This is a genomic window from Streptomyces sp. NPDC051664 (genome assembly GCF_044453545.1).
Taxonomy (GTDB): domain Bacteria; phylum Actinomycetota; class Actinomycetes; order Streptomycetales; family Streptomycetaceae; genus Streptomyces.
In genome coordinates, this window is sequence record NZ_JBITCU010000028.1 from 57,672 (window position 1) to 102,794 (window position 45,123).

40 protein-coding genes, 1 tRNA gene, 2 pseudogenes and 1 riboswitch (1 of these 44 cut by a window edge) are annotated in these 45,123 nt (G+C 69.6%); of the genes and pseudogenes, 24 read left to right on the forward strand and 19 right to left on the reverse strand.

The genetic code is table 11. The features are described from left to right. The 7 genes from ACIA8E_RS33200 to ACIA8E_RS33230 form a co-directional block, all read left to right on the forward strand. Window positions 1-180, forward strand: partial view of an FAD-dependent oxidoreductase gene (locus ACIA8E_RS33200; RefSeq protein ID WP_399303728.1) — the 3' end only. Its footprint begins 1,434 nt before the window's first position; 180 of the gene's 1,614 nt are visible here — the last part of the coding sequence; the start codon falls outside the window, past its left edge; it ends in the stop codon at window positions 178-180. 54 nt (window positions 181-234) lie between these two features. Continuing rightward, window positions 235-1,515, forward strand: a complete 1,281-nt coding sequence (locus ACIA8E_RS33205; protein ID WP_399303730.1) for a cytochrome P450 — start codon at window positions 235-237, stop codon at window positions 1,513-1,515. Window positions 1,516-1,925: 410 nt separating this feature from the next. After that, the gene (locus ACIA8E_RS33210) at window positions 1,926-3,815 is read left to right on the forward strand and encodes an ATP-binding protein (RefSeq protein WP_399303732.1); all 1,890 of its coding nucleotides are present in this window, start codon (window positions 1,926-1,928) and stop codon (window positions 3,813-3,815) included. 7 nt (window positions 3,816-3,822) lie between these two features. Beyond that, window positions 3,823-4,257: a roadblock/LC7 domain-containing protein gene (locus tag ACIA8E_RS33215; protein WP_399303734.1), complete on the forward strand. Its 435-nt coding sequence runs from the start codon at window positions 3,823-3,825 to the stop codon at window positions 4,255-4,257. 2 nt (window positions 4,258-4,259) lie between these two features. Further along, on the forward strand, window positions 4,260-4,631 hold the full coding sequence (locus ACIA8E_RS33220) for a DUF742 domain-containing protein (RefSeq protein WP_399303807.1): 372 nt from the start codon (window positions 4,260-4,262) through the stop codon (window positions 4,629-4,631). Continuing rightward, window positions 4,609-5,259, forward strand: a complete 651-nt coding sequence (locus ACIA8E_RS33225; protein WP_399303736.1) for a GTP-binding protein — start codon at window positions 4,609-4,611, stop codon at window positions 5,257-5,259. The genes ACIA8E_RS33220 and ACIA8E_RS33225 overlap by 23 nt, the downstream gene beginning before the upstream one ends. Next, entirely contained in the window at window positions 5,256-5,846 is a 591-nt protein-coding gene (locus tag ACIA8E_RS33230; protein WP_399303738.1) for a GAF domain-containing protein, read from the forward strand. Before ACIA8E_RS33225 ends, ACIA8E_RS33230 begins: the two co-directional genes overlap by 4 nt. Here the strand turns inward: ACIA8E_RS33230 and ACIA8E_RS33235 are convergent. Continuing rightward, window positions 5,836-5,961, reverse strand: coding sequence for a hypothetical protein (locus ACIA8E_RS33235; RefSeq protein WP_399303739.1), 126 nt, complete (start codon window positions 5,959-5,961; stop codon window positions 5,836-5,838). The two genes, ACIA8E_RS33230 and ACIA8E_RS33235, sit on opposite strands and share 11 nt — an antisense overlap. A 245-nt stretch (window positions 5,962-6,206) precedes the next feature. Here ACIA8E_RS33235 and ACIA8E_RS33240 point away from each other — a divergent pair, with 245 nt between their 5' ends. After that, window positions 6,207-6,653 carry a hypothetical protein gene (locus ACIA8E_RS33240; RefSeq protein ID WP_399303741.1) on the forward strand — a complete coding sequence of 149 codons (447 nt, stop codon included), beginning with the start codon at window positions 6,207-6,209 and terminating at the stop codon, window positions 6,651-6,653. Between the two features lie 138 nt (window positions 6,654-6,791). Here the strand turns inward: ACIA8E_RS33240 and ACIA8E_RS33245 are convergent, their stop codons facing one another. Continuing rightward, window positions 6,792-7,835: a LacI family DNA-binding transcriptional regulator gene (locus ACIA8E_RS33245; RefSeq protein WP_399303743.1), complete on the reverse strand. Its 1,044-nt coding sequence runs from the start codon at window positions 7,833-7,835 to the stop codon at window positions 6,792-6,794. A 255-nt stretch (window positions 7,836-8,090) separates the two neighbouring features. Between ACIA8E_RS33245 and ACIA8E_RS33250 the strand changes: the two genes are divergently transcribed. Genes ACIA8E_RS33250 through ACIA8E_RS33260 form a run of 3 tightly spaced genes read left to right on the forward strand, consistent with a single transcriptional unit; the run spans window position 8,091 to window position 10,861 of the window. After that, the gene (locus tag ACIA8E_RS33250; protein ID WP_399303745.1) at window positions 8,091-8,954 is read left to right on the forward strand and encodes an ABC transporter permease; all 864 of its coding nucleotides are present in this window, start codon (window positions 8,091-8,093) and stop codon (window positions 8,952-8,954) included. Between the two features lie 51 nt (window positions 8,955-9,005). Beyond that, window positions 9,006-10,022 carry an ABC transporter substrate-binding protein gene (locus tag ACIA8E_RS33255; protein WP_399303747.1) on the forward strand — a complete coding sequence of 339 codons (1,017 nt, stop codon included), beginning with the start codon at window positions 9,006-9,008 and terminating at the stop codon, window positions 10,020-10,022. Next, window positions 10,019-10,861, forward strand: coding sequence for an ABC transporter ATP-binding protein (locus ACIA8E_RS33260; RefSeq protein ID WP_313940289.1), 843 nt, complete (start codon window positions 10,019-10,021; stop codon window positions 10,859-10,861). The genes ACIA8E_RS33255 and ACIA8E_RS33260 overlap by 4 nt, the downstream gene beginning before the upstream one ends. Before the next feature lie 219 nt (window positions 10,862-11,080). Here the strand turns inward: ACIA8E_RS33260 and ACIA8E_RS33265 are convergent, their stop codons facing one another. Next, entirely contained in the window at window positions 11,081-11,806 is a 726-nt protein-coding gene (locus ACIA8E_RS33265) for a TetR/AcrR family transcriptional regulator (protein ID WP_399303750.1), read from the reverse strand. Window positions 11,807-11,936: 130 nt separating this feature from the next. On the opposite strand from ACIA8E_RS33265, the gene ACIA8E_RS33270 reads away from it, so the two are divergent. After that, window positions 11,937-12,884 carry an NAD-dependent epimerase/dehydratase family protein gene (locus tag ACIA8E_RS33270; RefSeq protein WP_399303752.1) on the forward strand — a complete coding sequence of 316 codons (948 nt, stop codon included), beginning with the start codon at window positions 11,937-11,939 and terminating at the stop codon, window positions 12,882-12,884. Window positions 12,885-12,947: 63 nt separating this feature from the next. Here the strand turns inward: ACIA8E_RS33270 and ACIA8E_RS33275 are convergent, their stop codons facing one another. From ACIA8E_RS33275 to ACIA8E_RS33285, 3 genes and pseudogenes are all read right to left on the reverse strand, one after another. Continuing rightward, window positions 12,948-13,805 carry a sugar phosphate isomerase/epimerase family protein gene (locus ACIA8E_RS33275; protein ID WP_399303754.1) on the reverse strand — a complete coding sequence of 286 codons (858 nt, stop codon included), beginning with the start codon at window positions 13,803-13,805 and terminating at the stop codon, window positions 12,948-12,950. A 28-nt stretch (window positions 13,806-13,833) separates the two neighbouring features. Next, complete coding sequence (locus tag ACIA8E_RS33280) at window positions 13,834-17,352, reverse strand: ThuA domain-containing protein (protein WP_399303756.1); 3,519 nt, start codon at window positions 17,350-17,352, stop codon at window positions 13,834-13,836. Window positions 17,353-17,618: 266 nt separating this feature from the next. Next, window positions 17,619-18,052 (reverse strand): annotated as a pseudogene (locus ACIA8E_RS33285) (transketolase); the annotation flags it as partial. Between the two features lie 128 nt (window positions 18,053-18,180). Between ACIA8E_RS33285 and ACIA8E_RS33290 the strand changes: the two are divergent. Further along, window positions 18,181-18,254, forward strand: a tRNA-Pro gene (locus ACIA8E_RS33290). Here the strand turns inward: ACIA8E_RS33290 and ACIA8E_RS33295 are convergent. Beyond that, window positions 18,236-18,571, reverse strand: a complete 336-nt coding sequence (locus ACIA8E_RS33295; RefSeq protein WP_399303757.1) for a hypothetical protein — start codon at window positions 18,569-18,571, stop codon at window positions 18,236-18,238. The genes ACIA8E_RS33290 and ACIA8E_RS33295 overlap by 19 nt on opposite strands. Before the next feature lie 919 nt (window positions 18,572-19,490). Continuing rightward, entirely contained in the window at window positions 19,491-20,795 is a 1,305-nt protein-coding gene (locus tag ACIA8E_RS33300; RefSeq protein WP_399303759.1) for a phosphatidylserine/phosphatidylglycerophosphate/cardiolipin synthase family protein, read from the reverse strand. A gap of 508 nt (window positions 20,796-21,303) precedes the next feature. Here ACIA8E_RS33300 and ACIA8E_RS33305 point away from each other — a divergent pair. The 4 genes from ACIA8E_RS33305 to ACIA8E_RS33320 all read left to right on the forward strand — a co-directional run bounded on the left by ACIA8E_RS33305 (window position 21,304) and on the right by ACIA8E_RS33320 (window position 26,216). Next, entirely contained in the window at window positions 21,304-21,669 is a 366-nt protein-coding gene (locus ACIA8E_RS33305) for a transposase (protein ID WP_399303761.1), read from the forward strand. 90 nt (window positions 21,670-21,759) lie between these two features. Beyond that, the gene (locus ACIA8E_RS33310; protein ID WP_399303763.1) at window positions 21,760-23,553 is read left to right on the forward strand and encodes an adenylyl cyclase; all 1,794 of its coding nucleotides are present in this window, start codon (window positions 21,760-21,762) and stop codon (window positions 23,551-23,553) included. Window positions 23,554-24,141: 588 nt separating this feature from the next. Next, entirely contained in the window at window positions 24,142-25,257 is a 1,116-nt protein-coding gene (locus ACIA8E_RS33315; protein ID WP_399303765.1) for a Gfo/Idh/MocA family protein, read from the forward strand. After that, window positions 25,254-26,216: a PmoA family protein gene (locus ACIA8E_RS33320; protein WP_399303767.1), complete on the forward strand. Its 963-nt coding sequence runs from the start codon at window positions 25,254-25,256 to the stop codon at window positions 26,214-26,216. The genes ACIA8E_RS33315 and ACIA8E_RS33320 overlap by 4 nt, the downstream gene beginning before the upstream one ends. Before the next feature lie 81 nt (window positions 26,217-26,297). On the opposite strand, the gene ACIA8E_RS33325 is transcribed toward ACIA8E_RS33320, so the two are convergent. The 8 genes from ACIA8E_RS33325 to ACIA8E_RS33360 form a co-directional block, all read right to left on the reverse strand. Continuing rightward, window positions 26,298-26,939, reverse strand: a complete 642-nt coding sequence (locus tag ACIA8E_RS33325; protein ID WP_399303769.1) for a YceI family protein — start codon at window positions 26,937-26,939, stop codon at window positions 26,298-26,300. A 318-nt stretch (window positions 26,940-27,257) separates the two neighbouring features. After that, complete coding sequence (thiE, locus tag ACIA8E_RS33330) at window positions 27,258-27,935, reverse strand: thiamine phosphate synthase (protein WP_399303772.1); 678 nt, start codon at window positions 27,933-27,935, stop codon at window positions 27,258-27,260. Continuing rightward, a complete protein-coding gene (thiM, locus tag ACIA8E_RS33335; protein WP_399303774.1) occupies window positions 27,932-28,741 on the reverse strand; it encodes a hydroxyethylthiazole kinase in 810 nt (269 codons plus the stop codon). The genes thiE and thiM overlap by 4 nt, the downstream gene beginning before the upstream one ends. A gap of 74 nt (window positions 28,742-28,815) precedes the next feature. Then, window positions 28,816-30,222, reverse strand: coding sequence for a purine-cytosine permease family protein (locus ACIA8E_RS33340; RefSeq protein ID WP_399303776.1), 1,407 nt, complete (start codon window positions 30,220-30,222; stop codon window positions 28,816-28,818). After that, window positions 30,214-30,308, reverse strand: a riboswitch (TPP riboswitch). (Overlaps the previous gene by 9 nt.) 121 nt (window positions 30,309-30,429) lie before the next feature. Then, window positions 30,430-31,368, reverse strand: coding sequence for a hypothetical protein (locus ACIA8E_RS33345; RefSeq protein WP_399303778.1), 939 nt, complete (start codon window positions 31,366-31,368; stop codon window positions 30,430-30,432). 12 nt (window positions 31,369-31,380) lie between these two features. Next, on the reverse strand, window positions 31,381-32,976 hold the full coding sequence (locus tag ACIA8E_RS33350; protein ID WP_399303780.1) for a GMC family oxidoreductase N-terminal domain-containing protein: 1,596 nt from the start codon (window positions 32,974-32,976) through the stop codon (window positions 31,381-31,383). Continuing rightward, complete coding sequence (locus ACIA8E_RS33355; RefSeq protein WP_399303810.1) at window positions 32,973-33,542, reverse strand: DUF5987 family protein; 570 nt, start codon at window positions 33,540-33,542, stop codon at window positions 32,973-32,975. The genes ACIA8E_RS33350 and ACIA8E_RS33355 overlap by 4 nt, the downstream gene beginning before the upstream one ends. A gap of 146 nt (window positions 33,543-33,688) precedes the next feature. Then, complete coding sequence (locus ACIA8E_RS33360; protein ID WP_399303782.1) at window positions 33,689-34,288, reverse strand: hypothetical protein; 600 nt, start codon at window positions 34,286-34,288, stop codon at window positions 33,689-33,691. A 346-nt stretch (window positions 34,289-34,634) separates the two neighbouring features. Here ACIA8E_RS33360 and ACIA8E_RS33365 point away from each other — a divergent pair, with 346 nt between their 5' ends. After that, complete coding sequence (locus tag ACIA8E_RS33365; RefSeq protein ID WP_399303784.1) at window positions 34,635-35,168, forward strand: GNAT family N-acetyltransferase; 534 nt, start codon at window positions 34,635-34,637, stop codon at window positions 35,166-35,168. Here the strand turns inward: ACIA8E_RS33365 and ACIA8E_RS33370 are convergent. Then, window positions 35,159-35,749, reverse strand: coding sequence for a TetR/AcrR family transcriptional regulator (locus ACIA8E_RS33370; protein WP_399303786.1), 591 nt, complete (start codon window positions 35,747-35,749; stop codon window positions 35,159-35,161). The genes ACIA8E_RS33365 and ACIA8E_RS33370 overlap by 10 nt on opposite strands. A 78-nt stretch (window positions 35,750-35,827) precedes the next feature. On the opposite strand from ACIA8E_RS33370, the gene ACIA8E_RS33375 reads away from it, so the two are divergent. From ACIA8E_RS33375 to ACIA8E_RS33385, 3 genes are read left to right on the forward strand one after another with little or no spacing between them, the layout of a single operon-like run. Further along, window positions 35,828-37,357 (forward strand): class I adenylate-forming enzyme family protein, encoded by a 1,530-nt coding sequence (locus tag ACIA8E_RS33375; protein WP_399303788.1) that lies wholly within the window; start codon window positions 35,828-35,830, stop codon window positions 37,355-37,357. After that, window positions 37,354-38,136 carry a crotonase/enoyl-CoA hydratase family protein gene (locus ACIA8E_RS33380; protein ID WP_399303790.1) on the forward strand — a complete coding sequence of 261 codons (783 nt, stop codon included), beginning with the start codon at window positions 37,354-37,356 and terminating at the stop codon, window positions 38,134-38,136. Before ACIA8E_RS33375 ends, ACIA8E_RS33380 begins: the two co-directional genes overlap by 4 nt. Window positions 38,137-38,184: 48 nt before the next feature. Then, window positions 38,185-39,228, forward strand: coding sequence for a S66 peptidase family protein (locus ACIA8E_RS33385; RefSeq protein WP_399303792.1), 1,044 nt, complete (start codon window positions 38,185-38,187; stop codon window positions 39,226-39,228). Here the strand turns inward: ACIA8E_RS33385 and ACIA8E_RS33390 are convergent. Continuing rightward, a complete protein-coding gene (locus ACIA8E_RS33390) occupies window positions 39,222-40,028 on the reverse strand; it encodes a helix-turn-helix domain-containing protein (protein ID WP_399303795.1) in 807 nt (268 codons plus the stop codon). The two genes, ACIA8E_RS33385 and ACIA8E_RS33390, sit on opposite strands and share 7 nt — an antisense overlap. Before the next feature lie 73 nt (window positions 40,029-40,101). Here ACIA8E_RS33390 and ACIA8E_RS33395 point away from each other — a divergent pair, with 73 nt between their 5' ends. The 3 genes from ACIA8E_RS33395 to ACIA8E_RS33405 all read left to right on the forward strand — a co-directional run bounded on the left by ACIA8E_RS33395 (window position 40,102) and on the right by ACIA8E_RS33405 (window position 43,931). After that, window positions 40,102-41,274, forward strand: coding sequence for an MFS transporter (locus tag ACIA8E_RS33395; RefSeq protein WP_399303798.1), 1,173 nt, complete (start codon window positions 40,102-40,104; stop codon window positions 41,272-41,274). Window positions 41,275-42,054: 780 nt separating this feature from the next. Then, entirely contained in the window at window positions 42,055-42,660 is a 606-nt protein-coding gene (locus tag ACIA8E_RS33400; protein WP_399303800.1) for a tetratricopeptide repeat protein, read from the forward strand. Continuing rightward, entirely contained in the window at window positions 42,657-43,931 is a 1,275-nt protein-coding gene (locus ACIA8E_RS33405) for a glycosyltransferase (RefSeq protein WP_399303803.1), read from the forward strand. Before ACIA8E_RS33400 ends, ACIA8E_RS33405 begins: the two co-directional genes overlap by 4 nt. A 434-nt stretch (window positions 43,932-44,365) precedes the next feature. Here the strand turns inward: ACIA8E_RS33405 and ACIA8E_RS33410 are convergent. Continuing rightward, a pseudogene (locus tag ACIA8E_RS33410) lies at window positions 44,366-45,123 on the reverse strand (collagen-like protein); the annotation flags it as partial.

Consider the following 45,123-nt stretch of genomic DNA (forward strand, 5'->3'; position numbering starts at 1 on the left):
GGGTTGATCGACCGGGCGGCGCCGTTCCCGCCGTCCTTCCGTACCAGCGACCGGCCCACCGACGCACGGCCGGTCGCGGCCGAGGTCCCCGACAGGCCCACCCCTCACGCCACCGTCGTGGTGACCGGTCACGGGCCCAGCGAGCGGCGGGCCACCTTGGTCCGCAGAACGTACCTGTGATGCCTGCCCGAGCCACGACGCGTCCGGACCTCAGAGTTGCGGGAGATGCCCCCCATGACCCAGACCAGCATCTGGCAACAGATCCTCGACCACTCCCACCGCGCCGACCCGTACCCGCTCTACGCCGAGCTGCGCAAGACACCCGTGGTACGGGTGGAGGACGGGAGCTATGTCGTGAGCACCTACCGGGAGATCGTCGCCCTGCTCCACGACCCGCGGCTCAGCTCGGATATGCGTAACCTCCCCGAGTTGGCTGCCGGGGCGTCGACGCAAGGGCCCGACGAGGGCCCTGCCACGCTCCCGCCCAGCTTCATCCTGACCGACGCACCCGAGCACGACCGGCTCCGGCGGTTGCTGACGCGGAACTTCGGCCCGCCGCACCGTCCCGGTCGCATCGACAGCATGATTCCCCACATGTCCGAGATCGTGACCAGCGAGATCGACGGCTTCGTGGGGAAGGACCGGTCGGGCGCGACCCGGGTCGACATCGTCGACGACTTCGCCTACCCCTTCCCGGTCACGGTGATCTGCCAACTGCTGGGAGTCCCGCGCGAGGACGAACCACGGTTCCAGGCAATGTCCGACGCGGTCGTCCAGGCCGGCGACCCGAGCACCGGCGGGATCGTGGAGCGGCAGCGCCGGCGCGCGAAGGCCGTCGCCGACCTCGGCCAGTACTTCGCCCAGCTCCTCGACGCCCGCCACGGCCGACGGGGCGACGATCTGCTCTCCGGACTCCTCAGCGGCGACGGCGACGAGGCGCCGATGTCACCCGACGAGATTCTGAGCAACGCGGCCCTGCTGCTCGTCGCCGGCCACGAGACGACCGTCAACCTCGTCACCAACGGCATGCTCACCCTCCTGCGCCACCCCGACGTACTCGACCGGCTACGCCGCGGCGACGAGCCCGATCTGGCCGCCCGGGTGGTCGAGGAACTCCTGCGCTACGAACCACCGGTGCAGTTTCTGTCCAACAGCCGGAACACCCTCGACGAAATCGAGATCGCCGGCACCACCATCCTCAAGGGCTCACCGGTCGTACTCGTGCTCGCCTCCGGCAGCCGGGACCCCGACTTCGTCCCGGACCCCGACCGCTTCGATCCCGACCGCGAGCACAACGAGCACCTCGGCTTCGGCGGCGGTATCCACTACTGCTTCGGAGCCCCACTGGCCCGTCCCGAGACGCAGATCGCCCTCACCGAGCTGGCACACCGGCTGAAGAACCCCCGACTTGTCGTCGACCCGCCGCCCTACCGCGCGAGTCCGTCCCTGCGCGGCCCCCGTCACCTCCTCGTCGAGATCGACGGCGTCAACCCCGGACGTCACCGCCCACCATGAGATCCATGACCGTGCACCGCACCCACCTGAGCACCCTGCGTGCTCGTGGATTCGCGGGTCCTGCATCCACCTCCTGCAAGCTCCTCCATGACTACGGCCCGCACCGTCCGGTCCGCCGGATCGGCCGGGCCGTTCCGCGTGTTCCGGCTGCCCGGGTGTCCGCGGGCGGGTGTCAACGAGGCGTATTCGGTTGTCCGTGCGAGAGCTCATACCAGAGCGGGACGGATGGCGGGCAAGTTCTGCAACTGCCCGCCACCGATGCTCGATCGACGACTACCGTGTGTGGTCGGTGATCAACGGTGGGCTCATATATTTCGTGCCTGCCCGACCGATGACCTGAGCCTGACCGACCACCGTAGGTGCCACCACATGAACGCCGAATCCTGGTGCCCCACGTACCGAGGACGCTGATGTCTCAACTTCGCGCACCCGAAGCGCGACCGGAACGCCGAGAGGGCGGGCGGCACGGCCGGCCGGGGGCCCGTGCCCACTCGGCCGCCGCCAGGCCGCGCGCCGCACAGCTGTCCCCCGATGCCCGCATACGGCCACAGATCTTCCGCGCGGCCGTGCTGCCGGCCATCGCCGTCGCACTGAGCGGCGCCGCGGCAGTCATCATCACCGTCCGCTCCACGGGTGCCCCGATCACCACCCAACTCTGGACCGTGCTGGGCGGGTCCGCGGCGCTGGCCGTCGCCGCCGTGGTCGCCGCGTTCCTCGGCGCCAACCGGGTCGCCACCACCGTCCTCGGCCGGTGTCTGGCCCTGCGCCGTGCCAGTGCACAGGGGCAGGCCGAACTGCAGCGGGTGGTGGAGCAGTTGCGCATCGGCGAACCGTTGCCCGCGCGGCGGCCCCCGCAGCCCGTTCCACCCGGCAGCGACGCCTTCGACCTGCTCGCGCAGGAAATGGGCCGCTCGCACGAAGGGGCTTTGGCCGCAGTCGTGCAGGCCTACCGGCTCACCCGCGAATCGGGCGAGGAACAGCGGGTGGAGGTATTCGTCAATCTCGCCCGCCGGCTCCAGTCGCTCGTGCACCGTGAGATTCAGCTGCTGGACGAACTGGAGAACGAGGTCGAGGACCCCGATCTGCTCAAGGGCCTCTTCCACGTCGACCATCTCGCCACCCGCATCCGCCGGCATGCGGAGAACCTCGCCGTCCTCGGCGGCGCCGTCTCCAGGCGGCAGTGGAGCAGCCCGGTCACCATGACCGAGGTGCTGCGCTCGGCGATCGCCGAGGTCGAGCACTATCCGCGGGTCAAGCTGGTGCCGCCGATCGACGGCACGCTGCGCGGGCACGCCGTGGCCGATGTGATCCATCTGCTGGCGGAACTCGTGGAGAACGCCACCGTGTTCTCCGCTCCGCACACCCAGGTGCTGTTGCGCGCCCAGCACGTCACCGCAGGGCTCGCCCTGGAGGTCGAGGACCGCGGGCTCGGCATGCCGGGCAACGAACAGAAGCGGATGAACACCCTGCTTGCCGACCCCGACCGGGTCAACGTCGCCCATCTGCTGCAGGACGGCCGGATCGGGCTGTTCGTCGTCGCGTCACTGGCCCGCAGGCACGGCATCGCGGTCCGGCTGCAGAGCAACATCTACGGCGGCACACAGGCCGTACTGGTGCTGCCGCAGTCCCTGCTCGGGGTCGAAGCGGACGCGGCCACGACGGCCGACGCCGCCCCGGTCCCGCCGCCCGGCCGCGTACACCGGCCACCGGCCCACGACGACGCCGCGCACCAGCGGAACCTGAGCCCCGCCTCGGCCCCGAACCGGCAGCCGCAGATGCCCAGTCAGCCGCTGCGGCTGCATCAGCCACCGCAGCAGTTGCGAAGGCAGGGCGAAGCCCCACCGCTGCCGCTGCGTGCCGAGAGAGTCAACCGGTCCACGCCCGCCGATGCCCGCCCCCGCGTCCAGCGCCCGGATGACGCGATTCCGGCGCTCCAGCCCGACCCCGGAGTCGTACGCGGCACCATGGGCCGGCCCCAACTCCCCAGGCGCACCAACCAGGAACACCTGGTCCCGCAGCTCCGGGAGGCCCCCGCGCCGCGCACCGAGGACGAACAACCCGTCCTGCACGACCCAGGCCTGATGGCGTCCTTCCGCCGGGGCATCGAGCTCGCCGAGGCCCGCAGCGTCTCGGACGCCGACACCGCGCAGGCCCCGGACGGCACCCCCGACGCGCCCGCACCGCAGGCCTGGCAACCGCCGGCCCCACTCGAACCGCTGCCGGTCCGCGGACTCACCGCGCGCGCCGAACCGTCGCACCCCGCCCCGGACCCCCTCGAAACGAACACCCTCAAGGAGTAGATGCACCATGGCGACCGATATGCCGTCCGGTCAGGTCTCGGACCTCGACTGGCTGCTGAGCGGACTGGTACAGCGTGTGCCGTACACGCGCAGCGCGGTCCTGCTCTCCGCCGACGGGCTGGTGAAATCCCTCCACGGCATGGACGCCGACAGCGCCGACCACATGGCGGCGCTGGCCGCCGGCCTGTACTCCCTCGGCCGCAGCGCCGGGGCGCGCTTCGGCGACAACGGAGAGGTCCGCCAGGTGGTGGTGGAGCTCGACTCGACGCTGCTGTTCGTCTCCACCGCCGGTTCCGGCACCTGTCTCGCCGTCCTCGCCGGACGCGAAGCGGATGCCGCGGTGCTCGGATACGAGATGACCATGCTGGTCAAGAGCGTCCGGCCGTATCTGATGACCCCGGCCAGACAAGCGGCCGGGGCACCGAGCACCACGGGACTGTGAGGGTGTCGGCCCCGCAGGACAGGCCGTTGCTCGACGATGCGGCCGGCCGGCTCATCCGTCCGTACACCGTGAGCGACGGCCGTACCCGTCCGACGACCGTGCTCGACCTGCTCTCCCTGGTGATGGCCACGGGCAGCGATCTGCAGACCCATCTCGGCCCCGAGCACTCCGTGGCGCTGGGGATGTGCGGCGGTCCGACCTCGGTCGCCGAGATCGCCGCGCATCTGCGGCTGCCCGCGGTCGTCACCAAGGTGCTCGTCTCCGACCTGGTGGACTGCGGCGCAGTCACCGCTCATCCGCCGGCTTTTTATGACATGCCCACCGACCGATCCCTGCTGGAGGCAGTGCTCGATGGCTTACGACGACAGCTCTGACGGCTTCGGCGGCTCGGCCGGGGGTGACGGCACCGGGGACACCGAGTACTTCCCCGTCGCGCTCAAGGTCCTTGTGGCGGGCGGCTTCGGCGTCGGCAAGACGACGTTCGTGGGCGCGGTCAGCGAGATCGCACCGCTGAGTACGGAAGAGCTGCTCACCCAGGTCAGCGCGGCGACCGACAGCCTCGAGGGGATCGAATCCAAGACCGCGACCACGGTCGCCATGGACTTCGGCCGCATCACGCTCGACGAGCAGCATGTGCTCTATCTGTTCGGTACCCCGGGCCAGGAGCGCTTCTGGTTCATGTGGGACGAGCTCTCCCAGGGCGCGCTGGGCGCGGTCGTGCTGGCGGACACCCGGAGACTCGAGGAGTGCTTCCCGGCCGTCGACTTCTTCGAACGGCGCGGCATCGGATTCATCGTCGCGGTCAACGAGTTCGACGGGTGCTACCGCTACGGCCCCGAGGAGGTACGTGCCGCGCTCGACCTCGGACCCGACGTGCCCGTCGTCCTCTGCGACGCCCGGATCGCCAGCTCGGGCACCGGAGCGCTGGTCACGCTGGTGCAGCACCTGATCAACGCCACCTCGGAGCCGGCCCCGTTCTCCGGCTTCGGAGTCCAGCCGTGAGCCGACATGCGAACGGCCGGCCGCTGCTGACGCCCGTCGACCGCGACGTGGCTGTCCGCACCCGACGGCTGCGGACGCTCGGGCTCGGGGAGCGGGGCGACACCTCGTTCCACAGCTTCGACGCGTTCGCCGACAAGGTGGCCGAAGTGACGGATGTGCCGTTCTCGCTGGTCAACTTCATTGACGGGAACCGGCAGTTCTTCGCCGGTCTGCACACCCCGGCCGGCACCCGCACCGGTTCCGATCTGGGCGCCACGGCCGCGGGCAGCGGCCGTGGCGGCCGGTACATGGCGCTCGACCACGGCTACTGCCCGCACGTCGTCGCACGGCGCAAGGCACTGGTCCTGGAGGACGTCTGCGACTACCCGCGATTCGCCGGAAACCCGGTCGTCGACGAGATAGGCATCCGTTCCTATCTGGGAGCGCCGCTCATCGACCGTACGGGCGTCGCACTGGGCGCCGTCTGCGCCGTCGACACCGTGCCCCGCCCCTGGGGGCGGGCCGGCCTTGACACGATCAAGTCCCTGGCGCAGGAACTCATCGGCCACATCCATCGACGGGAGGACAACCAGAGCATCAAGCCCTGATCCGCCCCGCCTCCGGCGCCCACACCTCGACCGTGGTGCCGTCCAGGAAGGTCAGCACCACCGAATCCGCGTCCGCCCGCACCACCACCGACGTACGCGACGCCCGCGGATGCACGGTGTCGCGGGACAGTACGATCAGTGAGACGTGGGTGCTCCGCCCGCCCGATTAGCGGTCGGCACGCAGATACGGGATCGCGGAATGCGGCCCGTACGCGTTGGACTGCACGTCCCTCGCGACGCCGGACCCGTACGTGGTCTCCAGGCCGCCCGCGGCAACTGGGCCGACTACGGCATCCAGAACACCCCCGCACCAACTGGACCGACACCGCCGCGCCCGCACTCGCCGGAACGGGATCGGTCATGACGGACAACCGCACCGGCCTGGACCGGCTGCCCGCCGTAGCGCTCGCCGTCGCCGCACGGGCCGGCGCCCACGGCGGCCCGGTGGAGCAGCTGCGCACCGACCTCGCCCGCACGGGCACCCAGTCCTCTACCGAGGGCACAGCGGGTGCAGGGCTCGCCCTCGACGCCGACACCAACACGGACACCCGCACGCTGTCCGAGGCGGGCGCCTGGTGGCAGGTCGATCTGGGCGCGACGAAGCACATCCGCCAGATCGAGATCTGGAACAACTCGTCGACGACGACCGCTGACTTCGACGTCACCACCGAAGACGGCACAGTCCACGTGAGCGGCAAGGGACAGCTCCCGACGGTCCTCGACCTGGACAGCCGGACCCGCACGGTGAAGATCGCGGTGTCGGGAACGGGGCGGGTGGCCCTGGCCCAGGTCCTGATCCACCCCTAGGTCCACGTCCTGACACGTTCATGGTGGACGGCTGCGTCCTCAATCGCCGGCACAGTCAAGCCCGTCGAGGGGGTCCTTCCCATGACCTCAAGGCTATGCGGGCGATTGAGGACAATGCGGGTCCTGGGCCGCCCCCGGTCACCGCACTCCACCCCGGGGCGCCCCCGTACTGCCCCGCAACACCACTTCCCCCTCCACCCGCACCACCCGCGCCCTCCGTGCCGCCCCTGTCTCCCGGAGCGCCAGCGCGATCACGCTCTCGCCCATCGATGTCAGCGGCAGTGCCACCGTCGTGAGCGGCGGCGACAGCTCCCGTACCAGCGGAATGTCGTCGAACCCGGCCAGCGACACGTCCTCAGGCACCCGCAACCCCGCCTCGCGCAGCGCCGCCAACGCACCGACCGCCATCACATCGGTCACCGCGAACACGCACGTCGGCCGTGACCGGGACGGCGCCCGCCCCGCATCGAGCAGCAGCCGCCGGGCCGCCTCGTACCCGCCGTCGCGGGTGAACGCCCCCTCCACCACCTGCCCGAGCCCGATGCCCGCCTCGGCGAGCCCCTCCCGGAACCCCGCCAGCCGGTCGGAGACCGTGGTCAGCGCGGCCGGCCCGGTGAGCACCGCGAACGTCCGATGCCCCAGCTCCACCAGCGCCCGGGCGAGCGCTGCGGCCCCCGCCCGGTTCTCCGGCTGCACGGCGTCCACCCGCAGGCTGCGGTGCCGGCTGATGACCGCCACCCGCCCGCCGACCCGGACGTACGGCTCCAGTTCGGCGTCCATCGCACGCTCCCAGGCGCGGTCCTGGAAGCCCGATCCGATCAGCAGGATCGCCCGGGCGTGCTGGGCCCGCAGCATGGAGACGTAGCTGATCTCCCGGGCCGGTTCGCGGAACGTCGAGGCCAGCATCACGAGCAGCCCCTGTTCCGTCGCGGCCCGCATCACACCGCTGGAGATCGCGGCGAAGTACGGGTCGCTGACGTCATGACAGATCACGCCTACCGTACGGTTGTTGGCGGCACCGGCCAGTGCCTGCGCGTGGACGTTGGGGATGTAGCCGAGCCGGTCGGCCGCCGCGCGCACCCGCTGCCGCAGATCGTCGCGGACCCGGGCCGTGCCGTTCAGCGCTCGCGAGGCGGTGGCCGGTGAGACCCCGGCTTCCCGGGCGACGGCGTCGAGCGTCACATGGGTTGCGGTCCCGACGCCACGCCGAGACCCCGGAGGGTTCGGCGTCGCCATTGTCACCGGCTGACTCAACTCGACTCCTAAGGGCGCGGTGGCGGCAGGGTCCCGAAACTTCGGGACGACCTATTGACCATGCGTGCAGGCAGTCATTAGCGTGGCGGCACCTTACCAGAAAGCGCTTTCTGAAAGCGTCTTCCCCGTCATCGCGAAATCGCACAGCTCTCCGTAACTGCCGTCGAAGCACAGGGAGTTCAAGTGAGCCAGAGCGCGTTGACCAAAAGTCCCGCCGAAGTGGCGGGAGTTGCCCGGCGGTCCGCGCCGTCAGCAGCTGAGCGGTTCGCGCGGGCGGCCGAGCAGAGCTGGCGTCCGGTCGCCCTGCTGCTGGCCTGTTTCGTTGCCTGGTGGGTGATCTCGGCGGCCGAGCTGGTGGAGCCGTACCTCGTACCGTCACCGGGGGCGACGCTCGATGTCCTCACGGGTAAGGCGAGTTATCTCTGGCAGCACAGCTGGGTGACGACGTACGAGACGCTGCTCGGCTTCGTGATCGCGGTGGCCGTCGGCGTGCTGGCGGCCGTGATCATGGTGTACTCCTCGACCGTCGAGCGCACGCTCTACCCGATTCTGCTGTTCGCCCAGGTCGTACCGAAGATCGCCATCGCACCGCTGTTCGTGGTCTGGCTCGGCTTCGGTATCGCACCGAAGATCCTCATCGCCGTCCTGATCGCATTCTTCCCCGTGGTGATCTCCATGGTCACCGGCCTCAAGGCGGTCGACCCGGAGATGCTGCAGCTGTCGGCGACGATGGGCGCCAAGCCCTGGCAGACCTTTCTCAAGATCCGCTTCCCGGCCTCCCTCCCTCATCTCTTCTCCGGCCTCAAGGTCGCGGTCACGCTGGCCGTGACAGGGGCGGTCGTCGGCGAGTTCGTCGGTGCCAACGAGGGGCTGGGCTACGTGATCCTCCAGGCCAACGGCAACCTCGACACCCCGATGCTCTTCGCCGGGCTGCTCGTGATGTCCCTGATCGGTGTCGTCCTGTTCGTCGCTGTCGAGATCGCCGAGAAGCTCCTGCTCCCGTGGCACGCCAGCCGCCGGGACGCACCCGCCACCACCTCGTACTGAACGCCACGCACTGACTGCTGTCACGGACCCCGTCGCGAGAAGGGCCAGCCCATGCACCCGCGCAGACTCCTGATCGGTGTCGTACCTCTTGTTCTGCTGGCCACGGCCTGCGGCGAGAACGACGCGTCGACCACCAGTGAATCGGGCAAGAAGCTGGACAAGGTCACGCTGACGCTCAACTGGTATCCATACGGCGAACACGCGCCGTTCTACTACGGCAAGCAGCAGAAGATCTTCGAGAAACACGGCATCGATCTGACGATTCAGGCGGGCCAGGGCTCGCAGAAGACGGTGCAGGCGACCGCCGCGGGGCAGACCGACTTCGGCTGGGCCGACACCCCGGCGCTGCTGGCCGCGGTCGACCAGGGGGTGCGGGTCAAGAGCCTCGGCGTCTTCCTGCAGACCACTCCCGCGTCCGTGCAGTCCTTCGACGCCAAGGGCATCGGGTCACCCGCCGATCTCAAGGGGAAGACGATCGCAGGGACGGCCGGGGACGCACTCTCCAAGACGTTCCCGATCTTCCTCAAGAAGAACAACATCGACGAGTCGGACGTGAAGGTCCAGAACACCGACCCGGCGGGCAAGATCGCCGCGGTGATCTCGGGGAAGACCGACGGACTGCTCGGATACGCCAGTGACCAGGGCCCCACCATGCAGGACAAGGCCAAGAAGCCCGTCTCGTACCTCCGCTTCTCCGAGAACGGGCTGAACTTCTACTCCAACGGCCTGCTTGCCGGGCAGAAGCTCCTTGCCTCGAAGTCGGAGCTCGCGGGGCGCATGGCGCAGGCGGTCAGCGAGGCGTGGGCCGCCGCGGAGAAGGCGCCCGGCCCCGCGGTTGCCGCGATGGACGGAGCGTCGGAGCAGTTGCCGCCGAAGAACGTGCTGGCGGAGCAGTTCAAGACGACGCTCACGCTGCTGCACACCTCGTCGACCGAGGGCAAGGCCCCCGGGGTCAATAACGAGGCGGACTGGCAGCAGACCATCGATGTCTTCGCCGAGGCCGGCATGGTCGCCGAGCCGAAGGCCGTGGGGGAGTACTGGGACGCGAAGACAGCGCCGAAGGGATGACGATGCCCAAGCAGGAGGCGAAGCCCCTGGAGCGGGACCCGCTGTCCTCGGGCGACCGCGGCGCCGTCACGCCGGCCGTCGGAGTGTCGGACGTCTCGGTGCGGTTCCGTGGCAGGAACCGCGATGTCACCGCTCTGCGCGACGTCTCGCTCGATGTGGCGCCGGGCGAGTTCGTGGCCCTGGTCGGTCCGTCCGGATGCGGCAAGTCGACCCTGCTCAAGCTGGTCGCAGGGCTGCTGAAGCCGTCCACGGGTGAGGTCCGGCTCGGTGGCGAGCAGGTCAAGGGCCCACGGCACGACATCGGTTACGTCTTCCAGCGCGCCGCTCTCCTCGAGTGGCGTTCCGCGCGCCGCAACATCCTGCTCCAGGCGGAGATCCGGAAGATGCCCGCGGCCCGGGCGCGCGAACGGGTGGACGCACTGATCCGGATGACCGGGCTCGACGGCTTCGAGGACGCGTATCCGCACGAGTTGTCCGGTGGCATGCAGCAACGGGTGGCGCTGTGCCGGGCGTTGTTGCACGAACCGCCGGTCCTGCTGATGGACGAGCCGTTCGGCGCGCTCGACGCCCTCACCCGCGAGCAGATGAACATGGAGCTCAACCGAATCTGGCGGGAGACCGGCACCACCGTGCTGCTGGTCACCCACTCGATATCGGAGGCGGTCTATCTGGCCGACCGGGTGGTGGTGATGAGCCCGCGGCCGGGCACCATCACCGAGATCATCGAGGTGGGACTCGACGCGGAAAGGGAGTACGGCGAGACGCTCGGCCGCCCGGAGTTCCGGGACGCGGCCGCCCACATCCGCGATCTGCTCGGGGCGGCGTCCGCGCACGACTGAGCAGGGAAGGGCCGGGGCGTCGACGCCCCGGCCTTCGAGCGAGGTGCCGGCGCCGCTGCCCGCGTGCACAGTCGCAGACGCCCGGGTCTGCGCGCGGTTGTGCTGATGTCCGTGTCCCCGTGTCCCCGTGCACAGGCGCCTGCGCCCTGACCTTTGTACGAAACGCTCTGCGCCCCGGCCATCGTGCGCATGCGCCTGCCCCCGTCGTGGGCCCAGGACTCACGCCAGCGCGAAAGCGTCCGCCAGCATCTCGGTCTGCGCGGCCAGCAGCGTGTCGCCGCCGTGCCCCATGCCCGCGAACTGACCGGCCGCCTCAAGCCCGACCGATCCGTGCAGCTGCGCCCAGGCGAGCACGGCGCCGGCCAGAGCCTGCCCCGACATCCCGGTGTCGCCGGTGGCGGCCGGCACATACTCGGCCACCCATCCGGCCACAGCCGCGTCCGACCCGGCCCACGCCGTCATCTGGTCCACCACACCGGCCACTTCGGCCCCCGGCGACCCGTCCGCGAAGACCGGCAGGAACGGACCGAGCACCGCCCGGGCCCGGTCCAGTGTGTCGGCCGGTGCGACATAGCCCGGCACCGGGGAGCCCTGGATCAGCAGGTAGCGATGCGGCTCGGTGACCGCCCAGGCCCGGTAGGCCTCCGCCAGTGATTGCAGGTGCGCGCGCGGGCCTTGTGAGGCGGCCGTGGAGCGGTCGGCCGCCGCGGCCATGGCCGCAGCCGCGTCGTCGTAGGCGTCTCTGATCAGCGCGTTCAGCAGATCGTCGCGGCTGGCGAAGTAACGGTAGAGCGCCGGGCCGGAGAGTCCCATGTCCTTGGCGATGCGGGTCAGCGCGAGGGCCGCGACACCCCCCTCGGCGAGTTGCCGGAGCGCGGCTTCCTTGATCTCCGACCGGGTCTGCTCCCGGTATCGGGCGCGCGGCCCCTGTTGGGCTTGGACCATCACCGGCCCCTTTCGCTAGTCAAGCTCACTTCTGTTACAGAGTCTAACAGTGGCTCTTGCTATGGCGTATCGCAGAAGTTACAGTCTCTAACGGTTGCAAGAAGACATCAGCGATGTAGAGGGGTACGCCATGACAGCGGTACGTGATCTCCAGGTAGTTCTCGGCGCAGGCCCGGCCGGCACCACGCTCGCCCGTGAACTCGTCGGCCGCGGCCACCCGGTCCGGCTCGTCGACCGGGCAGGTGGCGGGGCGGCGATCGAAGGTGTCGAGCGGTTCACCGCCGATGTGGCCACCGCGGACGGCGCCCGGGCCGCGGTCGAGGGCGCCGCGGTCGTGTACCACTGCGTCAACGTCGGCTACCACCTCCAGGTCGACGTCATGCCGCGGATCCAGGAGGCCGTCCTCACCGCGGCCGAGGCGGTCGGCGCGCGGCTCGTCGTGCTCGACACGCTCTACCCGTACGGCGAGACGCACGGCGCCGTGATGACCGAGGACTCACCGTGGAACGCGACGAGCCGCAAGGGCCGGATGCGCGCCGAACTCGACGCCCGCTATCTCGCTGCGCACACCGAAGGGCGGCTCCGTGTCGTCCTCGGCCGGTCGGCCGACTTCGTCGGACCCGGCGTGCTCAACTCCACCCTGGGCGGCGCCGTCTTCCCGGCCGCGCTGACCGGGGGAGCCGTGCCGGCCCTCGGCGACATCGACCTGACGCACAGCTACACGTACATCGCGGATGTGGCAGCCGGACTCGCCACCCTCGGCGCGCACCCCGACAGCGACGGCCGGGTCTGGCACCTGCCCACCGCACCCGCGCTGACCACCCGGCAGATCTTCACGATGATCGAGCAGCGCACCGGCCGTCCGCTCGCCGTCACCGTCGTCGACGAGCCGCGCCCGTTCGGCCCGTTCGACGAGGTCTTCATGGCGGAGTACGCCGAGATGTTCTACCAGCACACCGAGCCGCAGATCGTCGACTCGTCGGCCATCGAGAAGGCCTACGGCCTCACTCCGAACCCGCTCCCGGCCACGGTGGACGCGACCCTCGCCTGGTACGAGCAGCTGCTTGCCGCCCACTGAGCACCGCAGCGGCCCCGGAGAATCGAGCAACGGTCTCCGGGGCCGTGCCGTGCGCCGGACCGCTCAGTACCGCAGTCGCGACAGATACGTATGGCTGGCGAGCGCCGAGGCGAACGGATCAGCCGGCGAGTCGTGCTCCACCAGCCACTGCTTCACCCCGCCCTGCCGCGCCGTGTCGAACATCGCCGGGAAGTCCAGCACCCCCGACCCGACATCGGCGAAGTCCCCGTCCGGTGCCATGTCCTTCACATGCAGCGCCGGGAAGCGCCGGGGATGGCGTACGAACAGCTCGCCGGGCGCCGAGGCGCCCCCGTTCGCCGCCCAGTACAGATCCAGCTCGAAGCCGACGAGTTCCGGATCTGTCTCGGCGAGCAGGATGTCGTACAGGCTGACACCGTCCACCACCTGATGGTCCGTGCCGTGATTGTGGTAGAGCAGCTTCAGCCCGGACTCGCGGGCCGCCAGCCCGGCCTTGTTGAACTCCCGGGCCGCCTCCCGGTATCCGGCCGGACTGTGCAGCGATCCCGGCAGACTGGGTACGACGATCCACTTGCCGCCCAGCGTATGGATCTCCTCCAGAGCCTGCGGCAGCCCGGCGCCCTTCACGATGTCGTACCCGACATGTTCGAGGACCGCCTTGAGCCGTGTCTCGTCGAGCATCCGCCGGATGTCGGCGGCGCTGTTGCCGTGCCGGCCGCTCACCCCGACCGTTGCGTACCCGATCTCCGCGAGCCGTTCCAGCGTGCCCCGGAAGTCCGTCGCGAGCGGCGTGCGCATGGTGTACAGGTGCATGCCGATCCCGGACGGCGGGATGCGGCGGCAGCGGCGGGACCCGGCGGCGGACGCCGGGACCGTACCGAGACCGGCGGCCGCGGCGGCACCCAGAGCCGTGCCGAGGAACGCACGTCGTGTGCAGTTCATGTCGTCTCTCCTCTCATCCGACGCGCGCTCAGCTGACGTCGATGCGGACGGAACCGGTGCTCGTGTCGCCCTTGTCGTCGGTGACGGTCAGATGTGCGGTGTACGCACCCTTGCGGTCGTAGGTGTGTGTCGCGGTCGCGCCCTCCGTGCCCGCAGGTTCGACGTTGTCGCCGAAGTCCCAGTGGTACGAGGTGATGGTGCGACCGGCGACCGGCTCGACCACACCGCTCAGCGCGACGGCGAGCGGCGACGTACCCGTGGCCGGGGCCGCTTTCACCTTGATCTTCGTACCGGGCTTCTTCTCGATGCCGGACCCGTTGAAATGCAGCCAGTCCACTGCGAACAGGTCCGCCTTGTCACTTGACCACTCCGGATTGCTGAACACCGCGTACAGCTTCACGCTGCTCGCCGGGTTCGCCAGGGCCGTCGTCGGCGAGACGACCTTGCCCCAGTCACCGGTGTTCGGAACGGTCACCTTGCCGAGCAGGGGGCCCGTCGGGGAACCGGACCGGAACTCCACGGTGCCACCGATCCCGCCGGAGGCCGCGCCGACCGTCACCGAGTCGATGTTCTTCAGATGCACCGGATCGAAGCTGATCCAGTCGCCGTCCTCGATCTCCGTCAGCCGCTTGCCGCCGGAGGCGTCGGTCCTGCTGGCGACCACCACACCGTCGTGCGCCCCGCCGGTCGCCGTGAAGTGCTCCGCCTCACGGAACGTGGTGCGCAGCGTCAGCGAGGTCGAGCCGGTGAGCGCGGGGGCGTCCGGGGTGCCCTTGTCCTCGTACTGGGCGGTGATCCCGTAGTACAGGTTCTGTCCCGGGCCGTGGCTGTCCCCGGCGTCCGTGACGATCTCGCCGGTGCAGCCGGTGTAGTTGTCGAGCGGATGCAGATGGGTGTCATGGCCCAGCTGCGACTGTACGACCACCCGGGAGCAGTCGATCGGCGCCCCGTTCCGCCCGTCCTCCTTGTCCTTCACCTTGACCGTGAACGCAATGGTGTCGCCGAAGCTGAACATCCCCCCGTTCGGCGGTTGCTTGATCGTCACCTCGGGCCTGGTGTTGCCGACGGTGATGTCCTGCACGGCCTGCGCGGTCAGTCCACCGGGCCCGGTGACGGTCAGGCGTGCCGTGATGAGCCCCTTGGTGCGGTACGTGTACGAGGGGTTCGGATCCGTCGAGTCGGTGGTGCCGTTGCCGTCGAAGTCCCAGGCATAGGTGACCGGTTGTCCCTCCGGCAGTCCGGATCCCGCGCTGGAGAACGCGACGGTGAGCGGTGCGGGACCGCTGTCCCGGCTCGCGGTGATCTTCGCGTCGGGCAGCCGTCCGTCACCGACGTAATCGATCCGGTAGATGCCCGCCCCCTCGTTGCTGCCGCCGCGTCCGGTGCCGCTGCCGAGCCCGAAGTCGATGACGTACAGCGCCCCGTCGGGACCGAAGTCGGCATCGAACGGCTGGTTCCATTTCATGTCCGCGAAAATGCCGTTGATCGACTGGAGATCACCGGCCTTGACCGGTGCGAACCGCGGATCGGTGAACGTCTGGTCCTTCTGCTGGAACGAGAAGGTCTTGAACCACTGGCGGGTCAGCTCATAGGTGAGCCATTTCCCCTCGAAGTACTCGGGGAACTTGGTGCGGTACGTGTTGTCGGGGTCGTAGTCGTAGACGGGACCGCTCATCGGGCCACCGCCACCGGTGCCGAGCTCCGGGAATTCGGCGGACGCGGAGTAGGCGTACCAGACCGTGGCCGGCTGGGCCGGCGGCAGCTCCCGCAGCCCCGTGTTGTTCGGCGAATCGTTGACGAGCGCCGCACAGTCGAACTTCGGGCCCGACTTCTTCGCCGCGAAGTCGTAGTCGTTGAACGGGGTGTTGTTGCCGACGCAGTACGGCCAGCCGAAGTTCCCCGCCTCGGTGATGCGGGTGTACTCGACCGTGCCCTCGGGCCCGCGGTCGGCGACCGCGGCCTTGGCATCAGGACCGTAGTCGGCGACCATCAGCGCGCCGCTCAGCGGATCCGTGGTGATCCGGAACGGGTTGCGCATCCCCATCGCGTAGATCTCCGGACGCGTCTTCTCCGTGCCGGGCGCGAAGAGATTGCCCTCCGGGACGGTGTACGTGCCGTCGTCCTTCGGAGTGATGCGCAGGATCTTGCCGCGCAGATCGTTCGTGTTGCCTGCCGTGCCCTGGGCGTCCCAGGCGCGCCGGCCCTCGCTCTCGTCGATCGGGTTGAAGCCGTCCGAGGCGAACGGGTCGGTGTTGTCGCCCGTCGCCGCGTACAGATTGCCGTCCTTGTCGAAGGCGAGCGAACCTGCCATATGGGAGTTGGCCCGGCCCTCGCCCCGCCAGGTCGGAATGGTCAGCAGTCGCTTCTCCGACGCCGGGTCGACCGTGTTACCGGTGACGGTGAAGCGGGAGAGGTCGAGTTGCTTCTCGGTCTTGTCGGAGTGCAGGAGATAGAGCCAGTTGTTCGTGGCGAAGCCGGGGTCGAGCGCGAGGCCGAGCAGCCCGTCGGACTGGCTGGTCATCTCCGGCGTGTACGCGAAGTCCAGTGCCGTCGTGACCTTCATGGTCTGCTGGTCGATGACCTTCAGCTTCCCGGTGCGCTGGGCGAAGAACACCCGGCGGTCGGGGGCGACGGCCAGCTCGAACGGGTCGGCGAGATCGCTGGTGGCCAGGGCGGTGCGCTGGAACGAACCGGTACGGGTCGCCGTGCAGTCACCCGACTTGGCACCCGCGGCCCATTCGATGCCACCCAGCAGATGCTTGACGAAGCCTTCCTCCTGGAAGGCCGACGCCGCATGGCCGCCCGCGGTGAACCAGGAGCGTCCGCCGTCGTAGTTCTGGCACCAGGACCACGGATGGTCCACGCCCTCGTCCAGGCCGGTGATGCCGTCGCGCACCTTGATCTGCGCGAGCGTGTGTACCTTGGAGGTCGGGTTGGTGCGCCAGTTGTACCACTCCTCCGTGCGCTCCCAGAGGTCCGGAAGGCCCTTGGTGGACGGGTGCGCATGGTCGAGGACCTTGATCCGGCCGGTCTGCACGGCGGGATGCTGGTCGAAGATCGCGCCGACCAGTCCCTCGTACCAGTCCCAGTCGCGCTCGCTGGCGGACGCGGCATGCAGCCCGACCCAGCCGCCGCCCCCACGGATGAACTTCTGCAGGGCGGCCCGCTCGTCGGCACTCAGCAAGTCACCCGTCTCCGGGGTGGAGTTGGTGTTGTTGAAGACGATGGCCTGGTAGCGGGCGAGATCGGTGTCGTTGAAGACCGCCGAATCGTCGGTGGCCTCCACGTCGAAGCCGTTCTCCGCGCCGAGCTTCTTGATCGCGTCGACCCCTGCGGGGATCGAATCGTGCCTGAAGTTGGTGACCTCGGAATAGACCAGGACCCGGAAGGGGGCCGCGTGCGCGCGGGGTGGCGAGGCCACCAGCAGGCCGAGGACCAGGGCCAGGAGTGCGGTGAGAGCGAGGAGAGGCGAAGGTAATCCTCGCGAGGGGTGCCTGCTCAGCAGGTGTCTGCTCAGCGGATCTCTGCGGGGCGGGTGGTGACTCATGGGCGCTCCCTGTGCGGTAGATGCCGACTGCGGGATGTAGAAAGCGCTTTCTGGAGTACGCCGTTCAGAGTAGGTTCACGTCATCCACGGGGTCAATGGGCCGGAAGGGCTCTCTGTGACTTCGCTGTGACGGGGAGTGCGGAACGGCCGGGCCCCGTCGCCCGGCCCCCAGCGGCTTAGGGACGGCTGTCCGCCCCGGCCGCCCGCATTCCGCTCTCACCGTTCCACGATCGCGGTGAGCGGATGCGCTTGCCCTCGTCCAGCTAGGCGTCCCCGATCAGGACCCAGGCCTGCGGATCAGTGAGCCCCTGCGCCCGCAGGCCGAGCACGCGGCCGACGGCCGGCGGCAGCCTGTGTCCCAGTGGTAGCTGCCGATCTCGGCACCCGGGACGAGCAGTCGGTCCGGGTGGTCCAGTGGCGAGTCGTACCCGCCGAAACCGGGCGGCAGATCCTCGTCGAAGTCGCCGCGTGCGCGACGAGGACCGCGTAGTACGCCATCGGCCCGCAGCCCTTCGAGAGCGGGAACCTGTCGCGCTCCGGATCGTCCACCGGGGCAGGTGTGACGTGCAGCACGCGGTGGTACGGCACCCGGAGGGCGTCGAGGGTCGAGGTGGCCGCGGGTCCGTGTCTCTCGTCGCCCGTCATCAGGCTCATTCAGGTCGCGGTACGGGAGCGCCGGTGCGGCGGTCTTGATCGTCATGCGTCCCAGCGTTCGACCTCAAGTTTGGTCGAGGTCAATTACCGAAAGGCGTTCGTGAGCACCGGCCCAAGTGCGGTATTGTTCTCATGCGCGTTCGGCCAGGGGAAAAGCCCAGGTCAGGCGAGCAGCGGGACGTGGCGCAGCTTGGTAGCGCACTTGACTGGGGGTCAAGGGGTCGCAGGTTCAAATCCTGTCGTCCCGACAGTTCGAACGTATCGAACGTCGCAGGTGAAGGGCCGTTTTCATAACGGCCCTTTTTCTGTTCCCGGCTCGCTCCCAGTCCCCTTGACGGATGAACTCGGACGGGCCCGGCGCCCCGGCCGTATGCCGGACCGCGAGAGACCGCTCGGCCTCGTCCCACAGCAGCACCGGGCCGCCTTGCTGGACCGTCCACCCGTCGCCGTCCGGTGACAGCGCTGAGAACGAGTCGTTCGTCGAGTCGAGCACGTACGTGTTCACGGTGCCGTCGTCGGCCGGCATGGTGAAGAACCGGGCGTTCGGCATTGCGAGCTGCGCCACGAACCCTAGCCTTGCCGATAACCCCATCCGTACAGGGGAGAGCGTTATGCGGGTCTCGCGGATCTTGATCCCGGTCGGTTGGTCCTGCGGTCTGGCGCGAGTGCTGAGCGCTGCGGGAACATGATCGACCGTGCTGGTGCGACTGGCCTACCTGGGCGTGACGAACGCGTTCGCCATGCTGCGCCTGTTCCACCTTCACTCCCAGCACGAGCAGCTCGCCGTGCACCCTCTATAGCCCCAGCTGGGATTTTCGGCGCCAGGCGCAGCATCAGGGTCCTGATCGAGTTTACGGTCCGATGCCGGCCCGGGCGCTTGGGCCGGGGCTTGGCGGCGCACGACCAGGTCGCGGTGCCATCGCAACACCGTGGCCGGGCGCACCAGCAGCCGCAACCGCCGCGGCACATCCCGCGGGAGCAGGTGCAGCAACGCCGCCAGGAACACTCGATCGGGTCGGCTCGAACTGCGGCCTGTTCCCGCCCAGTCTGCACCTCGGTCTGGGGCCGGCGCCATCTCCTGCATGCCTTGCGAGAGTTCGAGCAGTTCTACAACAGCCGTCGGCCTCACCAGCGCATCGCCAACGCCCGTCCGCTCCGGCCGCTGCCTGTCCCGCTCGCTGACCCGGAGCAGATGGCCCACCTCCCAGAACCAGCAGCGCTTGCCGTCCGGCGGACAGCCGACGCCCAGCGCGTGCCCTGTTCCCGGCGAACGTGCGGCGAGCTCACAGGCGAGGAAGCGCAGAGCCGAGGTGGACGATCGACGCCGGCTGGGCAGACAAGCACGCGGAAGCTCCTGGTGGACAGGCGATCTTGGTCGTGACCTCGACCATCAGGAGCATCTTCACGTCCGGACGCCACTCACCCCAACTATCCGCCGGACCAGCCAGGTTGGAGCTCACTGGCACTGTTCGGACCGAGAATGCCTATTCCCGGACCTGCCTCGGATCGATCGGAATCTCTCGTGCCGAATTCTCGGCGCGCTCCTCGGCGCTCAACTGCCGCGCCACGGTCTTGCAGCAGTGGTCGTACTGGTTCTGCCAGTCCGCCATGAACGTGTCGTAGCTGGACCGGCCGATCAGCTTCAGGTCCGACTCGTCGTTGTGCCAGACGCCGTTGCTCGTCCAGTTCGAGGACCCGACGAACACGAGCCTGGAGTCGGCCGCACCCGCGTAACCGCCGCTGACCATCATGTACTTGTCGTGCGTGTAGTGCAGAGCGTTGCCGTTCACGTCGGTGCCGTGGGTGGTGTCGTGCACGTCGATATTCGGCCGGTTCTTCAGGTAGCTCTGCACGCTGTCATCGACCTGGCCGGCGGTGATAAGAATGTGGATCTTGACGCCGGTTCGTGCCAGACTCACCAGCTTCTTCGGCAGCTCCAGATAGTTCCGGTCGCCCGGCTGCCCGTGAGAGGTCCACTGGAACATGGCGATGTTGATCGTGGCCGGCGCCTTGATGTTGCTCAGGAAGTCGACCCAGGTGTCGCTTCTGGTGCGCGCCTTGGGCCACTGGTAGGAGGGCGGGGACAGTTTTCTGGCGGCCGTGGCGCTGGTGGAGTTGTAGTAGTCGGGTGCCAGCGGGCCCGGGCCGTAGATCGCCCCCCTAGCCATGGCGGTGAAGTAGCGGACGTAGGAGTTGTACAGGTCGACGTTGCCCTTGACGGTGGCGCTGCTGTTCCACGCGGTGCTGGCCTGGGCGGAGGTGGGGTTGGCGCTGCTGACGGTCACAGTCCTGTTCGCATCGAGCCCGCCGCTGAGCATGTAGTACTTCGCGTGCAGTGCGGAGCCGCCGAAGTGGGACAGGCAGCCGCCCGGGCACAGCGCGGCGAAGCTGGAGGCTCGCGGGTCGTTGCCCAACTCGGTGACCATCGACTGCCAGATCGTATTGTCGCTGTGGGCGTCCATCAGCGCCTTTACGATGACGCCGCGCTGGTGCGCGGCGATAAGGGCGTTGGCGAAGTCCGGGCCCGGCTGTGCGATGCTGATCGAGTACATGGCGACGCGTACGGTCTGCCCGCAGCTGGCGCTGTTGATCGATTCGATGATCGGGCCCATGATCTTCATCTGGGCGGCGGGGTCCTCCGGGTCGTTGAAGCGCGGGCCCGGGCTGGAGGTGAACGTCCGAGACTCGCAACTGAGCGGGGGCTTGGCCTTCTTGACCGCGGCGTGCGCCGTTGTCAGTGACATTACGGTGACGACCAGCGCGGTGATCAACGTGAACGTTCGCTTCATGGGCCGCCTTTTGCTGGGCTGTTGATGATGAAGAGTCGGGTTGCCGCAAGTGGCCCGCAGGAGCGATGCCGCCGTCAGCGGAATCTACTACTGTTCCACCGATTGTTCCGAAAATCACGTGAAACTCCCGCATTGCGCATCGCATTCCTTGAGTAGGGGAGCAACCGCGGGGCGTTGCTCTGCTGGTCGACCAATGAGTGGTCACCGTGGGGAGCGACAATCGCCTGGCGTAGCGACCCGTCCATGCCGTCGGGCCGGCGCTCGCGCCCCTGCCGCCACCTCCGTCTGACGCGTCCGCTGCCACGACTGCGGCAAACTCCTTCACCCCGGGCAAGGCTGGGAAGGCAAGGGCAGCATGACCATCCATCCCCGAAGCGCGTCCGATGACCCCCTGACCGAATCCCAACAGTCCCCCATGTTGGCGTGTTCAAGCACCACCTGGGCCTCGTGACTGCCGTTCGCCGGGAACCGGTCAGGAATCAACGAGCAGCACGGGTCCGGGCTCGTCGTGATCGGCGTCGACACACGCAAGCACGTGCACGTCGCAGCCGTGATGGACACGATCGGTGGAATCGTTGCAAGCCTGACGATTCCCACCGGCACCGGTGGGTTCCAGCAACTGCTGGACTGGGCAACCTCGTTCGGGCATGTCCTGGTATTCGGGATCGAGGGCACTCGCTCCTACGGCGCCACCCTGGCCTCGTTCCTTCGCCGGGCAGGGCACAAGGTGGTCGAAGCCGGTCGCCCAGACCGACGGCTGCGACGGATGAACGGCAAGTCCGACACCCTGGCCGCCTACGGGGAGCACTTCAAGGCCATTGACCCCGGCCCGTCCAGCCGAGTTATGACGGTCCCGTTTATTGACGCTGCATAACCACGATGATTCACTTCGTCTCTGAGAGCGCTCTCTCTCGGTCAGGACCAGCCGCATTCTCCTTCCCCATCCACCCCATCAGGGAGAGCCGTGTCCGTCATTCCCACTCGCCGTTCAGTGCTTCGCGGGGCGGCCGCTGCTGCCGCGATACCGTTGGCCGGCAGCATCGCCACCGGATCGGCCTTTGCCTCGTCGCCCGCGCACAGACCCGTCGATCTGGGCCCGAGCGTCCTTGTCTTCGACCCGTCCATGGGCGATGCGGCGATCCAGGCGCAGGTCGACGCCGTGTTCGCCGCCCAGGCGCCCAACCAGTTCGGCACCGAGCGGTACGCCCTGGCCTTCAAGCCGGGCACCTACAACGTCGACGTCAACGTCGGGTTCTACACCCACGTGCTGGGGCTCGGCGAGAGCCCTTCGGACGTCGTGATCAACGGGCACGTCACGGTCGACGCCCAGTGGTTCGACGGCAACGGCACCCAGAACTTCTGGCGGTCCGCCGAGAACCTGACCATCGTGCCGCCGGACGGGCTGGAGCGCTGGGCGGTCGCCCAGGCCGCCCCGCTGCGCCGCGTCCACGTCAAGGGCGACATGAACCTGATGCCGAGCCCGCCCGGCAACGGGTGGTCCAGCGGCGGTTACCTGGCCGACAGCGTGGTGGACGGTCAGGTGAACTCGGGCTCGCAGCAGCAGTGGCTGTCGCGCAACGACACCATCGGCAGCTGGACCAGCTCCAACTGGAACATGGTCTTCGTCGGCGTCGAGGGCGCCCCCGCCACGTCCTTCCCCACGCCGCCCTACACCACCGTCGACCGCACCCCGGTCGTGCGGGAGAAGCCGTTCCTGACCGTCGACCGCCACGGCGACTACCAGGTCTTCGTGCCCGCGCTGCGCCGTAACAGCACCGGCACCTCTTGGGCTCACGGACCGGCTGCCGGCCGCCGCATCCCGCTGTCCGACTTCCACGTGGCCCGGCCCGGCGACTCCGCCGCCACCATCAACCTGGCGCTCGCCCTCGGCAAGCACCTCCTGTTCACGCCCGGCGTCTACCCGCTGTCCGCCCCCCTGCTGGTGTTCCGGCCCGGCACCGTCGTGCTCGGCCTGGGCCTGGCCACCCTCCAGGCAGTCCACGGCAACTCGCTCATCGAGGTCGCCGACGTCGATGACGTCTCCGTCGCCGGCGTGATCCTCGAGGCCGCCTCGCCCAGCTCCCCCGTCCTGCTCCGCGTCGGCAACAGCTTCAGCCGGAGGAACCACTCCGACCGGCCCACCGTGCTCTTCGACGTCTTCCCCCGCATCGGCGGCGCCGTCGCCGGCGGCACCGGGGTCAGCATCCAGATCGACAGCAACGACGTGATCGTCGACCACGTCTGGGCCTGGCGTGCCGACCACGGCCTCGACGGCACGGTGGGCTGGTCGGTCAACCCCGCCGGCACCGGCTTCCTCGTCAACGGCGACCGGGTCACCGCCTACGGCTTGTTCGTCGAGCACCACCAGAAGTACGAGGTGCTCTGGAACGGCAACCACGGCCGCACCTACTTCTTCCAGAACGAGCACCCCTACGACGTCCCGACGCAGTCCGCCTGGAAGCACGGCAACACCAACGGCTACGCCGCCTACAAGGTCGGCGACCACGTCACCGAGCACCACGCCTGGGGCCTGGGCAGCTACTGCTTCTTCAACCTCAACGCCGACGTCTACACCGATCGCGCCTATGAGGTCCCCGACACCCCCGGCGTCGTCTTCACCTCGCTGATGACCGTCTGCCTCAACGGCGCGGGCGGCGGCGGCATCCTGCACTGCATCAACGACACCGGTGACCCCGTGCAGAACGGCTTCGGTACGTTCAACATGAAGAGTTACACGAACGGCGTCGCGAGCGTCTGACGGGCCGCGGCTGCCACGTTATCGGGCGAGGTCCCCAAGGACCCGCCCGATAGCGGTCACCGCGGGGTCCGACGGAGGGTGAGCGAGGCGCTCGCCGGCAGACGGTTTTCGCCGACCCCTGGACCGGGAGCGTTCCCGGTCCTGTTGTGCGGCCCCCAGGGGTACAGGCCTCGCGATGAGCACAACAAGCGCTCATGAAGCGGGTGTTCGCCGGTGACCCTGATCGTCTCCGGGCATCGTCTCGGTTCTCGTGGGCCGACTCCCTTGAGCAACGGCGTTGTTGAGCCATCGGGGTCTCGATCGCGAGGGCCGGCGTCCGGGCGCGCGTGCCGCCTCGCCCCCGCCGGGACACGCACATCGCTGACGTCCCGCCCCCTCCCCGCCGCCGCACTCGTGCCGCGGAGCATGGCGCGTCGCACGCCCTGCATTCGGGACGGTCATGTCCGCCGAGTGCGGGACGCCTCGCGAGCCACCGTGATCGATCCATGCGCCGTGAACTGGTCGGGGGCCTTGTCCGCGTCCCTGGATCGTGGTTAGGGTCCCACTGACGGAAAGCGCTTTCTCCCACCCGCTCGCCGAGGAACCCGCATGTCATCCCCCTCTCGTCCGGGATCTCGTCTGCGTGCCGCCGTCGTCGGCACAGGCGCGATCGTCACCGGAAGTCATCTGCCCGCCCTCGCCGCCCTGCGCGACCGCGCCGAGCTGGTCGCTGCCGTCGACGTGGACCCCGTCCGGCTCGACGCGTTCAGAGTCCAGGCCGCCGAGGCCGGTTTCGGGCACGTCGCCGGGCATACCGATCTCGCCGCGATGCTCACGGCGGACCGACCGGATCTGGTGCTCATCGGCACTCCGCCGGCCTTCCACCGCGAGCAGACCGTCGCCGCCCTGAAGTCCGGCGCCTGGGTGCTTTGCGAGAAGCCGCTGACGCTGTCGCTCGCCGAGTACGACGAGATCGCCGCCGCCGAGGGCGCCAGTGGTGCGTACGCGTCCGTCGTGTTCCAGCACCGCTACGGCTCCGGCTCCGTGCACGCCCGCTCCCTGCTCGCCGACGGCACGCTCGGCCGCCCGCTCGTCGCGCACTGCCAGACCACCTGGTACCGCGACGCCGCGTACTACGCGGTGCCGTGGCGCGGCCGTTGGGCCAGCGAGGGCGGCGGCCCCACCATGGGCCACGGCATCCACCAGTACGACCTGCTCCTGCACCTGCTCGGTGAGTGGACCGAGGTGTGCGCGATGGCGGCCCGCCTGGTGCACGACACGGAGAGCGAGGACGTGTCCACCGCGCTCGTGCGGTTCGCGGGCGGCGCCCTGGCCACCGTCGTCAACTCTGTTCTCTCACCCGACGAGGCCAGCCGCATCCGCATCGACTGCGAGCGGGCCACCGTCGAACTGACCCATCTGTACGGGCACTCGAACGGCGACTGGCGTTACACCTCGGCCCCCGGCATCACACAGCCGCCCGCGCCCACCGCCGACGTGCCCAGCTCGCACACCGCGCAACTGACCGCGCTGCTCGATGCACACGCCGCGGGCATCCGGCCGCCGGGCAGCGGCCCCGACGCCCGCAGCACCCTGGAATTCGCGGCCGCGCTGTACAAGTCGGCGTTCACCGGCGGCACCGTCAAGGCCGGCGAGATCGGCCCCGGCGACCCGTTCTACGCCGCCATGCATGGCAACCAGCCGGATTGGAGCCCGAAGCGGTGAGCAGCGAAGCCGCGAGGAGCAGCACAACCCCCAAGAACCCGGACGCCCTTGAGGTCACGCACGTCCACGGCGAGCGGATCATCGTGCGCGCCGCCGCGAACGGCGTAGAGCTGTTCTCGTACGTGTACCGGCCCGACCCGGTCGCGTACGAGGCCTGCAAGCCGTATGTCCACCCGCTGCGCACTCTGACCGGCCGCCTTGTCTCCGGCTACCGGCCCAGTGACCACCGCTGGCACAAGGGCTTGCAGATGACGGCAAGTCATCTGTCCGGACAGAACTTCTGGGGCGGCCACTCCTACGTCCACGGCAATGGCTATCTGGAACTGCACGAGCTGATCGGCTCGATGCGGCACGACGGCTTCGATGCCATCGACGTATGCGCCGACGAGCTGTCCTTCACCGAGCGGCTGACCTGGATGGAGAACGGCGGCGCCGAGTGGGCGCGGGAGCAGCGCGGGGTGCGGGTGCACGCGGTGGACCCGGCGACCGGCTCGTACGCCGTGGACTGGTCGATCCGGCTGACCAACGTCCGCGAGGACGGCGAGGCTCTGCATTTCGGCTCACCGACCACGGCGGGCCGCGAGATGGCCGGGTACACCGGTCTGCAGTGGCGCGGACCGCGCGACTTCACCGCCGGCCGGGTCTTCGGCCCGGAGGCCGAGGGCGAGTTGATGGGCACGCAGGGCCCGTGGCTGGCGTTCACCGGCGAGCACGACGACGTCGACGGCCACTCGACGCTGATGTTCGCGCACGCGCCTTGGAACGCGGACGCGATCCACGCCTCGCACTGGTTCGTGCGCGCGGAGCCGATCCCGACCGTCGCGTTCTCCTGGGCATTCTTCGAGGAGTTCGCGCTGGAGGCCGGCGAGTCCTTCGAGTACCGGTACCGCGTCGTGGTCGCCGACGGCGCCTGGGACCGCGAGCAGGTGGCCACCCGGCTGAAGAGGCTGGCGTGGTGAGCCCCGACACCGACGCGGCGCCGGGACCGGACCGTCTGCTGCCAGGCGCGATCGGCCTGTCCCAGACACCTCCCGTCCGGGTCAGTGCTCCGAGGTGGAACGGATCGCGGCGATGTCGAACTGGAGGCGGAGTCGCTCGCTGACCATCGCCCCGCCTTCCGCCAGCCGGGCGTTGTAGGTCAGGCCCCAGTCCGAGCGGTTGATGGTGGTGGTGCCGTCGAAGCCGACCCGTTCGTAGCCGAACGGGTCGGTGACATGGCCGATGTAGGTGAGGTCCAGCTCCACGGGGTGGGTGGTGCCCCTGATGGTGAGGTCGCCGGTCATGCGGTAGACATCCTTGCCCATGAGCTGAACGGCGGTACTGGCGAAGCTCATCCGCGGATACTTCGCCGCGTCCAGGAAGTCACGCCCGATCAGGTGGGCGTCACGCTGCTCCACCCCGGTGTCGACGCTCGCGGTGTGCAGCACGATCTCCGCGCGGGAGCGTGCCGGGTTCCGGCCGTCGAAGTAGAGGCGACTTTCGTACGAACCGAACGATCCGCGCACCGTCGTCACCATGGCGTGTCGCACGGAGAAACCGATCCTGCTGTGGGCGGGGTCGATCATCCACTCTCCGCTGAGAGCTGCCAGGGCGGGATCCGGCATCACGGCAGCAGCGGGGGTCGTTGGAGCGGCGGGCGCCGCCGGGCGTCGGAGCGTGGTGCCGCGGCTGAAAAAGTTCATGAGACATGTTGTTACTCGGCGGTACGTCGCACGCACAAGTCACGGGTGGGAAACCCGCTCATGTATGAACAGACTTTCACAACTCGGAACACTGTACGGGTACGGTCAGTCACCGGCGGTCCTCCACGGGAATGCGTGCCACGCCGTCGCCCGGAACGTCGCGAGGGGCGCGCCACGCGCAGGGAGTGCTGTCCCGTGACAGCCGTGAGCATGCTCAGTCCGTGGGTGCCCGGCGTCGGCATCGACTGCGGGCCGGGCTGAATTCCGGCTCGTGACCGGGGTCGGATCCGGCGATCGTCAGCACGTGGCCGGGCGCGGTCATGCGAGGGTCTCCTCCCGGACACGGGTCCATGCCCAGGCGTATGCGCGGGCCGACGCAAGGGGGTCCTCGGCGGCGCAGATGCCGGAGACGGCGGCGGCTCCCACCGCCCCGGCGTCTCGCAGGCGTGGCAGGTCGGCCGGGGTGATGCCGCCGATGGCAACGGCGGGCAGGTCGCTGAGCCGGGCGAGGCGGGCGAAGCCGGCATGGCCGAGCGGGGCCGGGGCGTCCGCCTTGGTCCGGGTCGCATGCAGCGCGCCGATGCCGACGTGGTGGACGCGCGCCGGATCCTCGGCGGCGGCCCGCAGTTGATCGGGGGTGGCTGCACTCAGGCCCAGAACCGCGTCCTCTCCGATGAGTTCGCGTACGGCGGCCGGCGGCAGATCCGACTGGCCGACGTGAACACCCGTCACGCGTGCGCCGGCGGCGCGGGCCGCCAGGAACACGTCCACCCGGTCGTTGACGATCAGCGTCACTCGGTCGGGGAGGACGGCGGCCACCTCCAGAACCGTGTGCAGGAACTCCCTCCCGGTGGCGTGCTTCTCCCGGATCTGCACGGCGGTGACGCCCCCGGCCACTGCCAGGACGACGGTCTCGGCCACGCTCCGGCCGCGCGCCGCGCACTGGGCCGTGTCCGTCACCAGGTAGACCGACAGATCCACCGGTGCCGCGGTCACGAGAGAGCCACCCGCTCGGCGAGGTCCGCTTCCTCCAGCGCGGCGAGTGCGTCCAGGAAGGCGACGGCGAAGCTGCCGGGCCCGGAGGCCTCCTTCGCGGCCAGCTCGGCGGCCACCGTGTACGCGGTGACGGCGGCCACCACCGCGGCGAACCGGTCCTTGTCGACCGCCGCGAAGGCCGCCATCACCGCCCCCAGCGCGCAGCCGCCCCCTGTCACCCGGGTCAACAGGGCATCACCGTTGGCGATCCGAGCGCTGCGCACCCCGTCGGTGACGAAGTCGACAGGCCCGGAGACGGCGACCACGCAGCCGGCTGTACGCGCCAGCTCGCGTGCTGACTCCTCGGCGGCCCCGACGCCGTCGGAGGAGTCCACGCCGCGGCCGCCGTCGCCCGCGCCCGCGAGTGCGATGATCTCGGACGCGTTGCCCCGGATCACAGTCGGTCGCAGCCGCAGGAGCTCTCGTGCCAGCGCGGTGCGCACCGGCAGCGCGCCGACCGCCACCGGGTCGAGGACCCACGGCGTGCCGGCCGAACCCGCCGCCCGTGCGGCCTCGACCATGGCGGAGCGCTGCTCCGCGTGCGGGGTGCCGAGATTGATCAGGACACCGGAGGCGACCCGGGCGAAGGGGCCGGCCTCCTCCGGAATGTCGACCATGGCCGGCGAGGCGCCCAGCGCCAGCAGGACGTTGGCGGTGAAGCCCGTGACCACCGAGTTCGTCAGGCACTGAACCAGAGGGGAGTCCGTCCGCACGCGTGCGAGGGCCTGCGGGACGAAGGCGGTGTGATCGGCGGATGCAACGGGCATGGGATTTCGCTCCGTGGGGGAGGGGATGTCGTTCGGGCGCCGACGGACGTCGGGGTCCGTCGGCCGGCGGCAGGTCAGTCCTGCGGGCGATGGCGTAGCCGTAGCGGCGCGTAGACGGCGAGCGCCACGAGGAACGCCACGTAGTACGAGAGGTCGGCGCCGTGCAGGGCGGCCGCCACCGGGCCCACGTACAGACTGGTGTCCATGAACGGCACGGCCGCGGCGAAGGCGACGGCGAATGCCAGCAGCGGGGGCCATCCGGAGTGCGGCCGGGCGGTCTCGGCGGCGAGGTCGATCGCCGCACCGCCCCGTGCCCGGGACCGTGCGATCCAGTCGACGATGACGATCGCCACGAATCCGGGGATCCAGTAGCCGACGAACAGCAGCACGTTCTGGAAGCGGGCAGTGGTGTCGGCAGCGTGCATCCACAGCACCAGAGGGAAGCCGAGGACGGCGGCGAGAGCGGCTGCCGCCGGGCGCGGAAGGCGCACGCCGACGGTCTGCAGAGCCAAGGAACCGCTGTAGTCGTTCATGGCGTTGCTGCAGAGCGCAGCCAGCGCCACGGCGAGCAGCCCGAACGCGCCCAACACCCCACCGCCCAGTAGCTTGTCCACCCCTGCGGCGGTCTGGTCGGTCAGCACGGACGCGCCCAGCAACCCGAGGGCCTGGACGGCCACGAAGGACACCACGAGGCCGAGCAGCGTGAACCAGAACATGCGCGGGCGCGAGGTCGTGGGCGGCAGATAGCGGCTGAAGTCGCTGGCGTACGGAGCCCAGGACAGGGCCAGACTCAGCGCGATGGTGCTGGTCAGGACGAACGCGCCGGCCTGGTCGGCGCCGTGCGCGGTGCCGGCGCCGACCGGATGGACACCGTCGAGCAGCCGCCAGGCGATCAGCGCGAACGCGGCGGCGAGCACGAAGGTCATGACGATCTGGAGCCGGTGGATGGCCTCGTAGCCCAGGACGCCGAGGGCGCCTTGGGCCAGCATCATGGCCAGGACGCCGAGCCAGAACGGCCAGCCGCACAGCCGCGCGAGCGCGTCCCCGCCGAACAGCCCGATCAGCGCGTCCCAGGCGACCGAGGACAGCCACTGCAGGATGCCGGGCACCGTCACGGCCCGGCCGAAGGCGAGCCGGGCCAGCGGCAGCTGCCCGGCACCGGTCTGGCTCCCCCAGGTGCCCAGGTAGGCGGTGGGCACCGCGCCGAGCACCGTGCCCAGCACGACGGCGGCGAGCGCGGTGGCGAAGTCCAGGCCGAGGGCGATGCCGACGGTGCCGGTGAACACGCCGGTCATGGTCAGATTGGGAGCGAACCACACGGTGAACAGGCGCCCGGGACCGCCGTAACGGTTGCTCTCGGGGACCGGCTCGATGCCGTGCGTCTCGACGCGGAGGTCGCCGGGGGCCGCCGGCATCCGTCCGTCGAAGACGGTCTGCCGGCCGTCGGCGGGCAGCCCGCCGGAAACATGCGTCAACGGCATGAAAGACATCCCTCCGCCAGTGCGAACTGGTTCAGGTTCGACGGGTGTGATCTCAGCCCTCGGATAGGGCACCCCGTGTCCGGTACGACGGTCAGACTAACCCGGTCCCTTTGAACACCTGCACCGAGGTCTGTGTGGCAGACGACTCGGTGGGTTCGTCCGTGGCGTGGATGCGCGGTCCGCGCCACGGGGGGCGGCGCGCCGTGCTCACGGTCGCGTCCCCACCTCCGCGTGACCCGTGCGATCCAGATGCCAGCGGTGTTCCACCTCGAAGCGGTGCAGCCCGGTGCGGCGTTCGACGATCACGTCGACGGTGGCACGTTCCGTGTTGGTGCACGTGGCGGTCGCTCCGTCAGGGTCGGTGTAGGAGAGCGACACACAGTCGGCCGGGTCCTGGGTCACATCGATCCGTAGCCTGCGCCGCGCGGTGCCGCCTGCGACCGACCAGTCGGGCAGACCGATCCGTGCACGCAGCAGTGGGGCGGTCAGCAACGGGTCGCGCGGCCAGTCGGTGCCACCGATCCGCAGCTGAAGCATGGGCAGCGGTGGCAGCCACCGCATCGTGGGACGGCGGGCGACGGCGGCCACCACTTCCAGTACGTCCCCGCCGCCGAGGCCCGCATGGAGCCACGCCCATCGCTGGGCATTGCCGTGACCGGCGATCCGGGCGACGCCTCCCATGGCGCCGGAGAGGGTGAACCGCCGCTCCCCGACGACGAGTTCCCCGTCGAAAACGGCGTCGGGGGCAGGCACGATCTGGGCGGCGGGCAGCAGCTCACGCTGCCAGGACCAGCGCGGAAAGGTGTAGAGGGGCTCTCCGCCGCCGGTGACCGTCAGGCGCCAGGTGATCGCGCCCGCGGTGCCTTCCAGCAGCCGGGGCGTTGCCCGCACGCCCGGCACCGCGAAGTACGCCTCGCCCTGGGGCGGCGGGGATTCCGGGGCCCCGAACCGCTCGGTGACCGGCGGTCCGTCCGGCGGAAAGACGGATATCCAGCCATGTGCCCGGGCCGGGCCGCCGTGCTTGGGCGTCACCACTTCGTGGTGGATCCACAGGCCGGTACCGGTACGAGGATCGGTCAACGTCGCGTACCAGACTTCGAGCCGCCCTGGACGGCCGGTCATCCGCGGCGGGTAGAGCGAGTTCACGAGGGATTCCTTTCACCGGGGCGCGGGGGCCCCGTACCGTGCGCGAACGCCTGCCTCGGCGGTGCTCTCCACGATGCCGGGACAGGCCCGTTCGGCCAGCGCCGCGATCGTCAGTGAGGGGTTGACGCAGAGCGAGGTCGGTACTGCCGAGCCGTCCGTGACGAACAGGCCGGGATGGCCTCGTAGTTCGCCGCGTTCGTCGAGCGCCGAGGTGGCGGGGTCGTCACCCATCCGGCAGGAGGCGAGGGGGTGCGCGCTCACGGACCCGGCGGCGTTCTCGCTCCAGGGCCGCACCCGCGCAAGACCGTCGCGCTCCAGCACCGCGCGGGCCTCGGCATCCGCGGCGGCCCAGCCGCGCAGGGTGTTCGCCGTCGGCCGGTACGACAGCGTGGACAGGCAGAGCGACGTGGCCACGCGCGTCGAGCTTCCGGTGGGCGGCGGCGGGCCGAAGACGCCCTCGTTGTCGTCCTCCGTCATGGCGAGCACGGAGAGCCACGACGGCCAGCGTGCCCGCATCTCCTTCTTGTGGACGCCGAACCAGCTCGTCGCCGGGGCGTCAGTGGCCTGCGCCAGCAGGTCGGTGATGCCGGGGAAGTAGATCTGCTGAAGGGAGAAGCGGGTGAACTCCGCCGCTGCCGGGTCGAGCCGGTCGTACGACATGGAGCCGATGGGCTTCCCGATGGGGAAGCCCTGGTACGGGACGCCCGGTGCGCGCTCGAGACCGAGCAGGTCGCGCACCTTGCCTTCGTCGACGTCGGCGATGGACACGCGGTCGCCGTTGCCCGAGAAGTAGCGCCCGACGGCTTGCGGGACGCCGCCGAGCAGGGGAGCCGAGCGCTGCAGCAGCACGGGGGTGGCCAGAGCGCCCGCGGCCAGCACCACGGTCTTGGCCTCGATCGCCCCCACGCCGACCGGCAACCGGTAGTCGCCGGCGTCGAGCTGCGTGTACGAGACGCGGTAGCGGTAACCGGGTGTGCTGGCGGGAGCGATCGTCTGCGCCTCGTGGAGCGGGCGGATCTCGGCGCCGTGCGCGGTCGCGGCGGGGAGGTAGTTCAGCAGCATGGAGCGCTTGGCGTCGAAGTGGCAGCCGTTCAGCATCCAGTTGCAGTTGGTGCAGCGGGCCAGGTCGACGGCGACGGGCACAGGGTTGCAGGTGCGGCCCGCACGCGCGCACGCTGCAGCGAACAGCCCTCCGGGATAGGGGACTTGGTCCCAGCTCTGCTCGGCGACGGGCAGAGCCTCCTCGACCCGGTCGTACCAGGGGTCGAGGGCGGCGCGGGTCAGGGTCGAAGGCCACAGGCGGTGGCCCAGACTGCCGCGGCGGTCGAAGACGAAGCCCGGAGCCCGCAGCGAAGCGGCGAAGTAGACCACGCTGGACCCGCCGACGCAGTTCCCGGCGACGACGGTGATGCCGTCGCCCTGCACGAGGTCGACGATCCGGGTATAGCTGCCCAGGCGCAGGTCATGGGTGAAGTCGGGGGCGGTGAAATGCGGTCCGCGTTCCAGGATCACCACCTCGGCGCCGCCCGCGGCCAGATGGTAGGCGGGGATGGCGCCCCCGAAGCCGCTGCCGATGACCAGCACGTCGGTGCGTTCGATGGCGCTCATGCGGGGTGCCCTCCGGGGGTGGTGAGAGGGTGCTCGGAGGCGAGCCTTCTGCCGTACGAGTAGTCGGGGAAGCGCCACAGTCCGTCGGCGCCGGGCGCCGGGAAGCCGATCCAGGCCAGGCCCGGGTGGCGTTGCCGGATGGCTACGGCGGTGTGCAGATGGGCTGCCGTGTCGAAGGCCGCGGCGGCGAAGAGTGCGAGCAGCGCGTACAGCTGCCGGTCTGGGGCGCCGGGCGTGAGCAGCTCTCCGGCGAGCGCGGTGCGGTCGGCGAACCGCAGCGCCACGAAGGGAGGTTGAGTGGGCAGCAGGACCCGGCCGTGGGTGGCCGCATAGGCGAGGACACGGGTGTTGACGAGCAGTGCCAGCTCGGGCAGCAGTACGCCGATGCCGAGATCGGGAAGGTTGAGCAGCTCGACGGCCCCCGCCTGTACGGCGCCGGGACCGGGGGCCGCCCCGGCGATCGCCACGTCACCGCCGTACCGCTTCTCGCCCGGGACCATGGTGTCCGCAAACGCCTCCAGCGTGGCGGTCGTCGGGTCGGGCAGCAGGAGGGAAGCGGGCAGCAGCCCGGCCCGATCCACCGGGACCGGCTCGGGGACAAGGGGCGCCGAAGGCGCGGCCCCGGCGGTCAGCTCCCCTGCCCGTAGGGCGGCCACGGCGGCGGTCAGTCCGACGATCAGCCGGCGCCGAGTGGGATGTGCGGGAGGTTCGCTCAACACAGCCCGCTCACCGGCAGCCGCACCATCACACCCGTGGCGTCGCGCACAAGCGCGTCGGCGAGCCGGGCGTCGTAGGGCCGGATCACCTTCGCGGCGTCCTCGGCCTGCGCGGGCTGCCCGGCGACGGTGATGTTGCGTACTCTCGCGGCGGCGCTGCCCTCCGCCTTGTCGAACCAGTAACTGCCGTCCCAGCCGACCAGTTCGGTTCCGCCGGCCGTGGCCTGCACGCTCCAATGGTCCAACTGCCAGTAACGGCAGGCCGGTACAGCGAGCGCGAAGCGCGCCGGCTCGGCCAGCAGAAAGCGCGCCGCGCCGCCGTTGGTCACGGTGATGTCCCGCTTGGCGTACTCCACGCACAGTGGGTCGGCGCCGAACAGGGAGAGCGGCGGCGTCTCGCCCTCGCCGTAGCGGTGGAAGGTACACGCGGAGGCGTACGAGGGGTCGGTGTAACCGCCGACGCCTGGTTCTGCGGCCGAGGCTGAAGCGGCGGGGAGCAGCGCGGCGGCTGCCGCCACCACCGCGCCGAGGGCGGTGAGGCGGACACCTGCGAACAGGGCGCCGGGGGCTTTCGTCGTGCGACGGAGTACGGGCACAGCAGGACCTTCCTCACGCACCAGCCCTGATGGGCGACGGTTACCCGCGGTCACAGCAGTCAGCATCCTGATCGCTGCACGCCGTCGGCGCAACCCATGGGACGGAGGTGATCCGGATGAGTGGAGAGGCAAGGGCGCCGACACACCATCCGGACGCGTGGCTGTCCCGTCATGCCTCGGATGTCGGTCTTCCTGTGCATGAGGTTGCCGCCTCGGTCCGACCGACCCCGCACCCGGGGACGGCGCCCCCGCTCCCGCCTGCCGGGGGGATCGGGCGGTCCGCCCTCCGCCGGTGCGGCGCGATATCCGATTGCGGACGGGGCGCCGGGGAGCCGAAAGTCGCGGCATGCGAGACATGGAGCTTTCGGACGGTGTCGTCACGCTGTCCCCCCTGCGCCTGGACGATGTAGACGCCCATCTGGCGGGCGAGGACGAGCAATTGGTCCGCTGGCTCAGCGGCGGTCCCGGCACTCGGGCCGGTGTCGAGAAGTACATCGCGCACTGCACTGAACAGTGGGCTGCCGACGGACCCTTGCGTGCCTTCGGGATACGGGCGGGGGACCGGAAGGTGCTGGCAGGCACGATCGACCTGCGGTTCGACACGGCGGCCCTGGCCCCCGGACAGGTCAACATCGCGTACGGCCTCTATCCGGCCTGGCGCGGCAAGGGACTTGCGACGCACGCCGTCGCCCTGGTCCGCGGCTACGCGGCGGTCGCCGGTGCGACGCAGGGAGTGATCAAGGTGGACCCGGAGAACGGGGCGTCGGTGGCGGTCGCACGGCGGGCGGGCTTCACCTACCTCAAGCAGGTCGCGGAAGCGGACGGCACCCTGTTCAACTGGTACGTCCATGATCTGCGGGGGGCACAGCCTCAGGACTGAGCCCCCAGAAACCGGTCTGTCCACAGCCGCAGCATCTCGTCGTCGAATGCCGGATCCTCGCGCAGCACGCCGGTGAGCGCCAGGCCGCGGTGCAGGACCAGCAGTGATTCGCAGAGCAGGGCGAAGTCCTCGCGCGCCGCTGTCTCCGGGCCGAAGATATCGGCCATCACCGCACGCTGGGCCGCGCCCACGTCCCGCTCGGCCGGCAGCAGTGCCGCTCTGAGGTCGGCGTCGGTGCGCGCTGCCAGCCACAGTTCCAGGCCCGCCAGGAAGTACGGGCCCGACATCGCCGTGCGCAGCAGGGCGAGCCCTTTCTCGCGGCTCTGTGCGCCGCCGTCCGTCTCGGCGCGGATGTGCGCGAGCCGCAACTCGGCGACATGGTGGGTGGCGGCCGCCAGCAGATCGGCCTTCGAGGCGAAGTGGTGCAGCAGCGCGCCGCGGGAGACGCCCGCCCGCTCCTGTACCCGCTGGGTCGTGGTGCGCGCGAAGCCGTGCTCGACCAGACAGTCGATCGTGGCATCGAGGAGGCGTTGCCGGGTCTCCTCCCGGCGTTGCTGCTGGGTGCGGCGTGGAGCGGGCATGGCAGCGAGCGTACGACAGGACAGGGAACCAACAAACAGTCTGGACGGACTGTATGTGGCGGGTCTATCGTCCGGCGCATGCTTGCCGTAGACCTGGTTCGCCGCGGTGCCGCGCGTTTCGCAGGACGTACCGCCGTGCATTTCGAAAACCGTTCCCTCACCTACGCGGAGGTCGACGAGGCCGCCAACCGCCTGGCCCACGTCCTCGCAGGACTGGGCGTCGGCCGTGGCGACCGGGTCGGGCTGCTCCTCGGCAACGGCCTGTGGTCCATCTCCGTCGACTTCGCCTGCCTGAAGGCCGGGGCCGCCCGCGTTCCCCTCAACGGCCGCCTCTCCGCCGCCGAACACACCCGCATGCTCCAGGACACCGGCGTGACCCTTCTGGTGTACGGGCCGGAACTCGCCGAGCGTGCGCTCGAACTCGGCTCCGCCGTACCGGGGCTGGCGTTGGCGTGCCTCGGCAGCCCCGACCCGGCCGGCCACCTCGACCTGCTGGCGGCGATGCGCGAGGCGAGCCCCGCAGACCCGATGCTGCCTGCGGCGGCGGACGACGTGATCCTGATCCTCTACACGTCCGGCACCACCGGAACCCTCAAGGCCGCGCAGCACACACAGGCCGGCTATGCCGCGATCAGCGCGAACATCCTGTCCAACCTCGTCTCACCCGGCCGCGACGATGTGATGCTGCACGCCGCATCGCTCATCCACGCCAGCGGCACCTTCGTGCTGCCCTACTGGGTACGGGGCGGCGCCTCCGTCGTCCTCGGCGGCTTCGACCCGGACGAGTACCTGGCGGCCATCGCCCGCTACGGGGTGACCGCAGTCAACCTCGTCCCCACCATGCTCGGCATGCTCTTCGCCGACGGGAACGCCGAGCGTGCCGACCTCGCCCGGCTGCACACCGTCGTCTACGGGGCCAGCCCGATGCCGCGCCCGCTCATCGAGCACGCACTGGACGCCTGGGGCCCCAAGTTCGTCCAGTACTTCGGACAGACCGAGGCGCCGCTGTGTCTGACCGTGCTCGACAAGGACGACCATGCCGAGGGCGGTGAACTGCTCGGCGCCGCCGGACACCCGGCGGTCGACGCGCGGCTCGTCCTCACCGACGAGGACGGCACGCCGGTCGCACCGGGCGGGATCGGCGAGGTCCGGGTCAAGGCACCGTTCGCCATGGCCGGGTACTACGACGCGCCCGAACTGACCGCCGTGACCCTCACCGACGACGGCTGGATCCGCACCAGGGATCTCGCACGCTTCGACGACCGCGGCTACCTTCACCTCGTCGACCGCAGCAGCGACATGATCATCACGGGCGGATACAACGTCTACCCGCGCGAGGTCGAGGACGCCCTCGCGAGCCACCCCGCGGTCGGGCAGTGCGCCGTTGTCGGTGCCCCCGACGCCACCTGGGTCGAGGCCGTCACCGCCTTCGTCACACTGCGGCCCGGTGCCGCGGTCTCCGAAGCGGCCCTGCGCGATCATGTGCGTGCGAGGCTGGCCGGCTACAAGGTGCCCAAGACCGTGCACTTCGTCGAGACCATCCCGTACTCGCCGGTCGGAAAGATCCTCCGCCGGGCCCTGCGCGACCCCCTGTGGGAGGGAAAGTGACGACCGGACACCCCGTCGTACGGATCGAGCGCGACGGCCCCGTCCTCACGGTGATTCTCAGCCGGCCCGAGGTCCGCAACGCCGTCGACGGGCCGACAGCCGATCAACTCGCGGACGCTTTTCGCGAGTTCGAGTCCGACCCGGACGCATCTGTCGCCGTGCTGTGGGGAGAGGGCGGCACCTTCTGCGCCGGAGCGGACCTCAAGGGCATCGGCACGGAACGCGGCAACAAGGTCCACGCCGAGGGCGACGGACCCATGGGGCCCACCCGGATGCGGCTGAGCAAACCGGTCATCGCCGCGGTCTCCGGACACGCGGTGGCCGGCGGCCTGGAACTCGCCGTCTGGTGCGATCTGCGGGTCGCCGAGGAGGACGCGGTCTTCGGTGTCTTCTGCCGCCGCTGGGGCGTCCCCCTGGTGGACGGCGGCACGGTACGGCTGCCGCGCCTGATCGGTGAGAGCCGCGCCATGGACCTGATCCTCACCGGCCGTCCGGTCCCGGCGACGGAGGCGTACGACATCGGGCTCGCCAACCGGGTCGTGCCGACCGGTGAAGCACGTCGCGCCGCGGAGCAACTCGCCCGGGAGATCGCCGCGTTCCCCCAACTGTGTCTCCGTCACGACAGGCTGTCCGTCCGCGAACAGCACGGCCTCTCCGAGCCGGACGCCCTGGCGGCCGAGTACCGGCACGGCCTGGTTCCGCTGACCGCGGGGGAGACCCAGTCCGGTGCCGATCGGTTCGGCGGCGGTGCGGGCCGCCACGGGTCGTTCGACGAGTGAGCCGAAACCCGGCTGACACCGGAGACGGGCTCGTCCTACGCTCGCCGGATGACGACACCCAGCTACCCGGACAAACCCCGCCCCGGCGACCGTATCGCCGTCATCTCCCCGTCCTCCGGGCTTCCCGGAATTCTGCCTCTGCCCTACGAGTTGGGACTGCGCAGACTCCGCGACGAGTTCGGGCTCGAAGTGGTGGAGTATCCGACGACGCGCACCATGGGGTCGACCCCGGCCGAGCGGGCCGCCGACATCCACGCGGCGTTCGCCGACCCCGAGATCAAGGCGGTGATCGCCAGCATCGGTGGTGACGACCAGCTCACCGTCCTTCCACACCTGGACCGCGAGCTCCTGCGCGCCAATCCCAAGCCGTTCTTCGGGTACAGCGACAACACCAACCTGCTGGCCCTCCTCCGGAACCTGGGCATCGTGGGCTACCACGGCGGGTCGGTGATGGTCGAACTCGGACGCCCCGGTGCGATGCACCCTCTGACCGCCGACTCCCTGCGAGCGGCCCTCTTCACCCGTGGCACCTACGAACTGACTCCCGCCAAGGAGACCGACCACGTCAACCGCCGCTGGGAGGACCCCCGGACCTTCGGCTCCGAGCCCGAGATGCGACCCGCCGACGACTGGATCTGGCACAACGCCGACCGGATCGTCGAAGGGCCCGGCTGGGGAGGCAACCTGGAGATTCTGGCGTGGCTACTCATGGCCGACCGCGAGATCCGGCCGGTCGGCGACTACGCAGGCAGCGTGCTCTTCCTGGAGACGTCCGAGGAGATGCCCTCCGCCGACGAGGTCTACCGGATTCTGCGGAGCATGGGGGAGCGTGGACTCCTGCGGCAGTTCCCCGCGCTGATCATGGGGCGGGCGAAGTGCTGGTCGTTCGCACAGCCGCTCGGCGCCGAGGAGGGGGACCGGTTCCGTGCGGAGCAACGGCAGGCGGTTCTACGCGCGTTGAGCGAGTACGCCCCCGACACGATGGCCGTCCTCGATGTCGACCTCGGCCACACGGACCCGCAGGTGGTGATCCCGTACGGCGGGAACATCCGGGTCGACGGGACCGCCCACCGTATCGTCGTGACCTATTGAGGCCCCGCGTCCCGATGGGCTTCTTCCCCGTCGGCGAAGTATGCCGAAGGGGTCGTGCCCAGCGCGCGGCGGAACATCGCCGTGAACGCACTGGGTGTCGCGTAGCCGAGACCGGTGGCGACAGCGGTGACCGGGGTGTTCCTGGCGAGCAGTGTCACCGCATGGACGAGCCTGGCCTGCTGCACCCAGCGGGCCAGGCTCAGACCGGTCGACGCGGTGAACCTCCGCTGCAGACTCCGCGGGCTCATATGCGTGTACGCCGCGGCCAGAGACGTCGTCCACGGCCGGCCCGGCGCCTGCCGGATCGCGTCGCACAGTCCGAGCAACTGAGGATCGGCGGAGGCGGGAAGATGCAGCGCGGGAACGGGGCGCGGTGCGAGCAGCAGGAGCAGCAGTTCCATGACCTTGCCGTCCCGGCCCGCGCGCTCGTACTCCACGGGCAGCCGCGTCGCCTCGTCGATGAGTTCACGCAGCAGCGGGGACACCGAGACGACCGTGGGGTCGGCGGGCAGCCGCCAGTCCGGCTGGGGCTCGATGTAGAGCGTACGCATGGCGACCGCGCCCGCGCACGTCATCGCATGGCTGAGACCGGCCGGGACCCAGACTCCGCGGGTGGCGGGAACCACCCAGGCCCCATGGTCGGTGACGACCGTGATGGCACCCGTCGTGCCGTAGATCAGCTGCGCCCGCCGGTGTTCGTGCGGCGGGATGTGATGCCCGTCCGGCAGATCGCGCGCCATCGCGGCGACCGGCCTCGACACGTCCTGGTAGTCGTCGCGCTGCTCGCTCTTCCCATACATTGGCGCACTCTCGACAGGTGTTGGCACTCCGGCGAAAGTATGCCAGTACGGGGTCGGCCTAGCGTCGACGCATGTGATCCAGAAGCTGACAGTCCTGCTCGCCACCACCAGTGCCGTCACCGCGGCGAACATCTATCTCAACCAGCCGCTGCTGGGGGCCGTTGCCTCGTCGTTCGGCGTTGCGCCCGACGTACTCGGGGCCGTACCCACCGCGACCCAGCTCGGCTACGCGGCAGGAATCCTGCTGCTCGTGCCCGCCGGTGACAGCCGGGACCGGCGGCGGCTGATCCTCGGCCTCGGTACGGCGTCCGCGCTCGCGCTCGTCGCCTGCGCGGTGTCGACCGGCATGTGTGCGCTGATCGTGTCGAGCTTCGCCGTCGGGCTGCTCTCCCCGGTCCCGCAGCTCGTCACCCCGCTCGCCGTCGCGCTCGCGGGGAACGAGGGCCGCGGACGGATCGTGGGCACCGTACAAGGCGGTCTGCTGATCGGGGTGCTCGCCTCCCGCGCCTACGCGGGGGCGCTGGGCGAACTGGTCGGATGGCGGGCCGTCTACGGGTGCTCCGCTGCGCTGACCCTGCTACTGATGCTCGTGCTTCGGCGGACGCTGCGGCACGTCCCGGCCGCGGGTGACATCGGCTACCGGGCGACTCTGTCCTCGCTGCCGCGCCTCTTCGCCGGCCACCCGTTGGTCCGGCGGGTCACGCTCTCCGGTGCGCTGGTCGGGATCGCGTTCGGCGCGTTCTGGACCGCACTGACGTTTCTGCTGGAGGGGCACTACCGCCTCGGACCGACCGTGATCGGGCTGTTCGGTCTCGTCGCCGCGGCCAGCGCCCTCGCTTCTCCGTACGCCGGCCGGCTGGCCGACCGCCTCGGGCATCGGGGCGCCCTGGCCACGTTGATCGGCCTGGTCGCCGTGGGTTGGCTCGTACTTCTGCCCGGCGGCACCGGGCTCGGGTGGCTCATCGCCGGTGTGGTTGTCCTGGATGTGGGGGTCTGGGGCAGCCAAGCCGCCTGTCAGACCGCTCTGTTCACTCTCGATCGCGCTCTGCACAACCGCCTCAACACCCTCTACTTCACGTTCCGCTTCCTCGGCATCGCGGTCGGCTCGCTCGTCGGAACAGCCGCCTGGGCGGGCGGCGGCTGGTCCACGGTGGTCGGCACGGGCGTCGCGGCCACGGCGGCCGGGCTGATCGTCGCGGTCCTGCCGGCGCGTCGCCTGTTCGGTTCGACCACATGTCGTGTGTGACCCCGGAATTGGGGCGCAGGGCATGAGGGCGTCATACGTGCGCCTGAACTCAACGCGCGCCTGAGGGCCGGTGCGGCCCACCACTTGGCGAGCGTGACAGGGGCGTCGAGCGGGTCGACCGGCACCCCGATCAGGTCGGTGTCGGATGACGTCGCCACGGGCCGCCGATACTGTCACACATTCCGATGCTGATACCGGCATGGAACGAGTCGTCGGCCCCTTCGAGTGTTCTGCATCTCGTGGCGCCGGCCCGGTGGTTGGCTCACGAGCGACTTGAGCCCCGCGCCCAGGTCCCACGGCGTACCGCGCAGCGGCAGCAGTGCTCGCCCTGCAGTGGACCGATGTTGACGCCTGATCCGGCGAACTCGCCAGAACATTGGCCGGACTTCATTATGCGGAGAACACTGCGTCACGTGTGGCAATGAGGCCGTCTCATGCAGATCATCAGATTCTTGACCACGATGGCCACCCTCGTCAGCGGACGAATTACCGGTCAGCCCGCTCAAGAATCCGGTGCCACGCCGAGATTCGCGTCATGGACTTCAAGTGAATGACGCCCCTGGATGCGTACGTTCGGGTGGTCTGTACGCACTAAGTCCCTGACGAATCGTGACGCCATAACGGTCACCTCGTAACTTTGGTGACAATGACGGAGGTTCGGTCTCCGGTCTCTCCGGCACCGCCCTCGGGCGCCCGTGTCAGCCGTTCGGTATCAGCCGGATCCATTCCATCCCATCCCACACCGACTCCATGAGATGTGACCAAGTGAAACGTAGGCGATTGTGGACAGGGCTCGCCGCAACGGCCGTGGTTGCCGCCGGGGCAGCAGTCTGGGCGGTTCTGTCCCAGCCGGCCGGCACCTCGGATTCCGAGGCCAAATCAGCAGCCCGGACCGTCGTGGAGGCGCAGACGCTTCTGAATGCCGGCCTTATGCAGTCGCAGTACCAGGATTTCTCCGGGGCGGCCACCAGCTTCAAGCGGGTGGTGGCCCTGGATCCGCACAACAAGATCGCCTGGTACAACCTGGGCGTCATCGCGCAGCGGGACGGCAAGAAGGCTGATGCCCGCGCAGCCTATGACAAGGCGTTGAAGATCGATCCGTCGTTCGACTCCGCCCTTTTCAACGAGGCGCTATTGCTCAAGTCGAGCGAGCCCGACCGCTCCATCAAGCTCCTGAAGCGTGTCGTTGCCCACAACTCGAAGGCCTCCACGGCCTACCTGCACCTCGGGGAGGCTCTGGCGAAGAAAGGCCGCGACGACGAGGCCCAGGACGCATTCGGCCGCGCTGTTGCGGCCGACCCCAAGCTGCTCTCTTTCGTTCCGGAACCATTCCAGGATTCCGCAAGCCCATCACCTTCAACTAGCCAAGCAGGTACTACCGAATGACGTCGACTGCGACACCGAGGTTCTCCGTCTTCACCCCCAGCCACAGGCCGCGATTCCTCGATGAGTGCCTGACCACCCTGCAGGCACAGACCTGTTCGGATTGGGAGTGGATCGTCCTGCTCAACAACGGGGCCCGATGGCGGCCGGAGTTCCCCGATGAGCGTGTCCGTGTGGAGATCGCGGACGACGTCCACGGCGTCGGGGCCGCCAAGCGAAGGGCCTGTGAACTGGCACGCGGGGAGATCCTCGTGGAACTCGACCACGACGATCTTCTGGCGAAGGCGTGCCTGGCGGAGCTCGCCAAGGCGTTCGACGGCAACCCCGAGGCCGTCTTCGTGTACAGCAACACCGCGCAGATCACCCAGGACGGCGGGCGGGACGAGAGCCGCTTCAACAAGGAGCACGGCTGGCAGTACGAGGATGTGAGCGTCGACGGCCGTCGGCTGCTGCAGGCTCTGTCCATGGCTCCGACGCCGCACAACGTCGCGTACATCTGGTACGCGCCCAACCACGTCCGGGCGTTCCGCAAGGATGTCTACGAGAAGGTCGGCGGATACGACGCCACCCGTTCGGTCCTGGACGACCAGGACCTGATGTGCCGTCTCTTCCAGGCCGGCGACTTCCACCACATCCCTCGCTGCCTGTACCTGCAGCGGATCCACCCCGCGAACACACAGCGCGATCCGGAGATCAACGCACACATCCAGCGTGAGACGGTCGCCCTGTACGACAAGTACATCGAGGCCAACGCCCTGGCCTGGACCCAGCGCCACGGATTGTTCGCGCTGGACCTCGGCGCAGCTCACCGGAAACCGCCCGGATACATGGGCGTGGACCAGTACCCGGGAGAGGGCGTCGACTTCGTCGCGACCCTGCCCGGGAAGCTCGACCTGCCCGACGGCTCCGTCGGCCTGCTGCGGGCGGTGGACTTCCTCGAGCATGTGCCCGCGAAGGTGCCGCTGATCAACGAGCTGTACCGGCTGCTGGCGCCCGGGGGCATGCTCCTCACCATGACCCCGAGCTCGGACGGCCGCGGTGCGTACCAGGATCCGACACACGTCGCCTTCTACAACGAGAACTCCTTCTGGTACTACACGGACAACCAGTACCGGACCTTCGTGCCCGAGATCCAGGCCCGGTTCCAGAATTCACGGCTGGTCACCTACTACCCGACCGACTGGCACTCCAAGAACAACATCTCCTACGTCGTGGCGAACCTCATCGCGGTGAAGGACGGCGCCGCACGATGCGGCGGACCCCTGAAGGTCTAGGACGGTCCAAGGGCATGTCCGAGGCGCCCGGCGGGAGCTGAGAGCTCCGGCCGGGCGCCTCTTTGGCGTTTCGAAGGGGCCGGACGGGACGTGAAGGCGCTCCTGATGGCTGGGCCGTGCACTTGCCGTTCGGAGACTCGGCCCGGCACTTCGACAGGACCGGGTCCTGCGTGCGGATGCGGCCGGCGGGACTTCCCGCCGAGCAACACGGCCGCGGCCGCGCTCGAGCCGGTCGCCGGCGGACGTACTACGAGCGCCATCCACGCCACTCAGGGCCGCGGCATCTTGCCGGCAGGCAGGGCCTGTTCGCGCTGGTGCTGTCGTGTGGGGCCGTCGCACGAAAAGCAGACGGTGCCCCGAAGCGAAGCTTCGGGGCACCGTCACTTACTCCCGGTGAAGCGGACAGCCGGTACCGCACCACCTCTCACATGGGGTTACAGCTCGGTGTGGCAGATCGCGAAGGAGGTGAGCGTGTCGGTGATGAGGCCGACGGTGGCGGAGGTCTGCCACCCGGTGGCAGGGCCACTACCGGTGAACACCGGCGCATTCTGCGTGACATTGATGGTGACGGCGTTGGAGTTGTATCCGCCGCCGACAGCAACGTCGCCCGCGTTGCACAGGGCGGTCGACTCGACCCCCAGGACGCCGGTCGCGGCGTTGCCGGTCACGACGTAGGTGTTGAGCGACGTCGTGCCCTGGGAACCCTGGACGCCCTGGAAGCCCTGGAGGCCCTGGGCGCCCTGGCTGCCGGTGGTGCCGATCTGGCCCTGCGCACCTGTTGCACCCTGCGGACCGAGGGCGCCCGTGCCACCCTGGGAGCCCTGGGAGCCCTGCGGGCCCGGGATGCCCTGGGGGCCGAGGCCGCCCTGCGGGCCCTGCGCGCCGTCCACGCCGTCCACGCCGTTGATGCCGTTGACACCGTTGGCGCCGTTGGCGCCCTGGGCACCGTTGGTGCCGTTGAGACCGTTGGCGCCGTTGGCGCCCTGGGCACCGTTGGTGCCGTTGAGACCGTTGGCGCCGTTGGCGCCCTGGGCACCGTTGGTGCCGTTGAGACCGTTGGCGCCGTTGGCGCCCTGGGCACCGTTGGTGCCGTTGAGACCGTTGGCGCCGTTGGCGCCCTGGGCACCGTTGGTGCCGTTGAGACCGTTGGCGCCGTTGGCGCCCTGGGCACCGTTGGTGCCGTTGAGACCGT

Coding starts and splice junctions, on each gene's coding strand:
- ACIA8E_RS33210 (WP_399303732.1), top strand. CDS start 1,926: ATGTCTCAACTTCGCGCACCCGAAGCGCGACCGGAACGCCGAGAGGGC.
- ACIA8E_RS33315 (WP_399303765.1), top strand. CDS start 24,142: ATGTCATCCCCCTCTCGTCCGGGATCTCGTCTGCGTGCCGCCGTCGTC.
- ACIA8E_RS33300 (WP_399303759.1), bottom strand. CDS start 20,795: ATGAAGCGAACGTTCACGTTGATCACCGCGCTGGTCGTCACCGTAATG.
- ACIA8E_RS33270 (WP_399303752.1), top strand. CDS start 11,937: ATGACAGCGGTACGTGATCTCCAGGTAGTTCTCGGCGCAGGCCCGGCC.
- ACIA8E_RS33390 (WP_399303795.1), bottom strand. CDS start 40,028: ATGTATGGGAAGAGCGAGCAGCGCGACGACTACCAGGACGTGTCGAGG.
- ACIA8E_RS33350 (WP_399303780.1), bottom strand. CDS start 32,976: ATGAGCGCCATCGAACGCACCGACGTGCTGGTCATCGGCAGCGGCTTC.
- ACIA8E_RS33255 (WP_399303747.1), top strand. CDS start 9,006: ATGCACCCGCGCAGACTCCTGATCGGTGTCGTACCTCTTGTTCTGCTG.
- ACIA8E_RS33265 (WP_399303750.1), bottom strand. CDS start 11,806: ATGGTCCAAGCCCAACAGGGGCCGCGCGCCCGATACCGGGAGCAGACC.
- ACIA8E_RS33275 (WP_399303754.1), bottom strand. CDS start 13,805: ATGAACTGCACACGACGTGCGTTCCTCGGCACGGCTCTGGGTGCCGCC.
- ACIA8E_RS33260 (WP_313940289.1), top strand. CDS start 10,019: ATGACGATGCCCAAGCAGGAGGCGAAGCCCCTGGAGCGGGACCCGCTG.
- ACIA8E_RS33375 (WP_399303788.1), top strand. CDS start 35,828: ATGCTTGCCGTAGACCTGGTTCGCCGCGGTGCCGCGCGTTTCGCAGGA.
- ACIA8E_RS33365 (WP_399303784.1), top strand. CDS start 34,635: ATGCGAGACATGGAGCTTTCGGACGGTGTCGTCACGCTGTCCCCCCTG.
- ACIA8E_RS33240 (WP_399303741.1), top strand. CDS start 6,207: ATGACGGACAACCGCACCGGCCTGGACCGGCTGCCCGCCGTAGCGCTC.
- ACIA8E_RS33405 (WP_399303803.1), top strand. CDS start 42,657: ATGACGTCGACTGCGACACCGAGGTTCTCCGTCTTCACCCCCAGCCAC.
- ACIA8E_RS33385 (WP_399303792.1), top strand. CDS start 38,185: ATGACGACACCCAGCTACCCGGACAAACCCCGCCCCGGCGACCGTATC.
- ACIA8E_RS33325 (WP_399303769.1), bottom strand. CDS start 26,939: ATGAACTTTTTCAGCCGCGGCACCACGCTCCGACGCCCGGCGGCGCCC.
- ACIA8E_RS33205 (WP_399303730.1), top strand. CDS start 235: ATGACCCAGACCAGCATCTGGCAACAGATCCTCGACCACTCCCACCGC.
- ACIA8E_RS33225 (WP_399303736.1), top strand. CDS start 4,609: ATGGCTTACGACGACAGCTCTGACGGCTTCGGCGGCTCGGCCGGGGGT.
- ACIA8E_RS33215 (WP_399303734.1), top strand. CDS start 3,823: ATGGCGACCGATATGCCGTCCGGTCAGGTCTCGGACCTCGACTGGCTG.
- ACIA8E_RS33340 (WP_399303776.1), bottom strand. CDS start 30,222: ATGCCGTTGACGCATGTTTCCGGCGGGCTGCCCGCCGACGGCCGGCAG.
- thiM (WP_399303774.1), bottom strand. CDS start 28,741: ATGCCCGTTGCATCCGCCGATCACACCGCCTTCGTCCCGCAGGCCCTC.
- ACIA8E_RS33370 (WP_399303786.1), bottom strand. CDS start 35,749: ATGCCCGCTCCACGCCGCACCCAGCAGCAACGCCGGGAGGAGACCCGG.
- ACIA8E_RS33280 (WP_399303756.1), bottom strand. CDS start 17,352: ATGAGTCACCACCCGCCCCGCAGAGATCCGCTGAGCAGACACCTGCTG.